This is a genomic window from Mesorhizobium sp. M8A.F.Ca.ET.208.01.1.1, from assembly GCF_004791315.1.
Lineage (GTDB): Bacteria > Pseudomonadota > Alphaproteobacteria > Rhizobiales > Rhizobiaceae > Mesorhizobium.
Genome location: NZ_SRUT01000001.1, coordinates 1,919,168 through 1,974,979, shown reverse-complemented (window position 1 = coordinate 1,974,979; position 55,812 = coordinate 1,919,168). Strand labels below are relative to the sequence as shown.

53 protein-coding genes and 1 tRNA gene (2 of these 54 only partly in view) are annotated in these 55,812 nt (G+C 63.2%); 32 read left to right on the top strand and 22 right to left on the bottom strand.

The genetic code is table 11. The features are described from left to right. From EN851_RS10140 to EN851_RS10120, 5 genes are all read left to right on the top strand, one after another. Window positions 1-513, top strand: partial view of a LysR substrate-binding domain-containing protein gene (locus EN851_RS10140; RefSeq protein WP_127280983.1) — the 3' portion only. The gene continues 375 nt to the left of window position 1, outside the view; the window shows 513 of its 888 coding nt (coding positions 376-888); its start codon lies off the left edge, out of view; it ends in the stop codon at window positions 511-513. 166 nt (window positions 514-679) lie between these two features. Then, the gene (locus tag EN851_RS10135; protein ID WP_135863684.1) at window positions 680-1,774 is read left to right on the top strand and encodes an ABC transporter ATP-binding protein; all 1,095 of its coding nucleotides are present in this window, start codon (window positions 680-682) and stop codon (window positions 1,772-1,774) included. Between the two features lie 69 nt (window positions 1,775-1,843). Then, on the top strand, window positions 1,844-2,956 hold the full coding sequence (locus tag EN851_RS10130) for an ABC transporter substrate-binding protein (protein ID WP_127280994.1): 1,113 nt from the start codon (window positions 1,844-1,846) through the stop codon (window positions 2,954-2,956). Between the two features lie 22 nt (window positions 2,957-2,978). Then, complete coding sequence (locus tag EN851_RS10125; protein ID WP_135883390.1) at window positions 2,979-3,812, top strand: ABC transporter permease; 834 nt, start codon at window positions 2,979-2,981, stop codon at window positions 3,810-3,812. A 4-nt stretch (window positions 3,813-3,816) separates the two neighbouring features. Further along, entirely contained in the window at window positions 3,817-4,632 is an 816-nt protein-coding gene (locus tag EN851_RS10120) for an ABC transporter permease (protein ID WP_135929092.1), read from the top strand. On the opposite strand, the gene EN851_RS10115 is transcribed toward EN851_RS10120, so the two are convergent. Continuing rightward, window positions 4,629-5,417: a fumarylacetoacetate hydrolase family protein gene (locus tag EN851_RS10115; protein ID WP_135883389.1), complete on the bottom strand. Its 789-nt coding sequence runs from the start codon at window positions 5,415-5,417 to the stop codon at window positions 4,629-4,631. The two genes, EN851_RS10120 and EN851_RS10115, sit on opposite strands and share 4 nt — an antisense overlap. Window positions 5,418-5,676: 259 nt before the next feature. On the opposite strand from EN851_RS10115, the gene EN851_RS10110 reads away from it, so the two are divergent. The 14 genes from EN851_RS10110 to EN851_RS10045 all read left to right on the top strand — a co-directional run bounded on the left by EN851_RS10110 (window position 5,677) and on the right by EN851_RS10045 (window position 21,226). Further along, window positions 5,677-6,084, top strand: a complete 408-nt coding sequence (locus EN851_RS10110) for a DUF3168 domain-containing protein (RefSeq protein WP_127278457.1) — start codon at window positions 5,677-5,679, stop codon at window positions 6,082-6,084. A 170-nt stretch (window positions 6,085-6,254) separates the two neighbouring features. Continuing rightward, window positions 6,255-6,554 (top strand): hypothetical protein, encoded by a 300-nt coding sequence (locus EN851_RS10105; protein WP_127871342.1) that lies wholly within the window; start codon window positions 6,255-6,257, stop codon window positions 6,552-6,554. 90 nt (window positions 6,555-6,644) lie between these two features. Then, window positions 6,645-7,310, top strand: a complete 666-nt coding sequence (locus tag EN851_RS10100) for a response regulator transcription factor (RefSeq protein WP_015318627.1) — start codon at window positions 6,645-6,647, stop codon at window positions 7,308-7,310. Window positions 7,311-7,338: 28 nt separating this feature from the next. After that, the gene (locus EN851_RS10095) at window positions 7,339-8,727 is read left to right on the top strand and encodes an ATP-binding protein (RefSeq protein WP_245511631.1); all 1,389 of its coding nucleotides are present in this window, start codon (window positions 7,339-7,341) and stop codon (window positions 8,725-8,727) included. Window positions 8,728-8,909: 182 nt separating this feature from the next. After that, window positions 8,910-9,350 (top strand): hypothetical protein, encoded by a 441-nt coding sequence (locus EN851_RS10090; RefSeq protein ID WP_127278453.1) that lies wholly within the window; start codon window positions 8,910-8,912, stop codon window positions 9,348-9,350. A gap of 124 nt (window positions 9,351-9,474) precedes the next feature. Beyond that, the gene (ccmI, locus tag EN851_RS10085) at window positions 9,475-10,611 is read left to right on the top strand and encodes a c-type cytochrome biogenesis protein CcmI (protein WP_127278452.1); all 1,137 of its coding nucleotides are present in this window, start codon (window positions 9,475-9,477) and stop codon (window positions 10,609-10,611) included. Window positions 10,612-10,618: 7 nt separating this feature from the next. Continuing rightward, on the top strand, window positions 10,619-11,062 hold the full coding sequence (gene ccmE, locus EN851_RS10080; RefSeq protein WP_127278451.1) for a cytochrome c maturation protein CcmE: 444 nt from the start codon (window positions 10,619-10,621) through the stop codon (window positions 11,060-11,062). A gap of 23 nt (window positions 11,063-11,085) precedes the next feature. Next, entirely contained in the window at window positions 11,086-13,071 is a 1,986-nt protein-coding gene (locus EN851_RS10075) for a heme lyase CcmF/NrfE family subunit (protein WP_135929091.1), read from the top strand. Further along, window positions 13,068-13,535, top strand: a complete 468-nt coding sequence (locus EN851_RS10070) for a cytochrome c-type biogenesis protein (protein ID WP_127871348.1) — start codon at window positions 13,068-13,070, stop codon at window positions 13,533-13,535. Before EN851_RS10075 ends, EN851_RS10070 begins: the two co-directional genes overlap by 4 nt. Window positions 13,536-13,664: 129 nt before the next feature. Next, entirely contained in the window at window positions 13,665-15,215 is a 1,551-nt protein-coding gene (locus tag EN851_RS10065; RefSeq protein WP_135929090.1) for a Do family serine endopeptidase, read from the top strand. 359 nt (window positions 15,216-15,574) lie between these two features. Next, window positions 15,575-16,249 (top strand): response regulator transcription factor, encoded by a 675-nt coding sequence (locus EN851_RS10060; protein WP_189521801.1) that lies wholly within the window; start codon window positions 15,575-15,577, stop codon window positions 16,247-16,249. Between the two features lie 8 nt (window positions 16,250-16,257). Continuing rightward, a complete protein-coding gene (locus EN851_RS10055) occupies window positions 16,258-17,736 on the top strand; it encodes a HAMP domain-containing sensor histidine kinase (protein ID WP_135915299.1) in 1,479 nt (492 codons plus the stop codon). Further along, a complete protein-coding gene (locus EN851_RS10050) occupies window positions 17,736-20,696 on the top strand; it encodes a bifunctional [glutamine synthetase] adenylyltransferase/[glutamine synthetase]-adenylyl-L-tyrosine phosphorylase (protein ID WP_135929088.1) in 2,961 nt (986 codons plus the stop codon). Before EN851_RS10055 ends, EN851_RS10050 begins: the two co-directional genes overlap by 1 nt. A 50-nt stretch (window positions 20,697-20,746) precedes the next feature. Next, window positions 20,747-21,226, top strand: a complete 480-nt coding sequence (locus EN851_RS10045) for a hypothetical protein (RefSeq protein ID WP_127871352.1) — start codon at window positions 20,747-20,749, stop codon at window positions 21,224-21,226. Window positions 21,227-21,271: 45 nt separating this feature from the next. On the opposite strand, the gene EN851_RS10040 is transcribed toward EN851_RS10045, so the two are convergent. Further along, the gene (locus tag EN851_RS10040; RefSeq protein WP_135929087.1) at window positions 21,272-23,593 is read right to left on the bottom strand and encodes a PAS domain-containing sensor histidine kinase; all 2,322 of its coding nucleotides are present in this window, start codon (window positions 23,591-23,593) and stop codon (window positions 21,272-21,274) included. Window positions 23,594-23,874: 281 nt separating this feature from the next. On the opposite strand from EN851_RS10040, the gene EN851_RS10035 reads away from it, so the two are divergent. Together EN851_RS10035 and EN851_RS10030 are read left to right on the top strand one after the other, a co-directional pair. Next, a complete protein-coding gene (locus EN851_RS10035; RefSeq protein ID WP_135929086.1) occupies window positions 23,875-24,171 on the top strand; it encodes a type II toxin-antitoxin system RelE/ParE family toxin in 297 nt (98 codons plus the stop codon). Between the two features lies 1 nt (window position 24,172). Next, window positions 24,173-24,472: an addiction module antidote protein gene (locus EN851_RS10030; RefSeq protein ID WP_135915302.1), complete on the top strand. Its 300-nt coding sequence runs from the start codon at window positions 24,173-24,175 to the stop codon at window positions 24,470-24,472. A 48-nt stretch (window positions 24,473-24,520) separates the two neighbouring features. On the opposite strand, the gene pepN is transcribed toward EN851_RS10030, so the two are convergent. Continuing rightward, the gene (pepN, locus tag EN851_RS10025; RefSeq protein WP_135915303.1) at window positions 24,521-27,166 is read right to left on the bottom strand and encodes an aminopeptidase N; all 2,646 of its coding nucleotides are present in this window, start codon (window positions 27,164-27,166) and stop codon (window positions 24,521-24,523) included. A gap of 272 nt (window positions 27,167-27,438) precedes the next feature. On the opposite strand from pepN, the gene EN851_RS10020 reads away from it, so the two are divergent. Next, a complete protein-coding gene (locus EN851_RS10020) occupies window positions 27,439-28,404 on the top strand; it encodes a DMT family transporter (protein WP_127871356.1) in 966 nt (321 codons plus the stop codon). Here EN851_RS10020 and EN851_RS10015 read toward each other — a convergent pair whose 3' ends face one another. From EN851_RS10015 to EN851_RS10005, 3 genes are all read right to left on the bottom strand, one after another. After that, window positions 28,405-29,217 (bottom strand): helix-turn-helix transcriptional regulator, encoded by an 813-nt coding sequence (locus EN851_RS10015; protein ID WP_127871357.1) that lies wholly within the window; start codon window positions 29,215-29,217, stop codon window positions 28,405-28,407. 54 nt (window positions 29,218-29,271) lie between these two features. Further along, window positions 29,272-30,141 carry a uracil-DNA glycosylase gene (locus EN851_RS10010; RefSeq protein WP_135929085.1) on the bottom strand — a complete coding sequence of 290 codons (870 nt, stop codon included), beginning with the start codon at window positions 30,139-30,141 and terminating at the stop codon, window positions 29,272-29,274. A gap of 61 nt (window positions 30,142-30,202) precedes the next feature. Continuing rightward, the gene (locus EN851_RS10005; protein WP_135919565.1) at window positions 30,203-30,847 is read right to left on the bottom strand and encodes a hypothetical protein; all 645 of its coding nucleotides are present in this window, start codon (window positions 30,845-30,847) and stop codon (window positions 30,203-30,205) included. Between the two features lie 220 nt (window positions 30,848-31,067). Here EN851_RS10005 and EN851_RS10000 point away from each other — a divergent pair, with 220 nt between their 5' ends. Beyond that, on the top strand, window positions 31,068-32,747 hold the full coding sequence (locus EN851_RS10000) for an electron transfer flavoprotein-ubiquinone oxidoreductase (protein WP_135929084.1): 1,680 nt from the start codon (window positions 31,068-31,070) through the stop codon (window positions 32,745-32,747). A 141-nt stretch (window positions 32,748-32,888) separates the two neighbouring features. After that, the gene (locus EN851_RS09995; protein ID WP_127278150.1) at window positions 32,889-33,485 is read left to right on the top strand and encodes a DUF922 domain-containing protein; all 597 of its coding nucleotides are present in this window, start codon (window positions 32,889-32,891) and stop codon (window positions 33,483-33,485) included. Between the two features lie 53 nt (window positions 33,486-33,538). Here the strand turns inward: EN851_RS09995 and EN851_RS09990 are convergent, their stop codons facing one another. The 5 genes from EN851_RS09990 to EN851_RS09975 all read right to left on the bottom strand — a co-directional run bounded on the left by EN851_RS09990 (window position 33,539) and on the right by EN851_RS09975 (window position 37,204). Further along, window positions 33,539-34,549 carry an endonuclease/exonuclease/phosphatase family protein gene (locus EN851_RS09990; RefSeq protein ID WP_189521800.1) on the bottom strand — a complete coding sequence of 337 codons (1,011 nt, stop codon included), beginning with the start codon at window positions 34,547-34,549 and terminating at the stop codon, window positions 33,539-33,541. 135 nt (window positions 34,550-34,684) lie between these two features. After that, window positions 34,685-36,145, bottom strand: coding sequence for an AMP nucleosidase (locus EN851_RS09985; protein WP_245520716.1), 1,461 nt, complete (start codon window positions 36,143-36,145; stop codon window positions 34,685-34,687). A gap of 116 nt (window positions 36,146-36,261) precedes the next feature. After that, window positions 36,262-36,456: a hypothetical protein gene (locus tag EN851_RS09980; RefSeq protein ID WP_127871363.1), complete on the bottom strand. Its 195-nt coding sequence runs from the start codon at window positions 36,454-36,456 to the stop codon at window positions 36,262-36,264. A gap of 39 nt (window positions 36,457-36,495) precedes the next feature. Beyond that, a complete protein-coding gene (locus tag EN851_RS36260; protein WP_167531191.1) occupies window positions 36,496-36,651 on the bottom strand; it encodes a hypothetical protein in 156 nt (51 codons plus the stop codon). Between the two features lie 211 nt (window positions 36,652-36,862). Next, window positions 36,863-37,204, bottom strand: coding sequence for a DUF2147 domain-containing protein (locus EN851_RS09975; RefSeq protein WP_127871364.1), 342 nt, complete (start codon window positions 37,202-37,204; stop codon window positions 36,863-36,865). A 438-nt stretch (window positions 37,205-37,642) separates the two neighbouring features. Here EN851_RS09975 and EN851_RS09970 point away from each other — a divergent pair, with 438 nt between their 5' ends. Then, window positions 37,643-37,909, top strand: a complete 267-nt coding sequence (locus EN851_RS09970; protein WP_135929082.1) for a sel1 repeat family protein — start codon at window positions 37,643-37,645, stop codon at window positions 37,907-37,909. A 432-nt stretch (window positions 37,910-38,341) separates the two neighbouring features. Continuing rightward, the gene (locus tag EN851_RS09965) at window positions 38,342-39,463 is read left to right on the top strand and encodes a branched-chain amino acid ABC transporter substrate-binding protein (protein WP_127281159.1); all 1,122 of its coding nucleotides are present in this window, start codon (window positions 38,342-38,344) and stop codon (window positions 39,461-39,463) included. A gap of 183 nt (window positions 39,464-39,646) precedes the next feature. Here the strand turns inward: EN851_RS09965 and EN851_RS09960 are convergent, their stop codons facing one another. The 7 genes from EN851_RS09960 to EN851_RS09930 all read right to left on the bottom strand — a co-directional run bounded on the left by EN851_RS09960 (window position 39,647) and on the right by EN851_RS09930 (window position 46,667). Next, a complete protein-coding gene (locus tag EN851_RS09960; protein ID WP_135929081.1) occupies window positions 39,647-41,629 on the bottom strand; it encodes an acetyl/propionyl/methylcrotonyl-CoA carboxylase subunit alpha in 1,983 nt (660 codons plus the stop codon). Between the two features lie 174 nt (window positions 41,630-41,803). Further along, window positions 41,804-42,268 (bottom strand): hypothetical protein, encoded by a 465-nt coding sequence (locus EN851_RS09955; RefSeq protein WP_135929080.1) that lies wholly within the window; start codon window positions 42,266-42,268, stop codon window positions 41,804-41,806. Between the two features lie 120 nt (window positions 42,269-42,388). Continuing rightward, window positions 42,389-42,919: an O-acetyl-ADP-ribose deacetylase gene (locus tag EN851_RS09950; RefSeq protein ID WP_135915308.1), complete on the bottom strand. Its 531-nt coding sequence runs from the start codon at window positions 42,917-42,919 to the stop codon at window positions 42,389-42,391. Window positions 42,920-42,921: 2 nt separating this feature from the next. Further along, on the bottom strand, window positions 42,922-44,529 hold the full coding sequence (locus EN851_RS09945; protein ID WP_127871369.1) for a carboxyl transferase domain-containing protein: 1,608 nt from the start codon (window positions 44,527-44,529) through the stop codon (window positions 42,922-42,924). Between the two features lies 1 nt (window position 44,530). Further along, window positions 44,531-45,694 (bottom strand): isovaleryl-CoA dehydrogenase, encoded by a 1,164-nt coding sequence (locus tag EN851_RS09940; protein ID WP_135883368.1) that lies wholly within the window; start codon window positions 45,692-45,694, stop codon window positions 44,531-44,533. Then, entirely contained in the window at window positions 45,663-46,316 is a 654-nt protein-coding gene (locus EN851_RS09935) for a TetR/AcrR family transcriptional regulator (protein WP_127871371.1), read from the bottom strand. The genes EN851_RS09940 and EN851_RS09935 overlap by 32 nt, the downstream gene beginning before the upstream one ends. 66 nt (window positions 46,317-46,382) lie before the next feature. Next, the gene (locus EN851_RS09930; protein ID WP_127278538.1) at window positions 46,383-46,667 is read right to left on the bottom strand and encodes an acylphosphatase; all 285 of its coding nucleotides are present in this window, start codon (window positions 46,665-46,667) and stop codon (window positions 46,383-46,385) included. A 181-nt stretch (window positions 46,668-46,848) separates the two neighbouring features. Here EN851_RS09930 and EN851_RS09925 point away from each other — a divergent pair, with 181 nt between their 5' ends. Continuing rightward, entirely contained in the window at window positions 46,849-47,376 is a 528-nt protein-coding gene (locus tag EN851_RS09925) for a MarR family winged helix-turn-helix transcriptional regulator (protein ID WP_127871372.1), read from the top strand. Here EN851_RS09925 and EN851_RS09920 read toward each other — a convergent pair. Further along, window positions 47,373-48,485 (bottom strand): pyridoxal phosphate-dependent aminotransferase, encoded by a 1,113-nt coding sequence (locus EN851_RS09920; protein WP_127871373.1) that lies wholly within the window; start codon window positions 48,483-48,485, stop codon window positions 47,373-47,375. The genes EN851_RS09925 and EN851_RS09920 overlap by 4 nt on opposite strands. Before the next feature lie 331 nt (window positions 48,486-48,816). Here EN851_RS09920 and EN851_RS09915 point away from each other — a divergent pair. Next, window positions 48,817-48,907: transfer RNA gene (locus EN851_RS09915), tRNA-Ser, on the top strand. A gap of 30 nt (window positions 48,908-48,937) precedes the next feature. Here EN851_RS09915 and EN851_RS09910 read toward each other — a convergent pair. Both EN851_RS09910 and EN851_RS09905 read right to left on the bottom strand, forming a co-directional pair. After that, window positions 48,938-49,840: an alpha/beta hydrolase gene (locus tag EN851_RS09910; protein WP_127871374.1), complete on the bottom strand. Its 903-nt coding sequence runs from the start codon at window positions 49,838-49,840 to the stop codon at window positions 48,938-48,940. Window positions 49,841-49,948: 108 nt separating this feature from the next. Then, complete coding sequence (locus tag EN851_RS09905) at window positions 49,949-51,979, bottom strand: lytic transglycosylase domain-containing protein (RefSeq protein WP_135929079.1); 2,031 nt, start codon at window positions 51,977-51,979, stop codon at window positions 49,949-49,951. A gap of 293 nt (window positions 51,980-52,272) precedes the next feature. Here EN851_RS09905 and dapA point away from each other — a divergent pair, with 293 nt between their 5' ends. The 3 genes from dapA (at window position 52,273) to EN851_RS09890 (ending at window position 54,446) form a co-directional block, all read left to right on the top strand. Then, the gene (gene dapA, locus EN851_RS09900; protein ID WP_135919860.1) at window positions 52,273-53,154 is read left to right on the top strand and encodes a 4-hydroxy-tetrahydrodipicolinate synthase; all 882 of its coding nucleotides are present in this window, start codon (window positions 52,273-52,275) and stop codon (window positions 53,152-53,154) included. A 25-nt stretch (window positions 53,155-53,179) separates the two neighbouring features. Then, the gene (smpB, locus tag EN851_RS09895; protein ID WP_027144197.1) at window positions 53,180-53,659 is read left to right on the top strand and encodes an SsrA-binding protein SmpB; all 480 of its coding nucleotides are present in this window, start codon (window positions 53,180-53,182) and stop codon (window positions 53,657-53,659) included. Between the two features lie 76 nt (window positions 53,660-53,735). After that, window positions 53,736-54,446, top strand: coding sequence for a GH25 family lysozyme (locus EN851_RS09890; protein WP_135919589.1), 711 nt, complete (start codon window positions 53,736-53,738; stop codon window positions 54,444-54,446). Between the two features lie 15 nt (window positions 54,447-54,461). On the opposite strand, the gene EN851_RS09885 is transcribed toward EN851_RS09890, so the two are convergent. Beyond that, complete coding sequence (locus EN851_RS09885; RefSeq protein WP_135919591.1) at window positions 54,462-55,385, bottom strand: DMT family transporter; 924 nt, start codon at window positions 55,383-55,385, stop codon at window positions 54,462-54,464. A gap of 142 nt (window positions 55,386-55,527) precedes the next feature. On the opposite strand from EN851_RS09885, the gene EN851_RS09880 reads away from it, so the two are divergent. Beyond that, window positions 55,528-55,812: the 5' portion of an Lrp/AsnC ligand binding domain-containing protein gene (locus EN851_RS09880; protein ID WP_135919862.1), read on the top strand. Its footprint extends 189 nt past the window's final position; only the first 285 of its 474 coding nucleotides appear in the window; it begins with the start codon at window positions 55,528-55,530; its stop codon lies beyond the right edge, outside the window.

Sequence of the window (55,812 nt, the reverse complement as noted above, 5' to 3'; positions counted from 1 at the left end):
TTGACGCCTCGTCGCCTCGATGACGTCAGCAATGCGGAGGCCGACGCTTTCATCGCCTTTGGCGTCGGCAACTGGCCGAACCGCGCGGTGGAACTGCTCTGCGAGGTCTCGTTCACGCCGCTCTGCAGCCCGACGCTGCTCAACAAGGTCGGTGGGTTTTCCAAGCCCGCCGACGTGCTGCGCGCCAATTTGCTCCATCTCGGCGACACCGAGGACTGGGCACGCTGGCTGGCATTGTCGAAGGTGGAAAATCCCGACACCGAGGGCGGCATCTTCTTTTCCGACATGAACCTCGTCTTTTCGGCGGCGGTCGCCGGGCAGGGGATTGCCATGGGCGACGAACTGACAGGCCGCCGGGCGCTGAGCGAAGGCCGCCTGGTCAAGCCGTTCGAGGCGTCGGTCCCCTCGCCACGCTCATATTTCCTGGTCTTCGAGCATGCCAAGGCGGGACATCCGGTACTCAATGCCTTCAGCGATTGGTTGAGGGCAAAGCTATCGGAGAACAGGCTTTAGGCGAATTAAGACTAGCAGATCCCCCACGAGGGGGAGATTGGCGGTTCCAGCCACGCCATCTTCCATCCACCCGTGAATCAAATTTGCCGATCAGGCGAAAACTATTCGGTTGCGGTGAGCTTCGGCCCTGCCTACGATTTGGCTCAACGGTAAGGATAGAGGCAGGATGCAGCAACCCGGCCGGGCCGCAGAGATCAAGGCAATCGGGATCGGCAAGAGCTTCGGCTCGTTCCGTGCACTGGACAATCTGACGCTTGACATTGGGCGCGGCGAGTTCCTGACCCTGCTTGGCCCCTCCGGCTCCGGCAAGACCACCTTCCTGATGATCCTGGCCGGCTTCGTGCAGCCGAGCGAGGGCAGGCTTTTCAGCGACGGCGCCGACATCACCGACCGCCCGGCCGAGCAGCGTGCCGCCGGCATGGTGTTCCAGGGTTATGCGCTGTTTCCGCATATGAGCGTCGAAGCCAACATCGCTTTCCCGCTCAAGGTCCGCAAGAAATCGGCCGCCGAGATCAGGAAGCGCGTCGGCGAGATGATCGAGCGCGTCGGTCTGGTCGGCCACGAGAAGAAACTGCCGTCGCAGCTGTCCGGCGGCCAGCAGCAGCGCGTCGCCCTTGCCCGCGCGCTGGTGTTCGAGCCGGGCGTGCTCCTCCTCGACGAGCCGTTTTCGGCGTTGGACAAGAGCCTGCGCGGCCAGATGCAGGCCGAGATGAAGCGCCTGCATCAGGAGACCGGCACCACCTTCGTCTTCGTCACCCACGACCAGAGCGAGGCGCTGGCGCTGTCGTCGCGCGTCGCCATTTTCAACCACGGCAAACTGCTGCAGGTCGGGGCGCCGGACGAGGTCTACGACCGGCCGGACAATCGCTTCGTCGCCGAGTTCCTCGGCGAGATCAACATGCTGCCGCTGAAGGGGGTCAAGCCCGCCGACCACGGCTCGACCGGCCTTTGCGAGGACCGCGCGGTCAGCATGCACTGCAAGGCCGAGAAAGTCCGCGGTGACGCCATCCTGGCGATCCGGCCCGAACACATGTCGATCGCGCCCGAGGCGGCAGCTGGAGAGAACGGCATCGCCGCGACCGCGATCGCCTCGACCTATCTGGGGGCGGCGACCAAGCTCGACCTCACCACGCGCCATGGTGCCAAGGTAACCGTCTCGGTGCCCAACGAGGTCGCGGCGGCTGCTCTCAGCAAGGGCAATTCCGTCTGGCTGACATGGCCGGCGGAAAAGGGCTTCCTCCTTCCGGATGGAGGACAATGAGCGCCGGTGCGGCCTGATCCGCCGCACCGGTTTCCGGATTGAAATCAACGAAAACAAAGGGGAAATGACATGAACGACACCAAGAAACAGGCCATCGAAACGCTGTCCGAGAGGACGAGACGCGGCGAGATCTCGCGCCGCCAGTTCACGCAACTCGCGGCACTCGTGCTTGCAGGCTCGCCGATGCTGCTGCGCTCGACCGGAGCCTTCGCGGCGGCGAAGGAACTGGTGCTGGTGAATTGGGGCGGCGACGCGATCACGGCTTACGACGCCGCCTATGGCCAGGCTTTCACCAAGGACACCGGCATCACCGTCAAGATGGACGGCTCGGGCCCGACCGAAGGCGCGATCGCCGCGCAGTCCAAGAGCGGCGCCCCGACCTGGGACCTAGTCGACGTCGATCCGTTCTCGGCCATCACGCTCGGCGCGCAAGGCATGCTCGAGCCGATCGACTACAATATCGTCGACAAGAAGAAGATGCGTCCCGGTTTCGGCTGGGACTATGCCGCCTCGACCTATTTCTTCTCCTATGTCATCGCCTACGATTCCGAGAAATACGGCAAGGATGCACCGACCGGCATGGCCGATTTCTTCGATGTGAAGAAATTCCCCGGCAAGCGTTCCCTTTACAAATGGGGCGTGTCGAGCTGGGAAGCGGCCCTTCTGGCCGACGGCATCGCACCGGCGTCGCTCTACCCGCTCGACTTGAAGCGTGCGCATGACAAGATATCAGCCTTCAAGGAAAACGTCGTCGCCTATTGGGGCGGCGGCGCCGAGAGCCAGAGCGTGCTGCTCAATGGCGAAGCGTCGATGGCGATCGTGTGGTCGACACGGGCCTCGCTGATCGAGCAGGATTCCGGCGGCAAGATCAAGTTCATCTGGGACCAGGGTCTGATCTCGCCCGGTGCGCTGGCCGTGCTCAAGAACAACCCAGGCGGCAAGGATGCGGCGATGAAGTTTATCGCCAGCGCCCAGGATCCGGAAAAGCAGCTCGTCATGTTCGACAAGCTCGGCCAGGGTCCGGCCAATCCGGCGGCCGACGCGCTGATTCCCGCCGACAAGAAGCGCATCAACCCCGTCGATCCGGAGAACATGAAGAAGCAGATCCCGCTCGACATGGACTGGTACGCCAAGAACTACGGCGCGGCCCTAGACGAATACACCAAGATCATCTCCGCCTGATCACTGGCGTTGCTGAGCTGACATGAGAGGTGTTCTCTCCGACAGGATGGGCGCGGCGCTGTTGATGGCGCCGCTGCTCCTGTTCCTCGTCCTGGCCTATGCCTGGCCGTTTCTCGGCGTGGTGAAGTGGAGCTTCACCTTGCCGACGCCCGGGCTTGGCCAGTACCAGGCGTTGCTCACCGACGATCTGGTGCAGTCGGTGTTCATCCGCACGCTGCGCATCGCGGCCATCGTCACCATCGTGTCGGTCGCCGCCGCCTACGCCATCACGGTCGTCTGGGTGCGCGGCAGCCCGGCGCAGCGCCTCATCGCTGAATTCTGCATCCTGGTGCCGTTCTGGATCTCGGTGCTGACGCGCGCCTTCGGCTGGGTGGCGCTTTTGTCCAACCGCGGCCTCATCAACACCTGGCTGCAGTCCATCGGTTTCATCTCCGAACCGCTGACTTTGGTGCGCAACGAATTCGGCGTCATCGTCGGCATGACGCATTTCCTCATTCCTTTCGCCGTCTTTCCGTTGGCGTCAGCCATGCGCAGCCTGGACGAGCGCGTGCTGCTCGCGGCGCGCGGGCTGGGTTCCAGCCGCATGCGCACCTTCTGGACGGTGTTCGTGCCGATGACGCGCTCCGGCATCATCGGCTCCGCGATGATCGTCTTCGTCTTCTCGCTCGGCTTCTTCGTCACGCCGGCGATTCTCGGCGGCGGCCGCAGCGTGATGATCGCCGAATTGATCTATCTCCGGATATTCCAGAGCCCGGACTGGGGACTGGGGGCCGCGATCAGCGTCGTGCTGGTGGTCTTCGTCGGCGCCCTGATGGCGCTGCTCTTCCGATACGTCAAACCGAAGCAACTGGTGTAGCGTGATGCCGACCTATCGCCCCGGACCCGTCTCGCTGATCCTCGCCGTGCTGGTGGCGCTGTTCCTGCTGTTGCCGCTGCTGGCCGTCATTCCGGTCTCGCTGACGCCGAGCCGCATGCTGGCAATGCCGACGGGTGAATTGTCGCTGCGCCACTATCGCTCGTTGATCGAGGACCCGCGCTGGCTCCAGTCGATCCTGCTTTCGATCCGGATCGGCATCGTCAGCAGCGCTGTTTCAACCGTACTGGCGCTTAGTTTCAGCCTCGGCGTCTGGATGTTCCAGCCGCGCTTTACGGCAGCCCTGGTCGGTTTCGTGCTGCTGCCGATGGTTGTGCCGCCGGTGGTCTCGGCGGTGACGCTCTACTTCCTGCTCACCTCGATCTCAGGCGTCAGTTCCTTCTTCGGCTACGACACCTGGCTCGGCGTTGCCATGGCGCATTCGGTGATGACGGTGCCGTTCGCGACCGTGCTGATCCTGGTTTCGCTCAGCCAGCTCGATCGGCGCATCGACCTTGCCGCGCGCGGTCTCGGTGCAAGCGTGTGGGAACGCGCTACGCGCGTCATTATGCCCAACATCAAGTTTGGCATCGTCACCGCGGCACTGCTCTCATTCGTACTCTCCTGGGAAGAGATCGGCGTCACCCTGTTCATCACCTCGGTCAACGCCATCACGCTGCCGCGCCTGATGTGGATGGGCCTGCGCGACAACATCGACCCGGCGATCGCGGCGCTTTCCGTGATATTGATCATCATCACCGTGCTGGTTCTGGCGGTGAGGAGCTTCGTGGTCAGGCTGAACCGGGAGAGCAAGCCGGTCTAGACAAACCGTACCGAGACGCGGCCAAACTTGCCCAAATCGCCGATCACTTCATCACCAGCCTCGACGCGTATCGGCGTCACGCAAGTGCCTGTGATCACCACCTGTCCCGGCTGGAGCGCTATGCCGAGGCCCGACAGTTCGTTGACGATCCATGTGAGCGCAATACGCGGGTCGCCTAACACCGCCGCGCCGGTTCCGTCGTGCCGCGACTTGCCCGAAACAAGACCGGTCACCGGGTGTTCCGCGAGGTTCACGTCACGCCATTCGTCTTGCGTGGGCTGGCCGATGACGAACAGATTGGCACAGGCATTGTCCGCTATCAGCTGTGGCGCACCGACGGCGCGGAAATCGTCGTAGCGCGAGTCCGGTATTTCTATCGCCGGATGCAAGGTTGCCACGGCATCTATCACCTCGGCGATTTCATAAGGCGCCGGGCGCGGCGGGATCTGCCGGCCAAAACGGAAAGCGAATTCGATCTCGGCGACCCGCATCTTGCTCGTCGCGAGCGAGACGGTCCCGCCAACCGCGACCGCTTTCTCTGCCAGCAGGCGCCCGGCCATCGGGCCGTCGACATTGATATGCCTTTGACCGGCAAGACTGGTTGCCGCGATCTTCCAGCCGAAAAGCGGGACCGCCGAACGATCCATGACATGGGCCTGGATGGCATAGCCTTCGGTCCGTGTCTTCGGGCGAAGCTCCTCAGGTATGGCGTCGAGATGGGTGCCATGGTCCCAATGGCTTACGAGCAGACGCGACGCGGCTTTGGCCTTTTGTGGATCGAGCATGGTCAGCTCCCGAATTTGGGAAAATGGCCCGCTGCCGGGCGTTGATGGTGCTTGCGGTGCGCAACCGGTATCGCTATGCCGCGTCCGCTGAGGAGATTGTTGGCAAGTCGTATTTTCGAGATCATCGGCATTCATCATCGAGACCACGAATCGGCAAACCTGTCCGTGCGGGAAATGGTTATATATGGCAAAGCGTCTAGAACGCGGAAGAGCTTCTGGCAGGCAAGGGTCGGTGGCGCAACAGGCGAGGGAAAGAACGATGACCGCGCCCGGTGATTTGCAGCAGGCCCTGTTCCTCAGGTTGAAAAGCGATGCGTCGCTGTCGACGCTGCTCGGCGGCGCCGGGCTGCTCGAGCGGGCAACCGACACCGCCGCCTTTCCCTATGTGACTTCAGGCCAGACCTCGGCTTTTGACTGGGATACCGGCGCCGAGAATAACGACGACCAGCTGATCACGCTGCATGTCTGGTCGAAGGCCCATGGTGAAGCCGAAACGCTTGCCATCATGGCCGCCATCAAGGCGCGCCTTGCCGACGCGGTGCTGGTGATCGGCCCGCGTGGACAGACGCGGCTGTCGCTTGAATTCACCGAGGCGCGTTATGATGAGGAACTGCTTGTCCATCATGGTCTGCTGCGATTCCGAGCGCTGACGCAGGAAAACGCCTGACGCGCTTTCAATATCATCGAAACGGAGTCTAGACTGGGCTTTCGCGGGGTTCACTGGTGGGGCGGTGAATCCAGATTGTCTATCTCGCGTTGCAGGGGTGTGGCGAGCATGGGTTCAGGGCCGTTCACTGTTCATTTCACGTTCAGCACCGATGCGTTACAACGCCGGTCATGAAAACGCTTCGCTCCCATTTCCGAACCGCGACCCTGGCGCTTAGTGCCGCCGGGATGTTTGCGTCGCAGGCAATGGCGATACCGGCGATCGCGCCCGATCAGCCCACCCCGATCGTCCTGGCCGCATCCGACTGCTATGCGATCGGTCAGCAGGTGGCCCAGCAGAATGGTGGAACACTCGCCAAGGCCTCGGCGTCGACGCGTGGCGGCCAGCCGGTCTGCGTTATCGTCGTCCTCGTGCCGGGCAAGGACGGGCAGCGTCCGCGCCGCTCCGAAATCGTCGTTCCGCAGAACTGACGCAGTCTTCTCGTCCTACAGGGCTCCGTTTCCCAGGCCGCCGGAATCGGCCTATATCTGAAACCTCAGTCAACAGGCATTGGTCCCCGCATGCGCGTACTCGTCGTCGAGGATGACAAGGATCTCAACCGGCAGATTTCCGATGCGCTGGTCGATGCCGGCTATGTCGTCGACCGTGCCTTCGATGGCGAGGAGGGTCATTTCCTCGGCGACACGGAGCCTTACGATGCCGTCGTGCTCGACATCGGCCTGCCGCAGATGGACGGCATCAGCGTGGTCGAGCGTTGGCGTCGCGGCGGCCGCAAGATGCCGGTGCTGATCCTGACCGCGCGTGACCGCTGGAGCGACAAGGTCTCGGGCATCGACGCCGGCGCCGACGACTACGTCACCAAGCCGTTCCACATCGAGGAGGTACTAGCACGGGTCAGGGCCCTGATCCGCCGCGCTGCCGGCCACGCCTCGTCGGAACTGACCTGTGGGCCGCTGCGTCTCGACACCAAGGCTTCGAAGGCCGATGTCAATGGCGTGCCGCTGAAATTGACCTCGCACGAATTCCGGCTGCTTGCCTATCTGATGCACCACATGGGCGAGGTCGTTTCGCGCACCGAACTGGTCGAGCATCTCTACGACCAGGATTTCGACCGCGATTCCAACACGATCGAGGTCTTTGTCGGGCGGCTGCGCAAGAAGATGGGCATCGACATGATCGAAACCGTGCGCGGCATGGGCTACCGTATGCGTGAGCCGGAGGCGTAAGGCGGAACCGCTTCCTACCAACCCAACCGTGGGCAGACGGCTTTCGCTACGCGCTTGGCCGCGCTCGCTGACGTTCCGCGTTATCGCCTTCTCCACGGTATGGGCGATCCTGACCCTGGTCGTCATCTTCACCCTGATCACCACGCTCTACCGCCAAGCCAGCGAGCGGGGCTTCGACAGTTTGCTGTCGGCGCATCTGTTCAACCTGATCGGCTCCATTGGCATTTCCGACAGCGGCGCGCTGACCGGCTCGCCCGATCTTGGCGACCTCCGTTTCTCGGAGCCGAATTCGGGCTGGTACTGGTCCGTCGAGCCCGCCTCGGAAGGCGTGCACGGCGATCTCCATTCGTCGTCCATGACCCGGACCATCCCGTCGCCCGATGTGGCGGATGTTCCTTTCAACGCCAATTTCCAGCGTAGCTATGCCGCGCAAGGCATCAACGGCGAAGAACTGGTCGTGTTCGAGAGCGAATTCGTTCTCGATGCCAAGAACCGCGCCGCGCGCTTCCGCGTCATGGGAAACAAGACCGAGCTGGAGCAGGAAATAGGGACCTTCCAGCGTCGCCTGTTGACCTATCTCAGCCTGTTCGGCATCGGCATGATCGCCATCAACGCCATCGCCATCCTGCTCGGGCTGCAGCCGCTGCGCAGGGTCAGGAACGCACTCGCCATGGTGCGCGAGGGCACCGCGCAGAAGCTCGACGGCCGCTTCCCGGCCGAGATCGAACCGTTGGCCAACGAAACCAACGCTTTGATCGAAAACAACAAACGCATTGTCGAGCGTTCGCGGACCCAGGTCGGCAACCTCGCCCATTCGCTGAAGACGCCGCTCGCCGTGCTGCTCAACGAGGGCCGGGCGCTTGGCGGCGCCAAGGGGCAGTTGATCGCCGAGCAGGCCGCCTCCATGCAAAAGCAGATCGATCACTATTTGCAGCGCGCCCGCGTCGCGGCGCAGCGCGACAGCGTCGTCTACCGCACGCCCGTGGCGCCGCTGGTACAGCGCATGGTGCGTGTTTTGCAGAAGCTCAACCCGCGGACCAGCCTGTCGCTGTCGCTGCCGGCCACCGAGATCGTCTTTGCCGGCGAACGCGAGGACCTCGAGGAACTGCTCGGCAATCTTCTCGAGAATGCGATGAAATGGGCAAGGAGTGCTGTCGCGGTCTCGGTCGTGCCCTTGGTCAGCAAGGATGAGAGCCTGTTCGAGATCAGCATCGAGGATGACGGCCCTGGCATTCCCGAGGACAAGGCGCGCGAAGCCATGAAGCGCGGACGGCGCCTGGACGAGACAAAGCCGGGAACGGGCCTGGGCCTCGCCATCGTCGCCGACCTCGTCAACGAGTATGGAGGCGGCCTGGATCTGGGGCGTTCCGGCATGGGTGGTCTGAAGGCAGCGGTGCGATTGCGGAGCCTTCAGTGACGTTTGCCCAGACCAATCGACACCAACGGGTGGCACATGCTATGGCGGCATATCGATTGACCTCATACTGGCCGGCGGCGGCCAAATTTCCGACAAATATCAATAGTATGGCCATGCCCACTTCTCAGATGATGCCAGGCGCATCCATGGCAAGCTCCAACTCAGGAATACCGGTTGTTGGCATGAAGATTCGCGTCGCGCTTGTTTCCGCATTGCTGGCCGTGTCGGGCTGCACCACCTTGAGCGGCAAGGGTCCGACCGTGGCCGCGACCCCGGCCTCGACGCCCCCGGCGGGCGGCAAGGTCGTCACCAAGTCCATCATTTCCGCCATGGGCGGCGGCCTCATTGGCGGGTCTGTCGGCAATGGCCTGAGCGACACGGAAAAGCGCAGCGCGCTCGAGGCCGAATACAAGGCGCTTGAATACACGACGAGCGGGCAGAAGGTGGCGTGGAAGGGCGATCAGGCCTCGCGCCATGGCGAGGTCGTGCCAGCCCAACCTTACCGCGTTGGTTCGCAGGATTGCCGCCAGTATACGCAGACGGTGTTCACCGGCAGCGCCAGTGTCACGGCGCACGGAACAGCCTGCCGCAATGCCGACGGCGGCTGGACACCATTGACCTAGCACGCCAGGTCCGGTTGCGACCCGGCCAGTTGATGTCGATCAAGGACATTCGGTGCGCCTGCCGTCAAAGCGTCGCAGGATGCCTGTGTTGGCAGGGCAGGGCTCTGCCTTTATTGGAAGAACCATGCTGTTCTGGGTCATAGCCGCAATTCTCACGCTGGGCGCCAGTCTGGCGGTGCTTTTGCCGTTGGCTGGGGCTTCCAAGGGCGCGTCATCGAGCGGCGACCACGACCTGGAAGTCTATCGCGATCAATTAGCCGAACTCGACCGCGATGCCGCGCGCGGTTTGATCCGGCCCGCTGAGGCAGCCGAGGCGCGCGCCGAGATCGCCCGCCGCATCCTTCGCCTGGGTAACGCTGACATAACCGGCAAGACGTCCGGCAGGGCGGCGTCGGTCACGGCACGGCTTGTCGCGACCGTGGCCGTGCTGGCGGTCCCGTTGGTCAGTTGGGGGCTCTACAGCCAGCTCGGCTCGCCTGACTTGCCGTCGCAGCCGCTCAGCGAGCGGCTGGCCAAGAACCCGGCCGACAGTTCGGTCGATGAGTTGGTGGCGCGTGCCGAAGCCCATCTTGCGGCCAACCCTGCCGATGGGCGGGGCTGGGATGTGCTGGCGCCGGTTTATCTGCGCATGCAGCGCTTTGCCGACGCCGCGGCGGCCTACCGCAACGCCATACGCCTCGACGGCGACAGCGCTGTTCGCCAGGCCGGCCTCGGCGAGGCGATCGCCGGTGCGGCGGGCGGTATTGTTTCGGCCGATGCCCAGGATGCCTTCGAGGCGGCCTTGAAGCTTGATCCGGCCAATGCGAAAGCCAGCTTCTATCTGGCGATGGCATTGGCGCAGGAGGGCCGCGGCAAGGAAGCGGCCGCGGCCTGGCAGGTGATGCTCGGTAAACTGCCGCTGGATTCGCCATGGCGCGGCGCTGTCGAACAGGCACTGGCCAAATCCGGCTCTGAAGTCGCTTCAGGCGCGGCCGCGAAAGGCCCCGATACTGGCGATGTCGACGCGGCATCCTCCATGTCGCCGCAGGACAGGGAAGCCATGATCAACACCATGGTCGCCGGCCTCGACGACAAACTTCGTCAAAATCCGCGCGACCCGGAAGGATGGATGCGGCTTGTTCGTTCCTATGTCGTGCTGGGAAAGACCGGCCAGGCGCGCGATGCGCTGGGCCGCGCCATTGCGGTCTTTGGCGCCGACAGTGACGAGGCCAAGAAATTCACCGCCTTTGGCGCCTCGCTCGGCCTAACGGTGACGGAGTAGATTGGACATGACGCGCAAGCAGAAACGATTGTCGGTGATTGTGGGCGGCTTGGCTTTCCTCGCCGCCGCCACCGGCCTGACCTTCTACGCGCTTGGCCAGAAAGCATCCTATTTCTACATGCCGGCCGATCTGACCGCTGCCAGCGTGCAGCCCGGCCAGCGCATCAGGCTCGGCGGTTTGGTCGAAAAAGGCACCATCCAGCGCGGCCAGGGCGCGACGGTTGCCTTTTCGGTCACCGACACCCACAAATCGGTCAAGGTTACCTATACCGGAATCCTGCCCGACCTTTTCCGCGAAGAGCAGGGCGTCATCACCGAGGGCACCTTTGGCTCCGACGGCGTCTTTGTCGCCGACAGCGTGCTGGCCAAGCACGACGAGCGTTACATGCCCAAGGACGTTGCCGACGGCCTGAAAGCCAAGGGTGTCTGGCAGGAGAGCAAGAGTGAGTAATCCCGGCGGGAGAGCAAGCGGGAATGGTTGAGACCGGACATTTCGCCCTGGTTCTGGCGTTCGCGCTTTCGCTGGTGCAGACCATCGTGCCGCTGTTTGGCGCGCGGCTGAACAACCAGCGCCTGATGGCGGTCGGCGGTCCGGTCGCGGTGACTGGTTTTGCCTTGACGGCCCTGTCCTTCGCGGCACTTGCGAGCGCCTATGCAAGTTCCGATTTTTCGCTGGCGAACGTCTGGGAGAACTCGCATTCGCTGCAGCCGCTGATCTACAAGATCACCGGAACCTGGGGCAATCACGAAGGTTCGATGCTGCTCTGGGTGCTGATCCTGACCTTCTTCGGCGCGCTTGTCGCCGCTTTCGGCTCCAACCTGCCGGCGACGCTGCGCGCCAACGTGCTTGCCGTGCAGGGCGCCATTGGCGCAACCTTCTTCCTGTTCATCCTGGTGACGTCCAATCCCTTCGTCAGACTCAATCCGGCGCCGATCGAAGGCCGCGATCTCAACCCGATCCTGCAGGACCTTGGCCTCGCCATTCATCCGCCGCTGCTCTATCTCGGCTATGTCGGCTTCTCGATCTGCTTTTCCTTCTCGGTCGCGGCCCTTATCGAGGGCCGCATCGATGCCTCCTGGGCGCGCTGGGTGCGGCCATGGACGCTGGTCGCCTGGATGTTTCTGACCGGCGGCATCGCCATGGGATCGTACTGGGCCTATTACGAGCTCGGCTGGGGCGGTTTCTGGTTTTGGGATCCGGTCGAGAACGCTTCCTTCATGCCGTGGCTGGCGGGCACCGCGCTGCTGCATTCTGCCATCGTCATGGAAAAGCGCTCGGCGTTGAAGATCTGGACGCTGCTGCTCGCCATTTTGACCTTCTCGCTGTCGCTGCTCGGCACCTTCCTGGTGCGTTCGGGCGTCCTGACTTCCGTGCACGCCTTTGCCACCGATCCGACGCGCGGCATCTTCATCCTGTGCATCCTGACGCTGTTCATCGGCGGCTCGCTGGCGCTGTTTGCGCTGCGCGCCTCGAGGCTGACGGCAGGCGGCCTGTTCCATCCGATTTCGCGCGAAGGCGCGCTCGTCCTCAACAATCTGTTCCTGACCACGGCGACCGCCACCGTGCTGGTCGGCACGCTCTATCCGCTGGCGGTCGAGGCTTTTTCGGCCGGCAAGATTTCGGTCGGCGCGCCGTTCTTCAACCTGACTTTCGCCCCGCTCATGGTGCCGCTGCTGGTGATGGTTCCCTTTGGGCCGCTGCTGGCCTGGAAGCGCGGCGATGTCCTAGGCGTCGCGCAGCGTCTGATGCTCGCGTTTGCGGCCGCCCTTCTGGCGACGCTGGTCACTGCCTTGTTCATCGACGGCGCTTCGGTGCTTGCCGCGCTTGGCGTTGGCCTCGCGGTCTGGCTGATCCTTGGCGCGCTGACTGACCTCGCCGTCAAGGCAGGCTTAGGCAATGTCGCCGCGCCGGTCATGGTCAGGCGCCTGGTTGGTTTGCCACGCTCCGTCTTCGGGACCGCTTTGGCCCATCTCGGCCTTGGCCTGACGGTGCTCGGCATTGTCGGCACGCTCTGCTTCGGCACGGAGAAGATCCTGTCCATGCGTGCTGGTGAAACCGTCGAAATCTCCGGCCGCACGGTGCGTTTCGTCGGCCTCTATCCGGCCCAGGGGCCGAACTACAGCGAGGATCGCGGCCGTTTCGAGCTGATCGGCGCCAGCGGCAGCCCCGTCGGCGAAATCAGCTCGGCCAAGCGTTTCTATCCGGTGCGGCAGATGACGACGACGGAGTCCGGCATCAAGACCATCGGCCTCTCCCAGCTCTACATTTCGCTCGGCGACGAGGGCAAGGAGGGCTCGGTCGTGGTGCGTTTGTGGTGGAAGCCGCTGGTGACGCTGATCTGGGGCGGCGGCCTGGTGATGATGGCGGGTGCCGCCATGTCGCTGATGGACAGGCGCCTGCGGGTCGGCGCGCCTTCGCGCCGCCGCAAGCAGGCGGTTGCGCCGGTGGTTCTGCCATGAGTGCAAGGTTTTCGCTGACCTCGATTGTCCTGTTACTTGCATTGCTCTTCGCCGGCACGGCAATGGCGGTGAAGCCTGACGAGATGCTGGCCGACCCCGCTCTGGAGGCACGGGCGCGGGCGCTGTCGGAAGGCTTGCGCTGCATGGTCTGCCAGAACCAGTCGATCGACGAATCCGACGCCGACCTTGCTCGCGACCTGCGTATCCTGGTGCGACAACGCCTTGTCGCCGGTGATACCGACCAGCAGGTGATGGACTATGTGGTCTCCCGCTACGGCGAGTTCGTTCTGTTGAAGCCGCGTTTCGACCTGCGCAACGCGTTGCTGTGGGGCACGCCCGTGCTGTTGCTGCTGGTGGGAGGCGGATTCATTGTGTTGACCGCGCGGTCGCGCCGGACGCTGGCGACGAAATCCCTGTCAGCCGATGAACAGGCGGCATTGGACACGATCCTGGACCGCGACTGACGTCTGCGCCGCGCGCCAACATTACCAAAGTTTCATGTGCCGGAAATGGCGTCGTAATGTGCGCCGCTCTAATTCTCGTTCTTGAGGATGCCGATCAAGGCGCGTCCGTTGAAAGAGGATAAGAGAACCATGAATATTGCCCCCAATTCATATTCCCGCACCCGCAAGCGTCTTCTGGCTGCCGCCGCGTCCATCGCTGTCGCCGGCGCGATCGGCGTTGGCGCGCTGACCAGTGGAACCAGCCCCGTTCTGGCTGACGCCGTGCGTGTGGAGGCTCCCCAGGTTCCGAGCTTCGCCGATGTCGTCGAGCGCGTTTCGCCAGCCGTGGTCAGCGTCAAGGTCAAGGCCAAGCTGCAACCGACCGCCGATGACGGTTCCGACGATCAGGGCGGTTTCGACAATCTTCCCAACAATCCGCAGTTGCGCCGCTTCTTCAAGGAATTCCGCGGCTTTGGTGACCAGAACGGCCAGAACGACGAAGGTCACCGTCGCTTCGGTCATCGCGATCGCAACAACGACCAGCCGCGTCCGGTGGCGCAGGGCTCCGGCTTCTTCATCTCCGAAGACGGTTATCTCGTCACCAACAACCATGTCGTCGAAGAGGGCACCGCCTTCACCGTGGTGACCAATGACGGCAAGGAACTCGACGCCAAGCTGGTCGGCACCGATCCGCGCACCGATCTCGCCGTGCTCAAGGTCGATGGTGGCGGCAAGTTCACCTATGTCGACTTCGCCGACGATTCCAAGGTTCGCGTCGGCGACTGGGTCGTGGCTGTCGGCAACCCGTTTGGCCTCGGCGGCACCGTCACCGCCGGCATCGTATCGGCGCGCGGCCGCGATATCGGCGCCGGCCCCTATGACGATTTCCTCCAGATCGACGCATCGGTCAACCGCGGCAATTCGGGTGGCCCGACCTTCAACCTCAACGGCCAGGTGGTCGGCATCAACACCGCCATCTTCTCGCCCTCGGGCGGCAGCGTCGGCATTGCCTTCGACATTCCGGCCTCGACCGCCAAGCAGGTCGTCGGAGACCTGATGAAGAACGGCGCGGTCCAGCGCGGCTGGCTCGGCGTCGAAATCCAGCCGGTCACCTCCGACATCGCCGAGTCGCTCGGTCTGAAGTCCAACAACGGCGCCCTGGTTTCGAGCGCCCAGGACGATGGCCCCGGCAAGAAGGCTGGCATCACCGCGGGGGATGTCATCACCCAAGTCGATGGCAAGGACGTTGCCTCGCCGAAGGAACTCGCCCGCCTGATCGGCGCCTATTCGCCGGGCAAATCGGTTGACGTCACCGTGTGGCGTGACGGCAAGAGCCAGGCGGTCAAGGTCGATCTCGGCAAACTGCCCATCAGCGACAAGCAGGCATCGGGCGACCAGCAGCAGCAACCCGCCGCTCCGGCAAAGCCGGACACGCTCGCCGATCTCGGCCTGACTGTCACCAAGTCCGAAAACGGCAAGGGTCTGGTGGTGACCGACGTCGACCCCGACAGCGCTGCCGCCGATCGCGGCATCCAGCCGGGCGACGTCATCACCGCGGTCAACTCCGCGGAGGTCAACGGCACCGACGACGTCACCAAGGCCATGGCCGACGCGGTCAAATCCGGACGCAAGGCGGTGCTGATGCAGATCACCCGCGACGACAACAACCGCTTCGTCGCGCTGCCGGTGGCCAAGGGCTGAGACGACTTTTCCAATGCGGCGGTTTCAACACCCCCGAGTCGCCGCATGGGAAAGCAAGAAGGAGAGCCCGTTAGTCAGTCATCGCGCTCTTCTTCAGTGGCAGCGGGCTTCCCATCGCCCGCTGCCGCGCGCCGCATATGGGTGCCCACATCACGCTCTCGTGCCCGAAGCCGGTCGGTTCGGTGGTCGCGGGGGGTAACCACATGACCGGGAACTGGCATGTCCGGCGCAACGACGCCACGGAACAAGGATTTCATCGCGCACGCTCTCGATCATCTTGATCGCGATGCGCTTTGGCAAAGGCTAGAATGCAGATGCCGGCTACTCAATCTTCCAGCGAAATCGCGTATAACGGCCCTATGAAGATTCTCGTCATAGAAGACGACCGCGAGGCTGCGGATTATCTGCAGAAAGCCTTCACCGAAGCCGGTCATACGGCACATGTCGCCGGTGACGGCGAGACCGGCTTCGCGCTTGCCGATGCGGGTGATTACGACGTGATGGTCATCGACCGGATGATGCCGCGCCGCGATGGCCTGTCGGTCATTGCCGCTCTCCGCTCCAGGGGCAACACGACACCAGTGCTCATCCTGTCGGCGCTGGGCGAGGTCGATGACCGGGTCACCGGCCTGCGTGCCGGCGGCGACGACTATCTGACCAAGCCCTATGCCTTTTCCGAACTTCTGGCGCGTGTCGAGGTGCTGAACCGACGCGCCAGCGCCAAGGAGGCCGAGACCGTCTACCGGGTTGGCGACCTTGAACTCGACAGGCTGTCGCATTCTGTCCGCCGGGCCGCGCGTGAGATCACGCTGCAGCCGCGCGAATTCCGCCTGCTCGAATATCTCATGCGCCATGCCGGCCAGGTGGTGACGCGCACCATGCTGCTCGAAAATGTCTGGGATTATCATTTCGATCCGCAGACCAATGTCATCGATGTCCACGTCTCGCGGCTGCGCGGCAAGATCGAAAAGGGCTTCGACAAGCCGATCCTGCACACGGTTCGAGGCGCCGGCTACTTGCTGAAGGGCGGCTAGGCGACAGCATGGCTCTTTCCGTGCCCGCCATCATGAAGACGACGGCAGCGCGGCTTTCGGCGCTTTATTTCCTGCTTTTCGCGCTGTGCGCCGTGCTGCTGGTCTTCTACATGACGTCGCTGTCAGCGAGCATGCTGACCGGGCAGACGCAGGACACAATCAATGATGAGATAATAGGCTTGGCCAGCGCCTACAAAAAGGGCGGCTTGCCATTGCTGGTGCGTGTGGTCGAAAACCGCTCCCGCCAGCCTGGCGCCAACCTCTATCTGATCGCCGACACCAATGGCCAGATCCTGACCGGCAATGTGCAGGCCCTGGAGCCGGGTGTAATCGATACCGAGGGCTGGACGACCGAGCCGTTCTCCTACAAGCGCTTCGGCGAAGGTGAGCTTGATCGTTTGCGCAGCGGAGCGTCCGACCAGACGACGTCTCCTTCAACGGGCGACAACGCGGTGCAGGCTGAAGGCGAGAAGGGCCACAATGCCATCGCGCTGGTGCTGCGGCTGCCCAATCAGATGATCCTGCTGGTTGGCCGCGATCTCGGCGAACCGGAGCGTTTTCGCGCCGTTATCCGCCGCTCGCTGATGCTGGCGCTCGGCATGATGGGGCTCGGCGGACTGCTAATCTGGTTCTTTGTTGGCCGCGCCGCGCTGAAGCGCATCGACAGCGTGTCGGAGGCCAGCCGTCGCATCATGGGCGGCGATCTCAGTGGCCGATTGCCGGTTACGGGCACCGGCGACGAATTCGATCGGTTGTCCGAAAACCTCAATTCCATGCTGGCCAGGATCGCCACGCTCAATGAAGGCTTGAAACAGGTTTCCGACAACATCGCGCATGATTTGAAGACGCCGCTGACCCGGCTGCGCAACCGGGCCGAGGCGACGCTTTCTGGCAAGCAGAAGACGTCGGACTATCGGCAGGCGCTGGAGGGCACCATCGCCGAGTCCGACCAGCTGATAAAGACCTTCAACGCCATCCTGATGATCTCCCGGCTGGAGGCTGGATATTCTTCCGAGCACACCAACCGCGTCGATCTGGCGGCTGCCGTGCGCGATGTGGTCGAGCTCTACGAGCCGGTGGCCGAGGAGGCTGGCGTTTCGCTGGACGCCGAGGTGAACGGTGCTTTTGCCGTTGACGGCAACCGCGAACTGATCGGCCAGGCGCTCTCCAACATCGTCGACAATGCGATCAAGTACTCGACCGATGCCACGTCCAAGCCGGCGGTCCGCGTGGCGCTCGAACGCACGCATGGCGAGATCAGGCTTTCCGTCGCCGACAACGGCCAGGGCATTCCCGACGATGCCGATCGCGCCCGGGCGACGGAGCGCTTCGTGCGGCTGGAGAAAAGCCGTTCGCAGCCTGGTTCCGGCCTTGGCCTCAGTCTCGCCAAGGCGGTCATGACATTCCACTACGGCCGGCTTGACCTGTTGCCCGGCAATCCGGGACTATCCGTGGTCATGAGTTTCCCCACACGCGAGGGCCACTGATGGCGGCCGTTGCCAAGCGGAGCAAGACAGACTGGTTGCTGAGCCTGGAAACCCCGCTTGTCCCGCTCGACGAGGGGCGGGCGCGGCAGGAACTGGCCGAAATCGCGGACGCAGCGCGCGAAGAAGGGCTGACACGGGCGGCCAAATTCCTGGCCGGCAAGGGGACGGCGCAGGATTTCCTGGCCGCCGTCTTCGACCTTTCGCCGTTCCTGCGCGATACGGCGCGCCGCCGGCCGCAAATCCTCGACGGCCTCTTCGACCTGCCGATCGAGGCCCGCCTGAAAGCGATCACCGCCGCGATCGACCAGGCGCCGCTGGCCGAAACGGTCTCGGAATCCGGCCTGATGATGGAGCTGCGTCAGCATAAGGCCGAGGCGCATTTCCTGATCGCGCTAGCCGATCTCTCGGGCGAGGCCGAGACGTCGCTGACAGTAAGGCGCTTGAGCGATCTCGCCGACGCCTGCACCCGCGCGGCCGTCGATTTCCTGCTGCGTGACGCGCATGGCCAGGGCAAGCTCAGACTGCCAGACCTCGACAGCCCGTCGCATCAATCGGGCTGGATCCTGCTTGGAATGGGCAAGCTCGGCGCGCATGAGCTGAATTTCTCGTCCGATATCGACCTCGTCATGTTCTTCGATCCGGAAGCGCCCGCCGTGGTCGATCCCCTCGACGCCACCGATTTGTTCTCGCGCCTGACGCGCCGGCTGGTGCGCATCCTGCAGGATCGCACCGAGCACGGCTATGTCTTCCGCACCGATCTGAGATTGCGTCCCGATCCCGGCTCGACCCCGCTGGCGATTCCGGTTGAAGCCGCGCTGCGCTACTACGAGGCGCGCGGCCAGAACTGGGAGCGTGCCGCGATGATCAAGGCGCGCCCGGTGGCAGGCGATCTGGCGGCCGGCGATGCCTTTCTCAAGGAACTCCAGCCCTATATCTGGCGCAAATACATGGACTACGCCGCGATTGCCGACGTCCATTCGATCAAACGCCAGATTCATGCCCATAAGGGTCACGGCGAGATCGCCGTGAAGGGGCACAACGTCAAGCTTGGGCGCGGCGGCATCCGCGAGATCGAGTTCTTCGTCCAGACCCAGCAGCTCATCGCCGGCGGCCGCTTCCCGGAGCTGCGCGGCCGCGAAACCGTGCCCATGCTCGGTCAGCTCGCGGCTCGGGGCTGGATCACATCGGATGCGCGTGACGCGCTCGCCCGCCAGTACTGGTTCCTGCGCCGGGTCGAACACGCCATCCAGATGGTGGCCGACGAGCAGACGCACACGCTGCCGGAAGACGATGAAGGGCTGGAGCGCATCGCCCGCATGCTGGGCTTTGCCGACGCGGCCGCTTTTGCCGGGGCGTTCCGTGCCTCGCTGCAGCAGGTCGAGCGCCATTATGCGGCGCTGTTCGAAACGGCGCCCGAGCTTTCGGCCGGCATCGGCAATCTTGTCTTCACCGGTGACGTCGACGACCCGAACACACTGCAGACCCTGCACGGTCTCGGCTTTCAGCGGCCAAGCGACATTTGCCGGGTCATCCGCGGCTGGCATTTCGGGCGCTATCGCGTCACCCAGACGGCGGAGGCGCGCGAGCGGCTGACGGAACTGACGCCGGCACTGCTCAAGGCCTTCGGCCAGACACGCCGGGCCGACGAGGCGCTGGTCCGTTTCGACGAATTCCTTGCCGGCTTGCCGGCCGGCATCCAGCTGTTCTCGCTGTTGCAGTCGAACCCCGCACTGCTCAAGCTGATGGCGACGATCATGGGCGCGGCGCCCCGGCTGGCGGCGATCATCACCCGCCGGCCGCATGTCTTCGACGGCTTGCTCGACCCGGCATTGCTGACCGAGCTCCCCGACCGTGCCTATCTCTCGGCGCGGCTTTCCGCCTTCCTCGAAGGCGACAGGGCTTATGAGGACGTGCTCGACCGGCTGCGCATATTTGCTTCCGAGCAGAAATTCCTGATCGGTGTGCGGCTGCTCGCGGGCTCCATCGATCCGGCCCGCGCCGGCCGCGCTTTCTCCGATCTGGCGGACCTGACAATCGCGGCGGCATTGGAAGCGGTGACCGCCGAATTCGCGGTGCGCCACGGCACGATCGCCGGCGGTGTGGTCTCGCTGCTCGGCATGGGCAAGCTTGGCAGCCGCGAGTTGACCGCCGGGTCGGATGTCGATCTCATCCTGCTCTACGATCACGATGCGGACGCCGAGGATTCCGATGGCGACAAACCGCTGGCGCCGTCGCATTACTACTCCCGCATGACGCAGCGGCTGATATCGGCGGTATCGGCGCCGACGGCGGAAGGGGTGCTTTACGAACTCGACCTGCGTTTGCGGCCGTCCGGCAACAAGGGACCGGTCGCCACCCATATCGATGCCTTCAAAAAATACCAGCGCCAGGAAGCCTGGACCTGGGAACACATGGCCCTGTCGCGGGCGCGTGCCATCGCCGGTGATGATGGCTTGTGCGGTGAGGTCGAGGCGGAAGTTGCGGCGGTGCTTGGCCAGTCGCGCGATGCGGCAAAGGTGAGGGCCGAGGCCTCGGAAATGCGTGCCATGATCGAGCAGGAAAAGCCGCCCCGCGACCCGTGGGACATCAAGCTGATCCCGGGCGGTCTGATCGATCTCGAATTCATCGCCCAGGTGGCTGTCATCAGCGGGCAGGTCGAGGCCGGACCGCGCGCCACCGGTACGGCCGAGATCCTGTCTCGCCTGACGCCCCGTTTCGCCAATGCCGCGATCAGGCAGGACCTTGGCGATGCTTACGCCCTTTATCTGGCGCTGACCCAGATGACGCGGCTGTGCCTTACCGGACCCTTCGAACGTGACGACGTTCCGCCGGGGCTTTCGGATCTGCTTCTGGCGGTCACCGACCTGCCGGATTTCGGTGTGCTGGAGGCACATCTCAAGGAGACGTCGCAAAAGGTCAGGAAGGATTTCGACCTTTTGCTTCGTGCCGGGGGTTCGTGACCAACGACCGTCCGGCCGCATCGGGGGTGACGATGCAACAGGAGAAAATCATGAGAAAGACGACCAAGCTCGCACTTGCCTTCATCGCCCTGGCCGGAGCCGTCGGCGGCGCCGCCTATGCCGAGAATGTCGGCAGCGCAAATATGCGTCAGCGCACCATGATGCGGCTCGACAAGGCGATGAAGGACAATGACGGCACCATCACCTTCGATCAGTTCTCCAATGTCATGGACGCGCGGCTGAAGAAGCTTGTCGCCGACAATGGCGGCAAACTGACTGTCGCTCAACTCGCCGACGCGCTGGAGAAGGCACGCTTCGAACGCATGGCCAGGCGCATCATCGCCCGTTACGACAGCAAGGGCGACGGCACGCTGACCGCTGATGACATCAGCGGCCGCGAGAGGAAGCTTTTCGCCGTGCTCGACAAGAACAATGACGGCAAGATCGAGAAGGGCGAACTGCCGAAGCGCGGCCGCTTTGGCCATGACCGCCAATGGGATCACGAAGGCAACGACGGCGGCCTGCAGTAGGATTGGTTGATGCGGGCTCCGACATCGTCGGCCGCAGCCTGTCGCTCAGGCCGCGGCCTTGACCGCCGTTGGCGCCTTCTTCACGGGAATGCGCACCGACACGATCGTGCCGACACTCTCGGTGGAACGGATCTTCAGTGCACCGCCCTGCAACTCGGCCAGTGAGCGTGAAATCGCGAGGCCAAGACCGGAGCCGGCATGGTTCTTGGAAAACTGGTTCTGGACCTGCTCGAACGGGCGCCCGAGCTTGCCGAGCGCTTCCTTCGGGATACCGCAGCCATTGTCCTCGATCGTCAGCACCAGCGCGCCTGACGTGTTGCGGGCCCTGACCGATATGTGGCCGCCCTGGCCGGTGAACTTCACCGCATTGGACAGGAGGTTGATGACGATCTGCTTGATCGCCCGGCGATCGGCGAACAACGTCAGCGCGTCGGCGATACGCGTTTCCACGGTGATCGCCTTCTGCGCCGCCTGTAGCGACACGACACGCACCGTCTCGCTGATCAGCGGACCGAGATCGATCTGCTCCTGGTCCAGCGAGAACTGGCCCGCCTCGATCTTGGACATGTCGAGAATGTCGTTGATGACGCCAAGCAGGTATTTGCCGCTGCTGTTGATATCGGTGGCGTACTCTTCGTAACGCTCCGAGCCCAGCGGGCCGAACAGCCCCTGTTCCATCAGTTCGGAGAAGCCGATGATGGCATTGAGCGGTGTGCGCAGTTCATGCGACATGTTGGCCAGGAATTCGGATTTGGCCCGGTTCGCCGCTTCGGCGCGCTCGGTTTCCTTCATGTATTTGCGGTTGAGGTCGACCAACTCGCGCGCCCGTTCCTCTTCTGCCCGGCGGGCGAGGCTGAGATCATGGATGGTCGCCATCAGCCGGCGCTCGCTGTCGACCAGCTTTTCCTGGTGCAGCTTGATCTGGGTGATGTCGGACCCGACCGAGACGATGCCGCCGTCCCTGGTCCGGAGTTCGTTGACCTGAAGCCAGCGGCCGTCGGACAGCTGCCGCTCGAACGTGGCGCCGCCCTGCGGACCATTGGTATTGGCAAGCCGGCGTTCCGAAGCAAAGGCCAGCATCCGCTCTTCCAGGGACGCGCGCGTCACACCTGGCATTACGTCGCGATCCGAGAGCCCGTTGTCCTGCTGGTATTTGGAATTGCACATGATCAGGTGCTGAGCCGAATCCCAAAGCACGAAGGATTCATTGATGTTCTCGATCGCGGTCCTGAGGCGAAGATCGGCCGCTTCGGAGCGCAGCGCCAGATGCCGTTGCTCGGTGACGTCGACCGCGATGCCGATCAGTTGGATCTCCGGCGCTTCCGGATCCATGACCTGTGCCCGGGCGCGCATCCACACCCATTGGCCATCGGCATGCCGCATCCGGAACACCTGGTCGATGTGATCGATCTCGCGCGCGACGATCCTGTTGGCGAGTTCGAACAGGTCGCCGTCCTCGGGATGGATGATCTCGTCAACCTCGCCGAAGGACAGCATCGTCTCGCAGGGCTCGTAGCCGAGCATGTCGTACATCGAGCGTGACCAGTACATCTTGCCACGCACCATGTCCCAGTCCCAAAGGCCGCAGCGGCCGCGCACCAGCGCCATGTCGATACGCTGATGTGCCTCGAGATAGATGCGGTCGGCTGCCTGCGCGCGCGCCGCCTGTCCGAAATAGGCATAGAGGATGATGATCAGCACGCCGGCCGTCAGCACGAACAGGGTGACGTTGAGCGAGACTGTCTTGCGCCAAGTGTCGAAGACCGCCTCTTGCGGCACAAGCGCCGCGGCGGCTCCCTTCCTGTCCTTGGACAGGCTGACCGCCGCGTACCAGTCCTGACCGCCGATGTTGACCTCTATGACACCGGCGCGATCGCCGAACATGAACAAAGGCTGGCCGCCCTGGACGAGGCCGTCGAGCGAATGGCCTTGCCAGGGCACCGAACGCGGCGTCACCGCGGTGATCCTGAAGGCTCTGTCGGTGACGACCAACACGTGGCTGCGGCCCATCGCGCCCTGGCGGCTGGTGGTCTCCAGCAGGTCCTGGGTGGCGCCCGGCAGCGTGTCCGACGTGGTGGCGAGCGAACTGGCGAGCTGCGCGGCGGCCAGCGTCAGGATCGCCTTGGCATCGCGCTCGACATCGTCGCGCTCGTTCATCAGCGAGAGCACACGCAGCGCCGCGATGACGAGCAGGAAGATGACGATGAGGGCCGGTATCGACCGGCGCAGCAGCGGTTCAGCTGCAAGAAGCCGCTTGTAGGCCGGTTCGGCGATGAGCCGCGTATTCCCGGCAAGGCCGTCGCTGCGCGTCTCGCGACGCGCAAAAGCCATCCCACCGGGCGCGCCCCACGCGTCCGCCTTCGCCATAAATGGCACTCCCCGATTTCCAGTATGCCGCATTTCTATGTGCTGGTGACCCGGCAACACCGCACTTCCGAATCGCCATTAAAGAATCAAAGGTGATTCGCCTTGTCCAGTGGTCCGGCGAAAAAAGATTAAAAATCGACTTAAATAATGCTGAATCGACCCAATGCCCTTTTGAGCGCGACCCTATGGCGAGGGCTATGTGACAGAAGGCGAGTCGGATAAGAGCGGACCGATCCTTGAGCTTTCCTTGACGGGATGTAGTTTATAAACTACAAATCCCTATGATCGATCTAAAGCAGACCGAAACGTTCCGAAAATGGTGGATGCGGCTAAAGGATGAGCGCGCTCGTGGCGCGATCTTTGCCCGGCTTGACCGTCTTGCTTATGGGCATCCGGGAGACGTTGAGCCTGTGGGAGAGGGGATAAGCGAGTTGCGTATCCACCATGGCCCCGGCTACCGCGTCTATTTTCAGAAGCGGGGCAACACGATCATCGTCCTCCTGTGCGGCGGTGACAAAGGCACCCAGAAGAAGGACATCAAGACGGCGAAACGTCTGGCACAAGAATGGAGCGAATGAGATGGCTGAGAAACTGACGACCTTTGATCCGGCTGAAGGCCTGACCTCCGATGAGGCGATTGCGGCATTCATGGCGGAAGCGTTTGCTTCCGAAGATTCTGGCTATATCGCGCATGCGCTGGGTGTCGTTGCGCGCGCTAAGGGCATGGCCCAAATAGCGAGCCAGACGGGACTTTCGCGTGAACAGCTTTATCGCTCGTTCAGTGAGAACGGCAATCCGACACTAAAAACCACGATTGCAGTGATGAAGGCCCTTGGAATCGAGTTGACCGCAAAGGCACAGCCCCATCAGTCGGTTTGATAGGCGCCGGGCACAGGAGAACTCCCCCATAGGCAGCGGAGTCTGCATTCACGCCAACGTGCGCTCGACGATATCGCGCAGATCCGCCGAGAGGTTTTCGGCATTGGCGATCGAAACCAGCGCTTCCCTGGCCTTTGCCTGCCGGCCCGGTTCGAGCGAACGCCAGGACCTGAGCGCCGTCGCCAGCCTTGCCGCCACTTGCGGGTTGCGTTTTTCGACCTCGAGCACCGTCTGCGTGAAGAAACGGTAGCCTTCCCCGTCGGCGCGGTGAAAGCCGGTCTGGTTGGCGCTGGAGAATGTGCCGATCAGCGAGCGCACCCGGTTCGGATTGCCCATCGAGAAGCCCGGATGAGCGGTCAGGGAGCGGACCGTGTCGACAGCCTGCGGCCCCGGCACGCCGGCCTGGATCTGGAACCATTTGTCCATGACCAGCGGGTCGGACGCATATGTCTTTTCGAAAGCCGCCAGCGCTATTTTCGCATCCGGCGATCCGTGGTGACGATGCGCGAGCACTGCCAATGCGGCCGCGCGGTCGGTCATGTTGGTCGCGGACTGGAAATGCCCGGCCGCCAATGCCGATCCACCGGGCAGCAGCGAGAGATAATCCAGCAGAATGTTGCGCAAGGCGCGTCGTCCCGCGCTCGCCGCGTCGGGGCTGAAAGCGGTCTTGTCGGCAAGGCTGTCATAGAGGCCGGAAAATATCTCGCCGTTAGCCGTGGCGATCGCCAGCGCTAGCGCCTGGCGAGCTGAATGGATGGCGTCCGGATCGATGTTCTTGCCGATGTCACGCGCGATGTCGGCGTCGCCAGGCAGCGCCAGGGCCAGGGCCCGATAGGCTGGCTCCAGCGTCTCGTCGCTGGCGATGTTGCCGGCAAGCTCGGTCAGCTGTGAGGCGAAATCCGGCTGTTTGCCGCCGAGGGTCTGGCGGAAGGCCGCGATCAGTGCATCGGTGAGCAGGGTGTTGAAGGCCTGCCAGCGCGAGAAGGCGTCGTCGTCATGGCGAGCGAGGAAGAACTGGTCAGCCGCCTTCTGCTCGACCGACAGCGTCACTGGTGCCGAAAAGCCGCGGTTGAGTGACACCGCCGGTCGTTCGGCAACGCCGGAAAAGCGCACCATGTGACGGCGCTTGCGGACATGGATGACACCGTCCTCGACGCTCGCGCCCTCGACGCCGCTATAACAGACAGGTTTGCCGCCGGCGCCGATCAGCCCAAAGGCGAGTGGTATATGCATCAGCCGCTTGCGGCTTTCCGACGGTGTCGGCGGCACCGACTGCTCGATCTCGAGCGTGAATTCCCGCGCGGCAGGATTGTGCGTCGAACTCACGGTCAGGTTGGGCGTGCCCGCCTGGTGATACCAGAGCGCAAATTGTGAAAGATCGCGGCCGGACGCCTCCTCGAACACCTTGATGAAGTCCTCGATGGTCGCGGCTTCACCGTCGTGGCGTTCGAAATAGAGGTCCATTCCCGCGCGAAAGGCCTCGGCCCCGAGAATGGTGCGGATCATGCGCACCACTTCGGACCCCTTTTCGTAGACCGTCGCCGTATAGAAATTGTTGATCTCGCGGTAGCGGCGCGGCCGCACCGGATGCGCCAGCGGTCCCTGGTCCTCGGGAAACTGGTGGGCGCGCAGCGTGCGCACTTCGGCGATGCGCTTGACCGCGCGCGAGCGCTGGTCGGCGGAGAACTCATGATCGCGGAAGACCGTCAGCCCTTCCTTCAGGCAAAGCTGGAACCAGTCGCGGCAAGTGATTCTGTTGCCTGTCCAATTGTGGAAGTACTCATGCGCGATGATCGCCTCGATATTGGCGAAATCGGCGTCCGTCGCCGTCTCCTGGTCGGCCAGGACGTATTTGTCGTTGAAGATGTTGAGGCCCTTGTTCTCCATCGCGCCCATGTTGAAGTCCGACACGGCGACGATGTTGAAGACGTCGAGGTCGTACTCGCGGCCAAACGCCTCCTCGTCCCATTGCATCGACCGCTTCAGCGCGTCCATCGCGTAGCCGGCGAGCGCCTCCTTGCCGGGCTCGACATAGATGCCGAGCTCGACCTTGCGGCCGGACAAGGTCACGAAACTGTCGGCGACCTGGCCGAGATTGCCGGCCACCAGCGCGAACAGGTAGGACGGCTTGGGGAAGGGGTCGTGCCAGCTGGCATAGTGCCGGCCATCGGCGAGATCGCCGCTCTCGACCGGATTGCCGTTGGACAGGAGCAGCGGCGCCTCGTCGCGCCGCGCCTCGATCCGCACCGTGTAGACGGACAGGATATCGGGGCGGTCGAGGAAGTAGGTGATGCGGCGAAAACCCTCCGCCTCGCACTGCGTGCAGTAAACGTTGTTCGAACGGTAAAGGCCCATAAGAGCTTCATTGCCGGCAGGCGCCAGTTCGGTTTCGATCAGCAGCTGGAAACGACGTGCGGCCGGCGGCTTGAGCAGCGTCAGCTGGTCGGGGCTCGCCAGCAGATCCGCCGCTTTCACCGTCTTGCCGTCGATCTCGACGCGCTTCAGCGTCAATCCATCGCCGTCGAGCACCAGCGGAGCCGATTCCGATATGCCCTCGCGGCGCTCGACGGTCAGTATCGCGGTGACGACCGTGGCCTGCGGCGAAAGACGGAAGTCAAGGTTGGTTTCCGGAATGAGGTAGTCGCTGGGGCGATAGTCCTCGAGTTTGAAGACCTGGCCTGTGTCAGTGCGCATTCCCTGGCTTTTCCTGTCTTTTCCGGGGACCGGACATGGTTTGACTGGTCCAAAAAAATTCAAAGTCCGCGCTCTTTACACGAAACATACCCTCGACAAAACTGCGCCAGAGCCTAATTCAGGCCTTCCTTTCGTCGTCGCGAGGCAGTCATGACCGCCGTCACACCGAAATTCGGGATGGGCGCTTTCGTTCGGTGCGCCGACAATGTCCCGTTCTGCCATTTCGAGACCCGCAACGTGCCCTCGACGGCGGGCAGAGACGCATTGCCAAAGTGACATCAGAAGCGAGGCCGCAACCAGAGACGACGGGTGGCCACGGCACGCTGAGAGGCATCGTGCTGAAGATCGTCTCCGTGACGGTCTTTGTCGGCATGCAAACCTGTATCAAGGCGGCAGGCGACGTGCCAGCGGGGCAGATCGTCTTCTTCCGTTCCTTCTTCGCCATCTTCCCGATCATCGCCTTCCTGGCATTGAAAGGACATCTGGCCACCGCTTTCGCCACGAAGCGTCCCTTCAACCACATCACGCGTGGCGTCGTCGGCGTCGGTGCCATGGGGCTCGGCTTTTTCGCGCTTACCAGGCTGCCGTTGCCTGAGGCGATCACCCTGAACTATGCACAACCGCTGCTGGTCGTGGTGTTCTCCTCGGTCTTCCTTGGCGAGACGATCCGCGTCTATCGCTGGAGCGCCGTCGCCATCGGCCTCATTGGCGTGCTCATCATTTCCTGGCCGGAGCTGACGTTGCTCAATTCGGATGAAGGGCTCGACGACCAGGAGGTCCTGGGCGTCATGGCCGCGCTGATGGCCGCGGCAATCTCGGCTGTCGCCATGCTGCTCGTGCGCAATCTCGTGCAGACGGAGAAGACGGCCACCATCGTGCTGTGGTTCTCGTCGACGGCGAGCGTGCTCTCGCTGCTGACGCTGCCCTTCGGCTGGCAATCGCTGACGCCAACGCAAGCCGCGCTGCTCATCATGGCCGGCTGTTGTGGCGGCCTCGGCCAGATCTTGATGACCGCGGCCTATCGCCATGCCGAAGCCTCGGTCGTGGCGCCTTTCGAATACACCTCGATGATCCTTGGGATCGTGGTTGGCTATCTCGTTTTCGGTGACGTGACCTCGTCCGGCACGCTGGTCGGTGGTGCGATCGTGGTGGCCGCCGGCATCTTCATCATCTGGCGCGAACGGCAACTGGGTCTGGAACGCACCCGCACCCGCAAGGCGGCCCTGCCGCAGGGGTGATCAGGACCGTTCCGACCGCTCCTTTGCCAGGCGTACCAGCGCCGCCCGTGTCTGCTCATCGGCCGGGAAAAAGGATTCGATCGCCAGTTCCGACAAGGTCACATCCAGCGGTGTGCCGAAGACCGTGATGGTGCTGATGAACGACAGCACCTGATCGCCATGGGCAAGCCTCAGCGGATGGACGATCGCATTCGGCTCGACCGGCGCCGGCCGGCTGCCCTTGACGCCTGAAGGATAGCCGCGCAGTTCGCGCTCCAGTTCGACCAGCACCGGATCGCCGGTGGCATCGTTCTGGCGCTTGAGACGCTCGATCAGGTGCGTGCGCCATTCCTGCAGGTTGACGATGCGTGGCGCGATGCCGCCGGGGTGCAGGCTGAGGCGAAGCACGTTGACCGGTGGTGTCAGCAGCGAAGCCTCGCCGACATCGGCAAGGAAAGGGGCGATCGCGGCATTCGCCGAAACCAGGTTCCAGTGCCGGTCCACCGCCAGCGCCGGAAATGGCTCATGCCCCTTGAGTACGGTCTCGACCGCCGCCATCGCCGGCGCCAGCGTCGTATCGGTGAGCGGCCGTTCGCCGAAGCTGGGCGCAAAGCCCGCGGCCAGCAGCAACTGATTGCGCTGCCGCAGCGGGATCGCCAGCTGCTCGGCCAGATGCAGCACCATGTCGCGCGAGGGTGCGGCGCGTCCGCTTTCGACGAAGGAGAGATGCCGCTGCGAAATTTCGGCCTCCACGGCGAGGTCGAGCTGGCTCATGCGGCGGCGCGTGCGCCATTCGCGGATGAGACTGCCGGCGGAGGTCTGCGAGCTTGTCATGGCCGCATGACTAGGCCGACGCTGAAGGCATTTCAATTACCTGCGAGGTCATCGCTAGCCGAGCGCCCGCAGCTTCGCCTTCACCTCGAGAAAGTCCCGCCATGCCAGCTTCTTGTGCGCGGGCGTCCGCAAGAGATAGGCCGGATGCAATGTCGGCATGGCCGGAATGGCAATGCCGGACGCCGTGGTGTGGACGCGCCAGTTGCCGCGCAGCCGCAGGATTCCTTCCGAAGTGTTGAGCAAGGTCTTGGCCGACGGACCGCCGAGATTGATCAGCACCTTGGGATTGACCAGCTCGATCTGACGCTCGATGAACGGCCGGCAGATTTCCGTCTCGTGCGGCGTCGGCGTGCGGTTGCCGGGTGGCCGCCAGGGAATGACATTGGCGATGTAGGCCGAGTTGCGGTCAAGACCGATCGCGGCCAGCATGCGGTCGAGCAGGCGGCCCGAGCGGCCGACGAAGGGCAGGCCTTCAATGTCCTCGTCACGGCCGGGGGCCTCACCGACCAGCATGACAGCGGCTTGCGGGTTGCCGTCGGCGAATACGAGGTTCTTGGCGGTGGCCTTGAGATTGCAGCCCTCGAAAGCGGCCATGTGCTGGCGCAGCTCGTCCAGGGACACTGCCGCGGTCGCCAATTGGCGCGCCAACGCAGCCTGCGCCTCGTCGGGCACGGCCGAGGTCGGCGGGCGCGGGGCCGGAGCATCCGGCACGGCGCGCGCATCGAATCGCGGCGGAGCAGCGGGCGGCTCCGGTGCGCTGCTTTCGCGTGGCGTCGTGGTCGGCATGCGCTCCGCCGGCTTCGGCGCGGCCTCCGAGAACCGGTTTACCGGCGCATCCTCCAGAGCCTCGTCCACACCCACGCTGGCATAGAAGGCGAGCAGATCGGCGAAATCGACCGGATTGTTGGGAGAGGCGGCAGTCATGGCCGCACCATCGTCCGGGCGGCGTCAATTTGCAACCTCGGCGAAGGCGGTTCGCGACGGTCTAGCCTGTGGGTATGCGTGGATCCTGCACGAGATAGAAGGTCCATCGCGGCGTGTAGTCGGTCATCAGGAACTCGAAGCTGGCGGTCTTCAACGGGTCCACCTTGCCGTTTTTGAACAGCAGCCGGTCATAGGGTTCGAAGTCGCGGTCGAAATCGGCGAAATTGCTCGACCAGATATTGTCCGGCGTCTTGTTGCGCTGGTCGAACGAAAGCCCGTCCCCGAACACGCTTGGCTGATCCAGTATTTCCTGCAGCTCGAACTGGAACTCGATCCAGGCCTGGCCGCTGTTGTTGAGCACCTCAAGGCGCATATACATGATGCCGTTGGCAAACTCTCCAGCCTTGCCGAATGTCTGGATCGGCTTTGTAGTGCGGATGGTCAGCGTCACGGGTGTCGCCGAATTCAGCTCTTCGGTGATGACAAGCGGATCGTCCTTGGTTCCGATGCCGGAGGCTCCGGTGATGCGGAAACCGCCAAGCTCGTCGGAGAATGAGTACGCGCCTGTAGCCCAGACCTTCACTTCATCTGCGACGGCATGGCCCGGCGCCAACGCCAGAAGGGCCAAAATAACCGCCCGGCAGGCCCGGCAGGGCGTTGATGGAAAGCGCGTCGAAGAGAAGCCGCCTGGCCCGGGAATGCGCATGGCGGGAAGTATGGCCGATAAGCAAGCCGTCGAACAATAGAAAACGCAAGCTTGAGGGGCCGCGCCGCGCGGAAACGGCTTGGCTGCCGCGGAATGCGCGACTTTTTGGCCAAATCCGCATTGTCACGTATGCGCCGGTTTCCTGTCGCCAATTGATGCGCTATGCAGCGCAGGAGCCAGCAAGATACGCCAACGGCGGCAAGCGAGTGCGGAGGGGTTGATGAGCGATATCGAACGCGAAAGCATGGAATTCGACGTGGTCATCGTCGGTGCCGGACCGGCCGGCCTTGCCGCGGCCATCCGCCTCAAGCAGGTCAATCCCGAGCTTTCCGTCGTCGTGCTGGAAAAAGGCGGCGAGGTCGGTGCCCATATCCTGTCGGGCGCCGTGGTCGACCCGATCGGCATCGACCGGCTGCTGCCGGGCTGGCGCGAGGAGAGCGACCATCCGTTCAAGACGCCGGTCACGGCGGACCATTTCCTGGTGCTCGGCCCCGCCGGTTCGTTCCGCCTGCCCAACATCCTGATGCCGCCGCTGATGAACAACCACGGCAACTACATCGTCTCGCTGGGTAACGTCTGCCGCTGGCTGGCTGGCAAGGCCGAGGCGCTTGGCGTCGAGATCTATCCAGGCTTTGCCGCCGCCGGCCTGCTCTACAATGAAGAAGGCGCCGTCACCGGCGTCGTTACCGGCGACATGGGCGTCGAGAAGGACGGCACGCACGGTCCGGGCTTCGCGCCGGGCATGGCGCTGATGGGCAAATATGTGCTGATCGGCGAGGGCGCGCGCGGTTCGCTCGCCAAGCAGCTGATCGCCAAATATAACCTCTCCGATGGCCGCGAACCGGGCAAATACGGCATCGGCCTCAAGGAACTCTGGCAGGTCAAGCCGGAGAACCATCGGCCGGGTCTGGTTCAGCATTCCTTCGGCTGGCCGCTCGACATGAAGACCGGCGGCGGTTCGTTCCTGTATCATCTGGAGGACAACCAGGTGGCTGTCGGCTTCGTCCTCCACCTCAACTACAAGAACCCCTATCTGTCGCCCTTCGAGGAATTCCAGCGCTTCAAGACCCATCCGGCGATCGCAGGCACGTTCGAGGGCGCCAAGCGCCTGGGCTACGGCGCGCGCGCCATAACCGAGGGCGGCTGGCAGTCGGTGCCGAAATTGTCGTTCCCGGGCGGTGCGCTGATGGGATGCGCGGCCGGCTTCGTCAACGTGCCGCGCATCAAGGGCTCCCACAATGCGGTGCTGTCTGGGATGCTGGCGGCCGATCATGTCGCCAAGGCGATCGGCGCCGGCCGTGCCAATGACGAGCTTTCCGCCTACGAGGAAGCCTGGCGGGCGACCGACATCGGCAAGGACCTGAAGAAGGTGCGCAACGTCAAGCCGCTCTGGTCGCGTTTCGGCACCATCATCGGCGTCGGCCTCGGCGGCCTCGACATGTGGCTGAACACGCTGTTCGGCGTCTCGCCCTTCGGCACGCTGAAGCATGGCAAGGCCGACTATGCGACGCTCGAGCCTGCCGCCCAGCACAAGAAGATCGCCTATCCGAAGCCGGATGGCGTGCTCACCTTCGACCGTCTCTCCTCGGTGTTTCTGTCCAACACCAATCACGAGGAAAACGAACCGGTCCATCTCATCGTCGGCGACATGGCGCTGCAGCAGCGGTCGGAGCACGATGTCTTCGCCGGGCCTTCCACGCGTTATTGCCCAGCGGGCGTCTATGAGTGGGTGGACACGGATGGCAATGCCGCCGCCGATCCGCAGGCCAAGGACGTGCGCTTCGTCATCAACGCGCAGAACTGCGTCCACTGCAAGACCTGCGACATCAAGGACCCGAACCAGAACATCAACTGGGTGCCGCCGCAAGGTGGTGAAGGACCGGTCTACCAGGGCATGTGACCCCTGCGCCGCCGGGCTGTCCAGGGCGCGGCGGCAGAAAAAACGCCGCGGAGCGCTGGCTGCGCGGGCATGCAGCACAGCAGAACCGTTGAAACGATCACCGGCTTGTGGTTCCCTTCTCCAGGGACAAGGAGAAGGCCGATGCGCCGGACAGTTCTGACATGCCTCATCGTCATCGGAACACTGTGTGCGCCGGAGGCCTGGGCTGGCACCAGGGCAATCGTCCAGACTCGGACCTACGACATCAAGGGAAGCTCGGGTACGGCCTTCATCGAGGCGATGGACAGCAAGGGTCCCAAGCATGGCTTCATGACGCATGCCATCGCCACAACTGCCTATACCGTCGACTGGGATCTCGGCGGGGGGCAGGACAACGGCTTCTGCCGGCTGCGGCGGGTCAACGGCACGCTCAATCTGTTCTACACCTTCCCTCGCGTTGGTTCGCCCATGACGCCAGCGCTGAAAAGGCGGTGGAACAGATTTTTCGCCGGTGTTCGCGCCCATGAGGAAACGCATGGGCGCATCGCCAGGAAGATGATGCGCGCTACGGAACGGTCGATAGCCGGCCTGCGGGTTGCCAACGACCCATCATGCGACAAGACGCGCCGCGAGGCTCGGCTTCGCATCAAGACCGTCTATGCGGAATATGAGGCCAGGCAAAACGCTTTCGACCGGCGCGAGCATAGCGATGGCGGCCATGTCGAACATCTGATCGCTGCCTTGATCGGGAAACCTTGAACGCGCAATCCATTCGCCATCTCGACGCTTCTGCGCTGCGCGGCGCGTGTAAGTCAGCCCTGCGGCTTGGCTGACAAGCCGCTCGCCGCGAGCGCCGTGGCGTGCCCATCCCCGGGCTGCTTCTGATCCGATCGAACCGTAAATTCGACCAGCACCGGCAGATGGTCGGAGCCGGTATCCTCCAGCCGCGTCGATGACAGGATCTTCAGCCCGCCCTTGCTGAACACCTGGTCGATCGGCAGGCCCGCATAGCGGCGCAGGAAGTCGGGCAGTGTCCGGTGGATCCAGGTCGGGCCGGCTGAAGGCATCAGTGTCAGCCCGCCGAGCGCCGCGACCCGCCGCACCGCCGCACTCCAGGGCACGGCGTTGCAGTCGCCGGCCAGGATCGCGGTCTCGCCGAGCGCGGCCAGTGGCTGCGCCAGTTCGCCGATCTGCCAGTATTGCTCCTTCGGCCAGGGCCAGCTCAAATGGATCGCGGCGACATCGACATCGCTCCCGCCAAAGTCGATGGTGGCGGTCGCCATCGCGCCGCGCGGCTCGCAACGCGGCGCGGTGTCGGCGGCAAACGGCCGGCGCGACAGCAGCGCCACGCCGAACATGCCGTTCGGGTAGGGGCAGAGGATACGGTAGGGGTAGGCGCTGGCGATGTAGCCAAGCTCGGTCGTCCACATCGCCGACACTTCGTCGAGGGTGATCACATCAGGATTGGTGCGGCCGATCAGTGAGAGCACTTTCTTCGGTGTCGGGTTGTTGAAGCGCAGGTTCATCTGCAGCAGGCTGTAGACGATCTGGTCGGCGGGCTTGGCAACTGCTGGCTGCGGCCACAGCCTGGGCAGTGCGTTTGCCGTCGTGGCCAGGCAGGCGATGGCGAAGAGCAGTGCCGCGGCCGCCTGCAGCCGGTAGGAACTCGCAAGCAGCGGCAGCGCCAGAAGCGCCATCACCACACTGAAGTGAATGCGGAAATGCGAGAAGGAATCGAAAGCGGGGTGCAGCGCGCCGAAAAACCCGGCCAACAAAGCGGCCGACAATACCGTTATCGCCAGGAATACCAGCCCAGCCGTCATGTTCAAGCGCGCGCCTGTTGTCATTGAGGTCGTGTCTGCCGAATGCCGCCTGCCGATCCGTTCGATTTTGCTTGTCCGCCAAATTACGGCCTGAGCAAGACGACCAATTGCCTCGCCGAGGCTTCGCACGACCGCCTACTGGAACGCTGTCTCCGAAAAGCTCCTGAGCTTGCGCGAATGCAGCCGCTCCATCGGCATCTCGGCCAGCTTCTCCATCGCCCTGATGCCGATGGTCAGGTGCTGCGCCACCTGGCGTTTGTAGAACTCGGTCGCCATCCCAGGCAATTTCAACTCGCCATGCAGCGGCTTGTCGGAAACGCACAGCAGCGTGCCATAGGGCACCCGGAAGCGGAAACCATTGGCGGCGATCGTGGCCGATTCCATATCGAGCGCGATCGCGCGCGACTGTGACAGGCGCTGCACCGGTCCGCGCTGGTCGCGCAGTTCCCAGTTGCGGTTGTCGATGGTGGCGACGGTGCCGGTGCGCATGATGCGCTTCAGGTCATAGCCAGACAGGCCGGTGACCTCGGCGACTGCTTCCTGCAGCGCAACCTGGATCTCGGCCAATGGCGGGATCGGCACCCAGACCGGCAGATCGTCGTCCAGCACGTGATCCTCGCGCACATAGGCATGCGCCAGCACATAATCACCCAGTGCCTGAGTGTTGCGCAGCCCGGCGCAGTGACCAAGCATCACCCAGGCATGTGGCCGAAGCACCGCGATATGGTCGGTGATGGTCTTGGCGTTGGAAGGACCCACGCCGATATTGACCATGGTGATGCCGCCATGGTTGGGCTTCTTCAGATGGTAGGCCGGCATCTGCGGCAGGCGCTGTGGTGCTACGCCTTCGCTGGGCGCACTCTGCCCGGCCCGGGTGATGACGTTGCCGGGTTCGACAAATTCTGTGTAGCCGTCGCCCCCCTTTTCCATCAGGTCGCGGGCGCGGGCGACGAACTCGTCGATGTAGAACTGATAGTTGGTGAACAGCACGAAGTTCTGGAAATGCTGCGGGCTGGTTGCGGTGTAGTGCGTCATGCGGTGCAGTGAATAGTCGATGCGCTGCGCCGTGAACGGCGCCAGCGGCCGGGGCTCGCCGAAGGCGACCTCGAACGTGCCGTTGGCGATCTGATCGTCGGTACCGTCGAGATCCGGCACGTCGAACAGGTCGCGGATCGGCCGCTTGATGCGCTCGGCAGCGGCGCCGTCCACATAGGTGCCTTCCAGGAAAGCGAAATGCAGGGGAATCGGCGTGGTCGATTCCGAGACGGTCACCGACACGCCGTGATTGCGCATGATCAGCCGAAGCTGCTCGATGAGGTAGGTCTCGAACAGGTCCGGCTGGGTCACCGTGGTGGCGAAATGGCCGGGCGTCGGCATGTGGCCATAGGCCTGGCGCGAGTCGACCTGGGTGAACGAACTCGTGGTGACGCCGATCTCGGGGTAGAAGGCCCGGCAGCGCTTGCTGCTGTCGCCGCCGGCGGCAAGGGCTGCGAAGGAATCGCGAAGGAACTTGGTGTTGCGGTTGTAAAGCACCTTCAGCGCGGTAACGGCCTTTTCGGCATTGTCGAAGCTTTGCCGGCCAAAAGGCTCGGGCATGACGACTGATTCGATGGCTTGGGGGTAGATTCGCTTTTCCATGACTCAATATAGAGACTTGGGGAGGCGGTTGGGAGGGGGCTCGCCGCCGAAGGCGCTCAAAGCGCCATTTTTCTTCAACCCCGCTGCAGGCTGACCAGCAGCACGAACCCGACGCCGGACTTTCTGAGCGCCGGCGCCTCGATCGTCGAGCCGGCATCGGCGCGCATCATCGGCACCGCCAGGACCGGAGCGGCCAGGAGCACCAGGATAAGCGCCGCCCTCGGCAGGAGCCGGAGGGTCTTGGCGAGGTTGGCGGCGATGCGGTTCATGATGTCTGTGCTTTTCTTTTCGAGGTCTGGTTCTCTGTTTCAGTGGCGAAGGTTGGTCGGGCAGGCGAGGTGGCACATTCTGGCGGCTTCCTCCCAGGAGCGGGGGGACCGGGCCGCTTCGGCGACGAGGATGGCGAAGAACATCCCAAACAGGCTCATCAGCAGGCAGACGATGGTGAAGCGGCGAGCAAGCATCGGGTCCGTGTCTCCTTCAACACGCAGGAGAATGCCCTGACGCCTCTGAACCGGCTCTGATGCCGGCGTTCATCTGCGGTTCAAATTGATTGACGGGACATTGGCTGGGTCGCCGCCGGCCCGAACGGACATCGAGGTCACAGTCAGCGCGTCGATAAAACGAAAACGGGGCCCGCTGGGCCCCGTTTTGAGATCGCAAGGAGATGGACGATCAGAGCTTGTGCCAGGTCTGGCTCTTGCAGATCAGTCCGCCTAGCACGCAACCGCTCATCTTGAGCGAGGTGCCAGCCAATGTCGCCTTGCCGGAATAGGTCTTGTCGTTTGCCGGATCGGTGATGTTGCCGGTATATTTGTTGTCGCCGGCCGCCTTGAGCGATCCGATGGTCTTGCCGGCATATTTACCGGACTTGAGCGTAATGGAAAATGAATCGCCGCCTGAAATGGCCGCGGTGTCGCCTGCCTGCGTTTTCCAGTTGCCCTCGATCGGATCGGCCCATGCCGCGCCGCTCAGCATCAAAGTGGCCGCCAGGGCCAGGCTCACTTTTCGAAACATGTCTTCCTCCGTTTGGATAGCCGGCCGGATGCTCCGCCTCGCCGGTCTGCCGCTTACGCAAACGTAAGCTAGTCCAGCTTCCGTCAAAACAAAAGCGGTGCCGCAACGGAAGACTTTGGCGTTTTGAAAGCGGCTGAATTCGCTCTGTCGGGACGGAAACGGAAACGATCGCCGCGTCGTGTTTGTTTCCCGTGGTTAGCGGAGTGTTGATCGGGGTCCCGAAAATTTTCGTCAAATTTGGCGAAAACCAGCCGAATTGCTGGTTTCGTATCCTTAACGAATTTCCGTGTTTACCTCTTGTTTTAGCTTTGTTTTCCTCAAATTAAGCACGCCATTTAACGACGGATTCAAGCCTGCGCGGCATTCTCGAAAGCATCGAAAGAGCGCCCCGGACAAGACAAACGGAGGCAGCTCTCGGGAGCCAGACAGGGGACTAAAATGGCACGTTTTGAAATGCTTGAAGCAGGCTTCGGCGCCATGGGGGAAACTGCCCAGGCCGACATTCTTTTCGAACTGGGCATGATGTATGCGACCGGTCGCGATTGCGAGACCGATGTCGTTGCCGCCCACAAATGGTTCAACATCGCCGCCATCAAGGGTTCGGCCCGCGCCGCGGAACTGCGCTCGGAACTCTCGGCGGCCATGTCGAAGGTCGAGATCGCCAAGGCGCTGCGCGAAGCCCGCGAATGGATGACGATGCACTGAGTCCCGCCAGACGGGGACGCTCCGGCCAAGACCGCTAAAAGACGGTCGGGCCAACAGGGACAAGGCTGCGCAGACAGCCAGGCCACGGGCCAACAACAAAAAGAATGCGGCAGGCCGACAGGTCCAAGCCGCGCGACGGACCATGATCCCGAAAGTGGAATCGGGGCTTCGGCAAGATCATGGCCAACAGGAAGACAGGGAAGGTGGGTTGGGTTCACAGCGCGGGGGGCGCCGGGGAAACAGCCTGACAGGCAAAAAGCCACGACCAGCCGGAACAAGGCTGGCGTGGCTTTTTGCGTGGATGAGACCGCGCAGGCCCAATCGAGCGGCGCCAATGCGCCTAGACAGGCCCGGTGAAGGATGAAATTGTCCCGCCTCTCTGGAAGAAGCGCGGCCGGGGCGGCCGCGCGTGAGTGGAGGAGTTCTATTGTCATGAAAAAAATGAGTATTTTGAGCGCGGCCATTTTCGGCCTGATGATGAGCGCGCCTGTCGCATTCGCCGACGACATCACCGTATCGGTGGTCGGCCCGATGACCGGACAACTCGCGACCATCGGCGATCAGTTCAAGCAGGGCGCACAGGCCGCGGCCGATGCCATCAACGCCGCGGGCGGCGTCAACGGCTCGATGATCAAGCTCGACATCGAGGACGACCAGTGCGACCCCAAGCAGGCCGTTTCGGTCGCCAACCGCATCATCGCCAACGGCGTCAAGTTCATCGACGGTCATGCCTGCTCGGGTTCGAGCATTCCGGCCTCGGCCGTCTATGCCGAAGCCGGTGCGCTGATGATGAGCCCGGCCTCTTCGAACCCGGTGCTGACCGACGCCGCGGCCAAGTCCGGCTGGCCGACGATCATGCGTCTTTATACGCGTGACGACGCACAGGGCGCCTTCATCGGCCCATGGATCGCCAAGAAGTATGCCGGCAAGAATGTGGTCATCCTGCACGACAAGAGCGCCTACGGTCAGGGCGTGGCTGACGCCGTCAGGGCAACCATGAATACCGGTGGCCTCAAGGAAGTCTACTATGACGCCATCAACCCCGGCGAGAAGGACTATTCGGCGCTTGTCACCAAGCTGAAGGATCTCAAGGCCGATGTCGTCTATTTCGGTGGCTACCATCCTGAGGCTGGCCTGATCCTGCGTCAGTCGGCCGAACAGAACCTGAAGTTCCAGCTGATCATGCCGGACTCGATCGCCTCGCCGGAGTTCTGGCAGGTTGCCGGCCCGGCCGGCGAGGGCACCATGTTCGTGTTCCCGTCGGATCCGCAGGCAAAGCCGGAAGCCAAGGCGGCCGTCGAGAAGATCAAGGCCGGCGGCTTCGTGCCGGAAGGCTTCACGCTGTTCTCCTACGCCGTGGTCCAGGCTTTCGCCGAAGGCATCAAGCGCGCGGGCAGCGACGATCCGGCCAAGGTTGCCGAAGCGTTGAAGAACGGCACGCCGATCAGCACCGTTGTCGGCGACGTCACCTTCGACGAGAAGGGCGACCTCAAAAATGCCAGCTATGACATCAACCAGTGGCATGACGGAAAGTACGCGCCGATCGCGCAGTAATCGCTCCGACGATCGGCTAGAGCAATTCTAGGAAAAGTGTGTAGCGGTTTTCCGTCCAGAATTGCGTAAAAACAAGAAGTTAGAGCGGGTCAGAGATTCTATCAAACTCTGAACCGCTCTAGTCCAAGGAAATGGCCGGGTTCGTCCCGGCCATTTCTGTTTGCGGTCCGCGATGCGCTCCGGCTATCGGCCGGTGGCGGCGGTCGACGCGTTCCGGTCCTCGATGAACCCCACCAGCACCGCCCCGTCGGTGACCTGTGACCCTTCCCCGGCGATCTCGGCGATCACCCCGTCATGCGGGGCGGCGATGGTGTGCTCCATCTTCATCGCTTCGAGGATCAGCAGAATTTGTCCCTTGATCACGGCGTCGCCTTTCGCCACGCGCACAAGCTTGACGAGACCCGGCATCGGCGCGCGCAGGCTGCCGGAGGCGGCAGCGGCTTCATCGCTCCTGGCCAGGGGATCCGGCACGGTGAAAGAATAGGCGACAGCGCCTTCGAACACGGTGATGTGGCCAGGCCAGCGGGCGAGGCGGGGAACGGCCCGAAGGTCATGCGAATTGGTGCTGTCATACGGCGCATCGAGCGCCACCTGAAAGCGCCCGTCCGGCCGCATTGAAACCTTGGCCAGGATGGCCTCGTCGCCGAACTTCAGCCGCGTGCGCCGCGCAACGCCGTGGAAATGCGCATAGCCGGCAAGCGACGACCAGGGGTCGTCCGACGGCAATGCTCCGGCACCCGAGGCCGCCAGCGCGGCAGCCGAGATGATTTCGCCGGTCGGCGGCGCGACCGCCGTCAGCATCTCCTGGTGTCTGCCGATCAGGCCGGTATCGACGTCGCCCGCCGCAAAATCCGGATCGGCGGCAAGAGCGGCAAGAAAAGCGGCGTTGACGGTGGAGCCGGCAATCTCGATTTGCGCGAGCGCGGTGCGGAGCGCCTCCAGCGCCGCCTGCCTGTCCCCGGAATGGACGACCAGCTTCGCGATCATGGGGTCGTAATAGGGCGAGATGGCATCGCCAGCCCGCACGCCGGTCTCGATGCGCATCGCGGCACCCTCGGGGGCAACGCCCGGAAATTTCAGGTGGTGCAGCGTGCCCGTCGCCGGCAGAAACCCCTTGGCCGCGTCCTCTGCATAGATGCGCGCCTCGAAGGCATGGCCGCAAAGCGCGATCTCGCTTTGTGTCTTCGGTAGTTTTTCGCCGCTGGCGACGCGTAACTGCCACTCGACGAGATCGGTGCCGGTGACCATCTCGGTGACCGGATGCTCGACCTGCAGGCGGGTGTTCATTTCCATGAACCAGAAGCGGTCGGCCTTGAGGCCTTGCGAGGCGTCGACGATGAACTCGATGGTGCCGGCGCCGGAATAGTTGATCGCCTTGGCGGCCTTCACCGCCGCCTCCGTCATCGCCTTGCGCAAGGCCGGCGTCATGCCGGGGGCGGGGGTCTCCTCGATCACCTTCTGGTGGCGGCGTTGCGCCGAGCAGTCGCGTTCGTAGAGATGCACGGCATTGCCGAAATTGTCGCCGAACACCTGCACTTCGATATGCCGTGGCTTGTCGACGTATTTTTCGACCAGCACGCGGTCGTCGCCGAAGGCGGCCTTGGCTTCGCGCCGGGCGCTGGACAGCGCCTCGGAAAAATCATCGGGATGCTCGACGCGCCGCATGCCCTTGCCGCCGCCGCCGGCACGCGCCTTGATCAGCACGGGATATCCGATCTCGCGGGCTTTCGAGGCAAGCAGCACGATCTCCTGCGCCTCGCCATGATAGCCCGGCACGACCGGAACGCCGGCTTTCTCCATCAGCCGCTTGGCGGCGTCCTTGAGCCCCATGGCGCGGATCGAAGCGGCCGATGGGCCAATGAAGGTGAGCCCTGCGGCTGTGACCTGATCGACGAAGTCAGGGTTTTCCGAGAGGAAGCCATAGCCCGGATGGATCGCTTCGGCACCCGTTGCAAGCGCTGCCGCGACGATCCTGTCGCCGCGCAGATAGCTCTCGCCGACAGGCGAGGGGCCGATATGGACCGCCTCGTCGGCCATTTCGACATGCAGGGATCTCGCGTCGGCATCCGAATAGACGGCGACGGTGTGCACGCCGAGCTTGCGGGCGGTGCGGATGACGCGGCAAGCGATCTCGCCCCGATTGGCGATCAGGATCTTGCTAAACATGGAGCCTCCAGCGGCGAATTTGCTTCGAGCGACGCAGGCCTTGCTTCGCGCTCGCCTCAGTCCTGCCCGACATATCCCCCACGAGAGGCACGCTGTCCCGCCGACCTATGCTGGCAGACGTTCCCTCGACCTCTCCCTTACCAAGGGAGTGCTCCAGCTGGCGTTCGGCCCTGCCTACTTCGACGCCGAGATGGCGCAGCCGCCGCTCGCGGTCTTGAGCTTCCACCGTGTCAAGCCGGCCTGGCAGTTGCGCAGCGCCATTTCTTCCGCGGCCTTCTGGGACGGCGCGTTGAGCTTCGTCCCGCAGATGATGTAGAGGTCGACAACGCGCGAATAAAAGGTCGTGGCGTAGGCCGAATGACCGCCCGCCGCGATATAGGCTTTGTACGCCACGTTGCATTCGCTCTTCGGATCCGAGCCCATGGTCGGTGGAAAATGCACGTCTCCCTTGCTTCCCGCCAGTGAGCCCGCCGTCGCGGCGGCGACTGTCGTTACGACAAGCAGTCCGGTCAGCACCGGGAAACGAACGTGGCCTTTTCTGCCTGCAAGCGATTTGGCCATGCTCATGCCAGTCGCCGAGAGCATTAGTAATCCTGCAAGTATCGACGCAGCCGACTTGCGACAATATTTCCGAACCATTTTCACCCCAGCCCAATTGCCCAACCCAGTGTGAGCAATAGCGAAAATTCGGTGCCGCCGCCAGTTCGCCGGTAGAAATTTTCATTTGGCTATGATGATGAATCGATTGGTCCATACAGTTCAACTTTCCCCCAGAGCAGCAATGGCTCTTCGGTATAGTTCTGAAGTCGGCTCATCGAAGCAGCAGAAAGTAACGGTTTCCGGCGATGTGTTCCGTGCAAGGAAGCTGCCGACCGTTCGGACCGCGATCGCAGTCGCTTCAGCCTTCGGATACCGGTAGACACCAGTCGAGATTGCTGGAAAGGCAATTGTCCGGCAGTCATTGGCAAAAGCGATTTCGAGCGAGCGCTGGTAGCAGGAGGCGAGCAGTTCTGCCTCACCCTTGCCGCCACCCTGCCAAACCGGCCCGACCGTATGGATGATATGGCGGGCCGGCAGCCGATAACCCTTGGTCAGCTTTGCATCGCCCGTCTTGCAGCCATTGAGCATGCGACATTCGAATTCGAGTTCCGGCCCGGCGGCGCGGTGAATGGCTCCGTCGACCCCGCCGCCACCGAGCAGCGAGGAGTTGGCGGCGTTGACGATGGCATCGACCGCCAGCTTGGTGATGTCGCCGGTGTGAACGCTGATCCGGTCGCCCGTGGCGCTCATCATCACATCCTGAACACACCGAAGCGTGTCTCCTCGATCTCGGCGTTGAGCGCGGCCGACAGGCTGAGCGCCAGCACCTCGCGTGTCCGGGCCGGATCGATGATACCGTCATCCCAGAGCCTTGCCGAGGAATAGAGCGGGTGGCCTTCATGCTCGTACTTCATCAGGATCGGCTTCTTGAATTTCGCCTCCTCCTCGGCGGTCCATTCCCCGCCCTTGCGCTCGATGCCTTCGCGCTTGACCATGGCGAGCACCGTCGCCGCCTGCTCGCCGCCCATCACCGAGATGCGGGCGTTGGGCCACATCCACAGGAAGCGAGGTGAGTAGGCGCGGCCGCACATGCCGTAATTGCCGGCCCCGAACGAACCGCCGACGATGACGGTCACCTTGGGCACCCTGGCGGTCGCAACCGCCATCACCAGCTTGGCGCCGTCCTTGGCGATGCCGCCCGCCTCGTATTTCCTGCCGACCATGAAGCCGGTGATGTTCTGCAGGAAAACCAGCGGGATCTTGCGCTGGCAGCACAATTCGATGAAGTGCGCGCCCTTCAGCGCGCTCTCGGAAAACAGCACGCCATTGTTGGCGATGATGCCGACCGGCATGCCGTGGAGATGGGCAAAGCCGGTGATCAGCGTCGTGCCGTAGTTCTGCTTGAACTCATCGAATTCGGAGCCGTCGACGACGCGCGCGATCACCTCGCGCACGTCATAGGGCTGGCGCAGATCGGTCGGGACGATGCCGTAAAGCTCATCCGCCGGATGAAGCGGCGGAATCGCTTTCTGTAACTTCAGGCTTACAGCTTTGTTCCGATTCAGGTTCTTGATGATGCGCCGGCAAATGGCGAGCGCGTGTTCGTCGTCCAGTGCATAGTGATCGGCGACACCGGAAAGCCGGGTGTGCACATCAGCGCCGCCCAGATCCTCGGCGCTGACATCCTCGCCGGTGGCCGCCTTCACCAGCGGCGGTCCGCCGAGGAAGATGGTCGCCTGGTTGCGCACCATGATCGTCTCGTCCGACATCGCCGGCACATAGGCGCCGCCAGCCGTGCAGGAACCCATGACGCAGGCGATCTGCGGGATGCCGGCCGCCGACATGTTGGCCTGGTTGTAGAAGATGCGGCCGAAATGCTCGCGGTCGGGAAACACCTCGTCCTGGTTGGGCAGATTGGCGCCGCCGCTGTCGACCAGATAGACGCAAGGCAGGTTGTTTTGCAGTGCGATCTCCTGCGCCCGCAGATGCTTCTTCACCGTCAGCGGATAATAGGTGCCGCCCTTCACGGTGGCGTCGTTGACGACGACCATCACCTCGGTGCCCTCGACACGGCCGATGCCGGCGATCAGGCCGGCCGACGAAATCTCCTCGCCATACATCGACCAGGCCGCGAACTGGCCGATCTCGAGGAAAGGCGAACCGGTGTCCAGCAATTGCGCCAGGCGTTCGCGCGGCAACAGCTTGCCACGGCCGACATGGCGCTCGCGTGCCTCGTCCGAGCCGCCCCGCTCGACGGCCGTGGCCTTTTCGGCGATGTCGGCAACCAGAGCCCTCATGCGCTCGGCATTGGCACGGAAGGTCTCGGAGGAAGGAGAAATCTGGGTTTGCAGCGTGGCCATGCTACGCTCCCTCCGCCATGATTTCGCGGCCGATCAGCCAGCGGCGGATTTCGCTGGTGCCGGCCCCGATCTCGTAGAGCTTGGCGTCGCGCAGCAGCCGGCCGGTCGGATAGTCGTTGATATAGCCGTTGCCGCCAAGCAGCTGGATGGCGTCGAGCGCCATCTGCGTCGCTTTCTCGGCGGCAAACAGCACGCAGCCGGCGGCATCCTTACGGCTGGTCTGGCCGCGGTCGCAGGCGGCGGCGACGGCGTAGACGTAGGCGCGCGCTGCGTTCATCGCCGTATACATGTCGGCAAGCTTGCCTTGCACCAGCTGGAATTCCCCGATCGGCTGGCCGAACTGCTTGCGCTCGTGAACATAGGGGATCGCCACGTCGAGGCACGCCGCCATCAGGCCGATCGGCCCGCCGGCAAGCACGGTGCGCTCATAGTCGAGGCCAGACATCAGCACCTCGACGCCGCGTCCTTCCTCGTGCAGCACATTGTCGAACGGTACCTCGACATCCGAAAAGACCAGTTCGCCGGTGTTGGAGCCTCGCATGCCGAGCTTGTCGAGCTTCTGCGCCACCGAAAACCCCGGCATCGCCTTTTCGACGATGAAGGCAGTGATGCCGCGCGATTGCCGTTCCGGGTCGGTCTTGGCGTAGACGACCAGCGTTTCGGCGTCCGGACCGTTGGTGATCCACATCTTGGTGCCGTTGAGCACATAACGGTCATTGCGCTTATCGGCGCGCAGCTTGAGCGACACCACGTCGGAGCCGGCGCCGGGCTCCGACATGGCGAGCGCCCCGACATGCTCGCCCGAACACAGCGGCGGCAGGTATTTTTCCTTCTGTGCCGGTGTTGCCCAACGGTTGATCTGGTTGACGCAGAGATTGGAGTGGGCGCCATAGGAGAGGCCGACCGATGCCGAGGCGCGCGAAATCTCCTCGACCGCGATCACGTGGGCGAGATAGCCCATGCCGCTGCCGCCGAAATCGGGATCGGCGGTTATGCCGAGCAGGCCGAGCGCGCCGAGTTCGTGCCACAGATGCGCGGGGAATTCGTTCTCCCGGTCGATGTCGGCTGCGAGCGGAGCGATCCTGTCCTGCGCGAAGCGCCGGACCAGGTCGCGCAGCGCCTCGATGTCCTCGTCATGCCCGAAGCTGAGCGTGTTCGTGTACATGCCGTTCCTCCTGCCGCATGACCCCATCGATCTTCGCGCCGACCAGGCGCATTGTCATCGAAAGATATGTTGCCGTGACTTCAGCGATCGACAATCGCTCGCCCGGCCGGAACCAGACAATGACGCCGGTCATCATCTGGATCAGCGCCATGGCCGTCAGGCCGGTGTCCTCGACGCTGAAAATACCCGCCTCGGCGCCATCGCGCAGGATCGAACGCAGTTCCTTTTCGTAGGCCGTGCGCATGCGCAGGATCTGCGTCAGCCTGCCGGGCGACAGGCTGCGCAATTCCATGTTCGACACATGCGTGGCGTGGCGGCGTTCGATATGAAAGGCGATGTGGTTGCGCACATAGGCGGCAAGCTGCCGCGCCGGATCCGCGCCGGCCGGCCTGGAGTGCTCCCAGGCTTCGCGAAGTCCTTGCATATGCTCGCGCATCAGTGTGAACAGCAGCTCTTCCTTGGTCGGGAAATAGCGATAGAGCGCGGCTGCCTGGACGCCGACCTCGGCGGCCAACTGGCGCATCGACATCGCTTGATAGCCGTAGCGCGCTATCAGGCTGACCGCCGCTTCGCGGATTGCCGCCTCGGTTCGCCCGCCGTCTGATCCTGTGGTGCGTGCCATCATCGCCTCGCTGATGGCGGTAGTAATAAAACGAACGTTCAATTAATTCAAGAGAGCGAAATGCTCCTACGCAATGATCCTGAAATCTCCAGGCGTGGTCCAACTCTCCAGCTCTTCCACATCGATCCGCGAGACCGCCGCTCCCAGCGGGCCCTGCCGTAGTCGCTCGATCATGTCCGCAACCGCCGCGTCGGCGCCGGTAAGCCATGCCGTCACCGAGCCGTCTCTCTCGTTGCGCACCCAGCCCAGCAGCCCGAACCTTGTCGCTTCGCCTCGCGCCCAGATCCTGTAGCCGACACCTTGAACCTTGCCGTATATGCGCGCCTGAACCGCCCTTTTCCGGTCTTTCATGGCTCACTCCCTTGCATAGAGTCTGGCGCGGCACCGAACGAAGGCAACTGGCTTGAGGTACTATCCAATCGAAGACCGGGAGTTTTTGCGGAAATAAGTGACTTGATCCAGTAAATGGTTGACTGGGTCAATTTTCTGGCCATCATCCCTGCGGTCTGGAAATTTCCCGGAGGCTTCTGGCATGAGCGATCGCAATGCCTTGGTCGGCGATATCCGCCGCTTCAACCGGTTCTATACCGGGCTGATAGGGTTGCTCGACGAGACGTTGATGCACAGTGCCTATACGCTGACCGAGGCGCGGGTGCTGTTCGAGCTCGGTCATCACCCCCGCGATTGCCCCACCAATCCTGGCGGCAAGACAGGCTTTCTGGCCCGAGCGCTTCGGCTCGATCTCGAACCGGTGGCCTCCGCAATCGCTCGGGGCCTTCAGGTGGATCCTGCCTATGTCACTAGAATCCTTCGCAAATTCTCTGCCGCCGGCCTGACTGAAATGTGCACCGGTCCCGCGCCGCTACGATCGCGCGTTCTTTCGCTTTCCGCGCGCGGCCAGGCCGCGCTTGCCGCACTTCATGCGGCTACGGATCGTGATCTCGCCCGCCTGACCGCGAGCCTGAATGACAAGGAAGCCGCGGAACTGTCGGATGTGCTGACGCGTGCCAGGCATCTGCTCGGCGTAGCGATGGCTCCTGAGCGCCCGGAAGTGCCCTAGTTTCCCCGCGCCGCCGCCAATGCGCCCGGCAATTCCTCGGCGAAGATATCCAATTCGTGGTCGAGACCGACACTGACGCGGATGCAGCGGTCTAGTCCTGGCGCCACCGGCTTGCGGATGAAGACGTCGCGCGACAACAGTCCCTGCAGCACTTTCAGGGCGAAAGCACCGTCATGGCCGCAGTCGATGGTGACGAAATTGGTCGCCGAGGCGAGCGGCTTCAACCCGTTCTGTTCGGCGATATCAGCGATGCGCCGCCGTCCGGCGGCCACCCGGGCCACCACCGTCTCGAGATAGGCCTGGTCGGCGAGCGCCTCGACGCCGGCGATCTGCGCCATGCGGCTGACGCCATAGTGGTTGCGGATCTTCTCGAAGTCGCTGATCACCAGCCTCTCGGCCAACGCATAGCCGCACCGTATGCCGGCAAGTCCGTAGGCCTTCGAAAAGGTTCGCATGCGGATGACGTTTGGCCGCGAAATATCGATCGGCGGCAGGGCCGAGGCCGGTCCCAGCTCGCCATAGGCCTCGTCGAGCACCAGCATGGTGGTTTCCGGCAGGGCTTGTATGAAGCCGATGATCTCGTCGGCCTCCCACCAACTGCCCATCGGATTGTCCGGGTTGGACAGATAGACCAGCGGCGCCTTTTCCCTGACGACCGCCGCGAGCAGACCGTCCAGGCTTTCGCGATCGTTCTCGTATGGGACGCTCACCAGCCGGCCGCCGACACCGGCAATGTGGAAGTTGAAGGTAGGATAGGCGCCGAGCGAGGTGACCACCGCATCGCCAGGCGCCACATACATGCGCGCCACCAGGCTGAGCAGGCCGTCGATGCCTTCGCCGACAACGACGTTCTCGACAGCCACATTGTGATGCGCGGCCGCCGCAACTTTAAGGTCGTAATTGTCCGGGTCGCAATACATCCACTGGTCGCGCGCGACACTCTCCATGCGGGCGATCACGCGCGGCGAGGGGCCAAAGCTGCTCTCATTGGCGCCGATGCGGGCACGGAAAGCGCGCCCGCGTTCACGCTCCTGCGCTTCGGGGCCGACAAACGGCACGGTCGACGGAAGCGCGGCGATGAGTGGTGAGAGGGCAGGGCGCTGAGGCATGTCGAAAGCTCGCTTGGAAGGGGGCCTTCTTGCTAACGTGCCGCTTGGGACGGTGCAAGGTCAGGATCGACCGATCCGGTGGCCTTACTGGATTCTGCCGGCGGTATTTGCCAGCGAGGCAGGATGAACACGCGATTGCCCCCCATCTAGTCCAGGCAATTCAACGCTCGATCTGCACCAAAGCGCAACCCGCGGCCAGTTCTACCAGCCAGGAATTGCCGCAGAATCCCCGCATCGCGCAAAGCCGCGGTCCGGTACGCTCTTATTTTTCCATATTAATGACGCGGGCTTGTTGATTGTGCCGCCGCTTTTCTTTATCCACCGGCACAACGGAGAGGTGGCCGAGTGGTCGAAGGCGCTCCCCTGCTAAGGGAGTAGAGGTCAAAAGCTTCTCGTGGGTTCGAATCCCATCCTCTCCGCCATGACCCCAAGACCTTGGTTGCTCTCGGGGCTTACCCCGGATTTTTCTGCGCCTCTGCTTGATCCAGAAAGAGCGCGATCTCATTGGGCAGGTTACCGGTCTCCAGGAAGGGTGCGTGGCCCTGATCCGGTACGGTGATTGTCCTGGTGCCGGGAGGATGACGCTTTCGCATCTCCTCCAGCGTTTCCTGGGACAATAGCCTTGAATTGGCGCCGCGTATGACGAGCAGCGGAATGGCCGCCAACGCATCGAATTGCTGCCAAAGAGGCGGCAATGGCTGTGACAGGTCGAGATTGGCAACAGTGTCGACCAGCTTCGAATCGAAATCGGGCAGCAGCCCTTGATTCGTCTCGCGATAGAGCGCGCGCACCATTCGCTCCCAGTCGCCCTCAGCAAGCGCTGGAAAGTCCTGGCTATGAACATTGCGCTGGGCATCCACCGCCTCGGTGAAGGTTTTCGGCTTTGGCGTGCGTTCGAGATAGGACTGGATGTGAGCGAGGCCGGCGGCTTCGATCACTGGCCCTATGTCGTTGAGCACGATGGCTTTCAGTACCGCCGGCTGCATCGCGCCAAGGACATGGATCACCAGCCCGCCGCGCGAGGTGCCGATGAAGGCCGCCTGTTCGATACCGAGTGCGGCCAGCCCGGCAAGAACGTCGCCGGCTTCGATGCCGACATTGTAGTGACTGACATCGGGATCGTAGGCCGACTGCCCGCGTCCGCGGTAGTCGAAAGCGACAACCTTGCGCGCAAGAGCGGATCGCGTTGAGAGATAGAGCGCAAGCTCGTGAAAATCCCGCGCGTTGCGCGTCAGGCCAGGCAGACAGACGACCGGCCAATGGGCGGAACTCGCTTCGCCATAGACACGCGCGTGAAGCCTCAGCCCATCTGGCGCGGCATAGAAGAAGTCGGAGAAATCTGGATTGCTCGACATGGAACGGACGCCTTGGCCGCGAGATCGTCCACGACTGCTATAGACGGAGCGCTGGAGGGTCAAACGGGAAAGGCTCCTCCTTCTCCTCGCACGGGGAGAGCAAGAGCCTCAGCTGCGCCCATTCACGAGATCGCCTACAATGTCGTACTTGCCGGAAATACGCATCTTGTAGACCTCGTAATTCTCCATCACGCGCTGCACGTAACTTCTTGTTTCCGTGTAGGGAATCCGCTCGACCCAGTCCACCACCGCATCGATGTCCTTGCCGCGCGGGTCGCCGTATTTCGCCACCCACTGGCTGGCCCGGGCGGGGCCCGCATTGTAGCCCGCGAAGGTCAATACGTACGAGCCGTTGAAGCGATCGAGCTGTTCGCCAAGGAACGCCGAACCAAGCGTTGCATTGTAGCCGGCGTCGCTTGTCAGCCTGGTCTGCGAAAACTGCAATCCGGCCTTCTTCGCCAATTGCTTGGCGGTTCCCGGCATCAGCTGCAGCAGGCCGCGCGCGCCGGCACTGGATACGGCACCGACGTTGAATTCGCTTTCCTGGCGGGCGATCGCATAGGCCAGCGCCTTGCCCGAACCGGAAATATTGGCCGAATCGGGGATGACGCCGAGCGGATGCGACAACGCACCGACATCGATGCCGCGCGCCCCGGCGATCTTGCCAACTTTCAGCGCCATGAAATGGTTGTTCTGCTTTTCCGCAAGGACAGCGAGCAGCGCCAGTTCACCCGGGCTGGTCAACTGCCCGGCAAGGTCGCGATAGAGCGTTTCGGCATAACGGTCGTAGCCTGCCTCCTGCAGGCGCTTGATGGCGGAGACGGCCTCGCGGCCGGCAAAGTTCTGCCGGTCGGCGGCACTTGGCTGGGGATAGACGATGTTGAGCGCCTGCCGGCCGACGCGTTCGGCGGCTAGCTGGCCGTAGAACGTCGTTCCGTAGGTCGCCGCACGTCCAAAATAATCCTTGGCATTGCCGGGGCCGCCGACTTCCGCCGAGCGGCCGAGCCAGTAATAGGCGCGCGACAGGGTCATCGGCCCCTGAGCTAGCTCGGCGATGCGCGCGAAGTGCGTCGCCGCGAGCTTGGGATCGCTCAGGCCGCGCAGCGCATACCAGCCGGCATGGAACTCGGCTTCCGCTGCATTGGCCGCGCTTTCGGCTGCATGCATGGCGACTATCTTGTATGCGGTCTTCATGTCGCCCTGGTCGACCAGTTCGCGCGACAGCACCCGGCGTTCGACCCACCAGGCGTCCGGATCGACGAGGGATTCACGGTCTGCCGGCGCTTTCATGACAACCGCCGCTGCGCCCGCAAAATCCTCCTGCTTGCGCAGATATTCGGCCTGCGCGAAGAAATAGCCGGCCGAACGCTGCGCCACCGGCACCGCCTTGAGCAGTTTGGCCGCATTCTTGTCGCCTCTGTCGGCCGCCACCCAGGCGTCGGCAAGCTGCTGGGCGCCGGCGAGGCCGGCGACACGCAAGGCGGAATTCACCCGGTCGGCATAGAACATGCGTTCCATGCGAAAACGGTGATCGGCGGCGGGAACAAGGGCGCCGAACTCCTTGATCAGAGCCGCCTCGTCCTTGGCGTCCAGGATCGCGGTGCGCCAGAACGGCGACAACGCCGATCGCGCCGCCTTGGCGTTGCCGGACGACACATAGGCGCGCGCGAGAACCATCACGCCTTCGAATGTCTGCGGCTGGCTGCCGTCGAAGGCCTTGATGACGATGTCCGCCGCTGGGTTCTCGCGATAGAGCGCGCGCTCGCCGTTCTTGCGCAATGCAACGGTGCCTGGCCAATTGGGCAGCATCTTCGCGGCCGCCGCGATATCGCCACTCGGAACCTTGTCGCCCCCGTAGAGCGCGATCGCCCAGGCCAATATGTGCTGGTCGAGCGATTGTGCGGGGAGGGCATCGCGCACACCGCGCGCGCCGGGAATATCGCCAGCTGCCAGCGCATCCAGGCCGCTTTTCAAGAGCGTGACGCCGGGGGTGGGGGCCTGTTGCGCCTTGTCCTGTACGCCAGGCATCGGAATGGCCGAAGTGACCCGCACATCGGCGCTGCCACAGATCGCCACGCCGGGCATCAGCGCGGCGATGGCGCCAAGAAGCGCGAACAGGCGGGGCCGACCGGTCGGCATGATCCTTCGTGTCTTTCCTTAGTCCAGCATTTTACCAGCAGGCGAAGAAGCCTCGAAGCCTAGACTTAGGTCGTGAAGGGCTCGTAAACAAAGGGTTATCGAGGCCGTTCGAATAACGCTTGCTGGCACCATGGCAATGCTTGCCGCGCAACAATGTCGAGACTATGGTGCGCGGCTTCGCTTTCGGTTAGAAGGCGCGCACGATAAAACCCGATGCATGTCGTCCCAAAACCGGTAACCGCTTTTGGGACGACGACATGCATGAACCTAGAAGTCCCAAGGAGTTGGACGACATGCTGAGAGGCTCGCTTACTGCGCTCGTGACACCGTTCGAAAAGAGCGGGCGTTTCGACGAGAAAGCCTTTCGCGCGTTCGTCGAATGGCAGCTTGGCGAAGGCACCACTGGCCTCGTCCCCGTAGGCACCACCGGCGAGTCGCCGACGCTGTCGCATGACGAGCACCGCCACGTCGTCAAGGTTTGCATCGAGGTTGCCAAGGGGCGCGCCCCTGTGGTTGCCGGCGCCGGTTCCAACAACACCGAGGAAGCTGTTGGGCTTGTGCAGTATGCCGAAAAGGCCGGTGCCGATGCCGCCCTGGTCGTCACGCCCTACTACAACAAGCCGACACAGCGCGGTCTCTACGAGCATTTCGCCGCCGTCGCCCGGGCGACCAAGCTGCCGATCATCATCTACAATATCCCGCCGCGCTCGGTGATCGACATGACGCCGGAGACGATGGGCCGGCTGGTGCATGACTTCAAGAACATCGTCGGCGTCAAGGACGCGACCGGCAAGGTCGAGCGGGTGTCCGAGCAGCGCATGACCTGCGGCAAGGATTTCATCCAGCTTTCCGGCGAGGATGCCTCGGCACTCGGCTTCAATGCGCATGGCGGCGTCGGCTGTATTTCGGTGACCTCGAATGTCGCACCGAGGCTGTGCGCCGAATTCCAGGAGGCAACGTTGTCCGGCGACAGCGCCAAGGCGCTCGAGCTGCAGGACCGTCTCTTGCCCCTGCACAAGGCGATCTTCATAGAGCCCGGCGTCTCCGGCGCCAAATACGCGCTGTCGAAGCTGGGCAAGGTCGAGAACGTGCTGCGTTCGCCGCTGGTCACCATCGAGCAGTCGACGGCCGAAAAGATCGATGCGGCCATGAAGCACGCCGGCTTGATTAATTGAGGATGAGGCGCCACCTCTCCACATCATGAATCAAGTCAGAAAAGCCGATCCCAACAACAAGACCGTTGCGGAAAACCGCAAGGCGCGGTTTTCCTATGAGGTGCTCGACACGATCGAGACCGGCTTGGTGCTGACTGGCACCGAGGTCAAATCGTTGCGCCAGGGCCAGGCCAACATCCAGGACAGTTATGCCTCGGTAGAAGGCGGCGAGATCTGGCTGATCAATTCCTATCTGCCTGAATACCTGCAGGCCAACCGCTTCAACCACGAACCGCGCCGGCGCCGCAAGCTGCTGCTCAACAAGCGCGAGATGGCAAAACTGTCGCAGAGCGTCGACCGTGAAGGGATGACGCTGGTGCCGCTAAAAATCTATTTCAACGATCAGGGGCGCGCCAAGCTGCTGCTTGCCGTTGGCCGCGGCAAGAAGCTGCATGACAAGCGCGAGACCGAGAAGCAACGCGACTGGTCGCGCGAAAAGGGCCGGCTGCTCAAGGAACGCGGGTGATCAGGTGACGGCCTGAAAAAAGCCAACAGCCGGGGCTTCAAGGTCTAACAATCGGCAAGCCCAACAGGGGATGGTCTTGAAGAAGCGGATTGTTCTCTGGGGCCTCGCCAGTCTTGCCCTGGCATGTATCGTTGCGGCGGGGGCCTTGGTCTATTTCCACACCTATTCTCCCGACCGCGGCAGATATCCGGTCAGGGGCATCGACGTCTCCCATCATCAGGGCAAGATCGACTGGCGGCGCGTTGCCGCCGATGATGTGGCTTTCGCCGTCATCAAGGCGACTGAGGGCGGCGACCATGTCGACGAAGCCTTCGCCGGCAACCTGCGCGAGGCCCGCGCCGCCGGGCTCGCCGTCGGCGCCTATCATTTCTTCACCTTCTGCCGTCCGGGCGCCGACCAGGCCAGGAATTTTATCTCGGTGGTGCCGCGCGATCAGCCGTTGCTGCCGCCGGTCGTCGACATCGAGTTCGGCGGCAACTGTCCGCAGCGCCCGTCGCCCGAGCAACTGAACGCCGAACTGCAGGCTTTCCTTGGACCCGTCGAGGCGGCCTTCGGCAAGCCAGCGATCGTCTATCTGACGGATGAAGCCGAAGCTGCCTATGCCGGGCAAATCAGCGCTCGCCCACTCTGGCTGCGCTCTCTGCTCATGGAGCCGGACCGCCGTGACTGGGTCTACTGGCAGTACCACAACCGGGGACGCGTGGACGGCATTGAGGGGGACGTCGACCTGAACGTTTTGCAGGGCGGGCCGCAGAAGTTGGCGGCGCTGCTTGCCCCCATACCTTGATGCCACTGAAACCATTTACGATCCAGCTGGTGCCGGAACAGCCAGATTTTCCCTGGTGATGCGTCGACCCATCGCCGAATAACCCATCCCGGCGGCCATGATGGCGATGGCCACGCATTGGATCGCCAGCGGGGTCTCGCCAAGCACGACCATGCCGACCATCACGGTGGCGATCGGCACACCCGGCAGGAACAGCGATGCAGCCTGCGAGCCCAATTGGTCGACAATGTAAGTGTAAAGGAACATTGCGACAGCGCCGGCGAGAAGACCTTGAATGACGATCTGGCTGGCGATTTCGGCGCCTGCGGCGGCATGGAGGCCGCTTGGCGCAAAGACATAGAGAAGTGGCAGCGGCAGGCAGGACAAAAGCACGACGCTCGCGGTCGCCGTCACCGGCTCGATACGCCACCGCTGCACAAGAACGGCATATGTGGAAAACATCGCGCCCGATCCGACAAACAGCAGATCCCCGAACAAGACATCACCGGCGCCGGTGCGCGCCGGCGCTATGAACAGCAACAAGCCGGCGATGATCGTGGCGACGCCAATGATCCGCCGGCGCGACGCGCTTTCCCTGAACAGCGACAATAGGAACGAGAAGAAGACGATCGAGGCGGGGCAGAGCGCCGCGGCATGGGCGGCGGGCGCATGAGTGAGGCCCCAGTTGATGATCAGCGGATAGGGCAATCCGGCCAGCGCCGCCAACGTCAATCCACGCCGCCAGCCCAGCGCCGTCATGGTCGCCAGGCCGCGCCTCCAGACGATCGGCAGGAACACCGCGCCGGCACCGGCAAAGCGCAAGCCGGCCATGTCGGTGGCCGTCAGATGCTCCCTGAGGCTGAAGCGGGCGGCCACGAACTGCGCGGCATAGATGGCGATCATGGCGAGGCCGGCGATCACCGCAAGCCTTGTGTTTCCCGTGTCTCGGACGTCCGCCATGTTCTGCCACCATATTCATGCCGCCAGGAGGAGACAGCCCCGACCTTGCGATGAAGCGCAGCCTATTGTCGAAATGGCCGCGACTAAATACGCTGTTTTTCGAAAATTGACGTGTAGTTCACGCAAATGAGGTGGCTTGAACGTGAATCCTGAATCGGGCGACCTCGACGCCGTCGATCGCAGTCTTTTGCGGCTGCTGCAGGAAGATGGACGCAGCACCACGCTTGATCTGGCAGCGCGCGTCGGCCTGTCGCCGACCGGCACCAGCCAGCGCGTGAAGCGCCTGTTTCGCGACGGGTTCATCACCGCCGTCAGGGCGGTGCTCAATCCGGTAAAGATTGGCCGAGGCATGCTTGTCTTCATCGAGGTGCGGCTCGATCACACGGCCCCGCATATCTTTGATCGTTTCGCCGAGGCGGTCGCAAAG

What these genes read in the sequence shown, in the direction of transcription:
- EN851_RS10135 (WP_135863684.1), top strand. Translation starts at nt 680, where the DNA reads ATGCAGCAACCCGGCCGGGCCGCAGAGATCAAGGCAATCGGGATCGGC.
- EN851_RS10110 (WP_127278457.1), top strand. Translation starts at nt 5,677, where the DNA reads ATGACCGCGCCCGGTGATTTGCAGCAGGCCCTGTTCCTCAGGTTGAAA.
- EN851_RS10050 (WP_135929088.1), top strand. Translation starts at nt 17,736, where the DNA reads ATGGCGGCCGTTGCCAAGCGGAGCAAGACAGACTGGTTGCTGAGCCTG.
- EN851_RS09925 (WP_127871372.1), top strand. Translation starts at nt 46,849, where the DNA reads ATGAGCGATCGCAATGCCTTGGTCGGCGATATCCGCCGCTTCAACCGG.
- EN851_RS09980 (WP_127871363.1), bottom strand. Translation starts at nt 36,456, where the DNA reads ATGAACCGCATCGCCGCCAACCTCGCCAAGACCCTCCGGCTCCTGCCG.
- EN851_RS10000 (WP_135929084.1), top strand. Translation starts at nt 31,068, where the DNA reads ATGAGCGATATCGAACGCGAAAGCATGGAATTCGACGTGGTCATCGTC.
- EN851_RS09955 (WP_135929080.1), bottom strand. Translation starts at nt 42,268, where the DNA reads ATGGTTCGGAAATATTGTCGCAAGTCGGCTGCGTCGATACTTGCAGGA.
- EN851_RS09905 (WP_135929079.1), bottom strand. Translation starts at nt 51,979, where the DNA reads ATGCCGACCGGTCGGCCCCGCCTGTTCGCGCTTCTTGGCGCCATCGCC.
- EN851_RS10030 (WP_135915302.1), top strand. Translation starts at nt 24,173, where the DNA reads ATGGCTGAGAAACTGACGACCTTTGATCCGGCTGAAGGCCTGACCTCC.
- EN851_RS09910 (WP_127871374.1), bottom strand. Translation starts at nt 49,840, where the DNA reads ATGTCGAGCAATCCAGATTTCTCCGACTTCTTCTATGCCGCGCCAGAT.
- EN851_RS09995 (WP_127278150.1), top strand. Translation starts at nt 32,889, where the DNA reads ATGCGCCGGACAGTTCTGACATGCCTCATCGTCATCGGAACACTGTGT.
- EN851_RS10010 (WP_135929085.1), bottom strand. Translation starts at nt 30,141, where the DNA reads ATGACTGCCGCCTCTCCCAACAATCCGGTCGATTTCGCCGATCTGCTC.
- EN851_RS09920 (WP_127871373.1), bottom strand. Translation starts at nt 48,485, where the DNA reads ATGCCTCAGCGCCCTGCCCTCTCACCACTCATCGCCGCGCTTCCGTCG.
- EN851_RS09950 (WP_135915308.1), bottom strand. Translation starts at nt 42,919, where the DNA reads ATGAGCGCCACGGGCGACCGGATCAGCGTTCACACCGGCGACATCACC.
- EN851_RS09885 (WP_135919591.1), bottom strand. Translation starts at nt 55,385, where the DNA reads ATGGCGGACGTCCGAGACACGGGAAACACAAGGCTTGCGGTGATCGCC.
- EN851_RS09970 (WP_135929082.1), top strand. Translation starts at nt 37,643, where the DNA reads ATGGCACGTTTTGAAATGCTTGAAGCAGGCTTCGGCGCCATGGGGGAA.
- EN851_RS10100 (WP_015318627.1), top strand. Translation starts at nt 6,645, where the DNA reads ATGCGCGTACTCGTCGTCGAGGATGACAAGGATCTCAACCGGCAGATT.
- ccmI (WP_127278452.1), top strand. Translation starts at nt 9,475, where the DNA reads ATGCTGTTCTGGGTCATAGCCGCAATTCTCACGCTGGGCGCCAGTCTG.
- EN851_RS10040 (WP_135929087.1), bottom strand. Translation starts at nt 23,593, where the DNA reads ATGGCGAAGGCGGACGCGTGGGGCGCGCCCGGTGGGATGGCTTTTGCG.
- EN851_RS10130 (WP_127280994.1), top strand. Translation starts at nt 1,844, where the DNA reads ATGAACGACACCAAGAAACAGGCCATCGAAACGCTGTCCGAGAGGACG.
- EN851_RS09960 (WP_135929081.1), bottom strand. Translation starts at nt 41,629, where the DNA reads ATGTTTAGCAAGATCCTGATCGCCAATCGGGGCGAGATCGCTTGCCGC.
- EN851_RS10075 (WP_135929091.1), top strand. Translation starts at nt 11,086, where the DNA reads ATGGTTGAGACCGGACATTTCGCCCTGGTTCTGGCGTTCGCGCTTTCG.
- EN851_RS10005 (WP_135919565.1), bottom strand. Translation starts at nt 30,847, where the DNA reads ATGCGCATTCCCGGGCCAGGCGGCTTCTCTTCGACGCGCTTTCCATCA.
- EN851_RS10045 (WP_127871352.1), top strand. Translation starts at nt 20,747, where the DNA reads ATGAGAAAGACGACCAAGCTCGCACTTGCCTTCATCGCCCTGGCCGGA.
- EN851_RS10060 (WP_189521801.1), top strand. Translation starts at nt 15,575, where the DNA reads ATGAAGATTCTCGTCATAGAAGACGACCGCGAGGCTGCGGATTATCTG.
- EN851_RS10035 (WP_135929086.1), top strand. Translation starts at nt 23,875, where the DNA reads ATGATCGATCTAAAGCAGACCGAAACGTTCCGAAAATGGTGGATGCGG.
- EN851_RS10105 (WP_127871342.1), top strand. Translation starts at nt 6,255, where the DNA reads ATGAAAACGCTTCGCTCCCATTTCCGAACCGCGACCCTGGCGCTTAGT.
- EN851_RS09935 (WP_127871371.1), bottom strand. Translation starts at nt 46,316, where the DNA reads ATGGCACGCACCACAGGATCAGACGGCGGGCGAACCGAGGCGGCAATC.
- EN851_RS10070 (WP_127871348.1), top strand. Translation starts at nt 13,068, where the DNA reads ATGAGTGCAAGGTTTTCGCTGACCTCGATTGTCCTGTTACTTGCATTG.
- EN851_RS10055 (WP_135915299.1), top strand. Translation starts at nt 16,258, where the DNA reads ATGGCTCTTTCCGTGCCCGCCATCATGAAGACGACGGCAGCGCGGCTT.
- EN851_RS10125 (WP_135883390.1), top strand. Translation starts at nt 2,979, where the DNA reads ATGAGAGGTGTTCTCTCCGACAGGATGGGCGCGGCGCTGTTGATGGCG.
- EN851_RS09965 (WP_127281159.1), top strand. Translation starts at nt 38,342, where the DNA reads ATGAAAAAAATGAGTATTTTGAGCGCGGCCATTTTCGGCCTGATGATG.
- EN851_RS09945 (WP_127871369.1), bottom strand. Translation starts at nt 44,529, where the DNA reads ATGGCCACGCTGCAAACCCAGATTTCTCCTTCCTCCGAGACCTTCCGT.
- EN851_RS09975 (WP_127871364.1), bottom strand. Translation starts at nt 37,204, where the DNA reads ATGTTTCGAAAAGTGAGCCTGGCCCTGGCGGCCACTTTGATGCTGAGC.
- dapA (WP_135919860.1), top strand. Translation starts at nt 52,273, where the DNA reads ATGCTGAGAGGCTCGCTTACTGCGCTCGTGACACCGTTCGAAAAGAGC.
- EN851_RS09985 (WP_245520716.1), bottom strand. Translation starts at nt 36,145, where the DNA reads ATGCCCGAGCCTTTTGGCCGGCAAAGCTTCGACAATGCCGAAAAGGCC.
- EN851_RS36260 (WP_167531191.1), bottom strand. Translation starts at nt 36,651, where the DNA reads ATGCTTGCTCGCCGCTTCACCATCGTCTGCCTGCTGATGAGCCTGTTT.
- EN851_RS10015 (WP_127871357.1), bottom strand. Translation starts at nt 29,217, where the DNA reads ATGACAAGCTCGCAGACCTCCGCCGGCAGTCTCATCCGCGAATGGCGC.
- EN851_RS09930 (WP_127278538.1), bottom strand. Translation starts at nt 46,667, where the DNA reads ATGAAAGACCGGAAAAGGGCGGTTCAGGCGCGCATATACGGCAAGGTT.
- EN851_RS10065 (WP_135929090.1), top strand. Translation starts at nt 13,665, where the DNA reads ATGAATATTGCCCCCAATTCATATTCCCGCACCCGCAAGCGTCTTCTG.
- pepN (WP_135915303.1), bottom strand. Translation starts at nt 27,166, where the DNA reads ATGCGCACTGACACAGGCCAGGTCTTCAAACTCGAGGACTATCGCCCC.
- EN851_RS10090 (WP_127278453.1), top strand. Translation starts at nt 8,910, where the DNA reads ATGAAGATTCGCGTCGCGCTTGTTTCCGCATTGCTGGCCGTGTCGGGC.
- smpB (WP_027144197.1), top strand. Translation starts at nt 53,180, where the DNA reads ATGAATCAAGTCAGAAAAGCCGATCCCAACAACAAGACCGTTGCGGAA.
- EN851_RS10120 (WP_135929092.1), top strand. Translation starts at nt 3,817, where the DNA reads ATGCCGACCTATCGCCCCGGACCCGTCTCGCTGATCCTCGCCGTGCTG.
- EN851_RS09940 (WP_135883368.1), bottom strand. Translation starts at nt 45,694, where the DNA reads ATGTACACGAACACGCTCAGCTTCGGGCATGACGAGGACATCGAGGCG.
- ccmE (WP_127278451.1), top strand. Translation starts at nt 10,619, where the DNA reads ATGACGCGCAAGCAGAAACGATTGTCGGTGATTGTGGGCGGCTTGGCT.
- EN851_RS09990 (WP_189521800.1), bottom strand. Translation starts at nt 34,549, where the DNA reads ATGACGGCTGGGCTGGTATTCCTGGCGATAACGGTATTGTCGGCCGCT.
- EN851_RS10115 (WP_135883389.1), bottom strand. Translation starts at nt 5,417, where the DNA reads ATGCTCGATCCACAAAAGGCCAAAGCCGCGTCGCGTCTGCTCGTAAGC.